Origin of the sequence: Pseudomonas sp. RAC1 (assembly GCF_030658255.1) — a bacterium.
GTDB classification, from domain to species: Bacteria; Pseudomonadota; Gammaproteobacteria; order Pseudomonadales; family Pseudomonadaceae; genus Aquipseudomonas; species Aquipseudomonas boreofloridensis.
Genome location: NZ_JAUTXS020000035.1, coordinates 57,672 through 115,342 on the forward strand (window position 1 = coordinate 57,672; position 57,671 = coordinate 115,342).

Below are 57,671 nucleotides of genomic sequence, written 5' to 3' on the forward strand. Positions count from 1 at the left end.
CCACGCGAGATGATCGGTTCCGAGTCCACGGTGATCAGCACGCAGTATCACCAGGTGAAGATCGGCGGCGACCTGGCGGCCGTGACCGGCATCATCAAGGCGCTGCTGGCCATGGAGCGCGAAGCCCTGGCCAGTGGTCGCGTGTCGGTACTCGACCATGCCTTCATCCGCGAACACACCCAGGGCTTCGATAGCCTTTGCCAGGCAGTGGATGGCTATAGCTGGGAAACCCTCGAGCGCCGCTCAGGCCTGGGACGCGCTGCGTTGGAGGCAGCTGCCACGGTGTATGCCCGCAGCGAAAAGGTGATGGTGGTCTATGGCATGGGCATGACCCAGCACCGGCATGGTGTGGAAAACGTGCAGATGCTGGTCAACCTCCTGCTACTGCGCGGCAACTTCGGCAAACCCGGTGCTGGAATCTGCCCGGTCCGCGGGCACTCCAATGTGCAAGGTCAGCGCACAGTGGGCATCACCGAAGACCCGGCCAAAGTGCCGGCCGACACATTGCGCGCGTTATTCGGCATCGAGGTGCCGCCGAACAAAGGCCTGGCGACGGTGGACACCTGCGAGGCCATTCTCGACGGGAGGGTCAAGGGGTTCATCGGCCTGGGCGGCAACTTCCTCAGGGCGGTCCCCGACTCCCCGCGTCTGGAGCGGGCCTGGTCCGACCTAGCCCTCGATGTCCAGGTGGCGACCAAACTCAACCGAACCCATCTGGTACCCGGCGCCAGCACCTGGTTGCTGCCGTGCCTGGGGCACATCGAGATCGATCGCCAGGACGGCGTGGTGCAGGCCTATAGCACCGAGGACAGCACCGGCTGCGTGCGTGGCTGGTTGGGCACCCACGAGCCGGCCGGCGAGCAGTTGCGCTCGGAAGTGGCGATCATCGCCGGCCTGGCCAGCGGTACGCTGGGTGATAACTCCCGTGTTCCCTGGTCTGCCTGGCGACAGGACTATGCGCTGATTCGCAGCGCGATCGGCCAGGTGTACCCGGAGATCTTCCACGACATGGAGTCGCGAATGTGGCAGACCGGTGGCTTCCACCGTCCCGTTGCGGTCAACCAGCGACAATGGCCCACCGAGTCGGGCAAGGCACAATTCGTCGTGCCGGGTCGGCTCAATCCTGACGATGACGTGCTTGATGAGCCGATGCCGCGTGATGTGCTGCAATTGATGACGCTGCGCAGCAACGATCAATTCAACACCACCGTCTACGGCTACGACGACCGTTTTCGCGGTGTGCATGGCACCCGCAGCGTGGTGTTCCTCAATCGCAGCGATCTGGTTCGCCTGGGGTTTGCGGCAGGGGATTGGGTCACGCTGCGCACCGCCGTGGAACCCGAGGTGGTGCGTGAGGCGGGGCCGCTGCAGATCATCGGCTACGACATTCCCGAAGGCTGCGCGGCTGCTTACTACCCCGAATGCAACCCGTTGGTGCCGCTCTGGCATCATGCCGAGCGCAGCAAGGTGCCGGCGGCCAAGTCGGTGCCGGTCACGTTGCACCGGGCGCAGCCTTCAGCGGCGCAGCTGGCTCGGGCGGTGCCGGCGCGGGATCAGGTGCGCTGAGGGATCAGCGCAGGTACGCCTTGGCGAAATGCCGTTCGAGTCGCGCCTGGATCAGCTCCAGCAGGATCGACAGCACCCAGTAGATCACGGCGGCGGTGGTGAGCATCTCCAGGTAGCGATAACTCGAGCGGCCATAGGACTGGGCCAGGAACATCACCTCCCAGACGCCCATCACCGAGATCAGCGAGGAGTCCTTGAGCATGGAAATGAACTGGTTCGCGGTCGGCGGAATGATGACTCGCATGGCCTGGGGCAGGACGATATGGCTGAAGATCTGCCGGCTGCGCATGCCCAGCGCCAGGGCCGCCTCGCGCTGGCCACGGGCGACACCCAGGATACCGGCGCGGAAAATTTCGCTCAGATAAGCGCCGTAGTTCAGCGACAGGGCGATGATGCCGGCACTGATGGCGCCGGGCACCAGCCCCAGTTGCGGCAAGCCCAGATAGATCAGCAGGATCTGGATCAACAGCGGCGTGCCGCGGAAGAACGACGTGTAGAAACTGGCGATGCCCACCAGCACGGCACTGCCCGACAGCCGGGCCAGTGCGGCGGCGAAGCCCAACAGTACCGAGGCCAGCATCGAGCACAGGCACAGGAACAGCGTCAGGGCAGCGCCTTGCAGGAAGCCATTGGGTCCGAGCTTGAAACCGGCGAGGTTGGGAAACTTCTCCAGAATGATCGAGAACTTCAGGTCGAAGCTCAGGAAAAAGCCGATGAACAGGACGAACAGCGCCAGCCATGTCAGGTACAGGCGAGCGCGAAAGCCCAGCAGGGATCTTGAAGCAAAACGTTCGGCGTTCATTTGCTGATATCGGCACCGATCCACTTCTGCGACAGCTTGGTCAGCGTGCCGTCGGCCTTGAGCTCGGCGAACACCTGACGCACCTTGGCATCCCATTCGGGATCGCCTTTTTCGATCGCTACAGCGTTCGGTTCTTCATACAGCGGCGCGCCGGCCAGTTTGAAGCGCTTGTCCTGGTTCAATCGCGGCTGGGCAGTCACCAGGTTGGTGAGAATGGCATCCAGGCGCACACCGGCACCCAGGCCCAGGTCCTGGAAGGCGACGTTGTCGGTGTCGTAGGGGGCGATCTGGACGAAGTCGAATGGGTAGTCGATCTTGCGTCCTTCGTCGCCTTCGATCACCAGGTTCTTGTTCAGGTAGCTTTCATAGCTCGACGCGCTGGTCAGGCCGACCTTGCGGCCGTCCAGGTCCTTGGCGCCGTGGATGCGGTCGTCCTGGGCATTGACCACGATCACCGCAGGGGAGGCGTAATACTCCACGGGGAAGTCGAAGACTTCGGCGCGCGCCTTGCTGGGGGTCATGGAGCAGATGCAGATGTCGTAGCCCCCGCTCCAGCGACCGGCGGCAATCACGTCCCACGACGGCGTTTCCAGGCGCAGCTTGACGCCCAGCCGCTCAGCGACGGCCTTGGCTACGTCGACGTCGAAACCATCCAGCTGGTTCTGCTCGTTCAGGAAAGAAAACGGCGGGTAGCTCTCCATCAGCACGTTGACCAGTTCCTTGCGAGATTCGACCCGCTCCAGCGTGGCGCCGGCAAGCGCGTGAGTGGCGGTGGCGAGCAGCATGAGGCCCGCGCCGAGCAAGGCAGGAAAACGCATGTAAGTACCTGAAAGGTTGGCGGAAAGTGAATTCGGATATTTAATAGGTATAAATCCGACGTTCATAATGAATTTTCTTCATAAGAACCTGCAGAGGCGTTATATGAAACAGCGTGACATGGTGATTCTTGACGGGGGCATGGGACGGGAGTTGCAACGCAGCGGCGCACCGTTCCGCCAGCCGGAGTGGTCGGCGCTCGCCCTCAGCGAGGCCCCCGAGGCGGTAGTCGGTGTGCATGCCGCGTTTATCGAAGCCGGGGCGCGGGTGATCACGAGCAACAGCTATGCGGTGGTGCCGTTCCACATCGGTGAGGCGCGGTTTGCCGAAGAAGGCCAGCACCTGGCCGACATCGCCGGGCAACTGGCGCGCCAGGCCGCCAGGGCCAGTGCGCATCCTGTACAGGTGGCCGGGTCGTTGCCGCCGCTGTTCGGTTCGTACCGGCCGGACCTGTTCCAGCCTGAGCGCGTCGCAGAGGTCCTCACGCCGCTGGTTCTGGGCTTGGCTGCACATGTAGACGTCTGGCTGGCCGAGACGCAGAGCGCCATTGCCGAAGTGCGCGCCATCCATGCCCATCTGCCCAAGGACGGCAAGCCGTTCTGGGTGTCGTTCACCCTCCAGGACGAAGAGGTCGACCCGATCCCTCGCCTGCGCTCCGGCGAGCCGGTGAGCGAGGCGGTGGCGGCGGCAGCCGAACTCGGCGTGGCGGCCGTGCTGTTCAACTGCAGCCAGCCCGAGGTCATCGGTGCCGCGATCGACGCCGCGTGTGCGGTGATCGACGCGCGCCAGGCCGACATCGCCATCGGCGCCTATGCCAATGCCTTCCCGCCCCAGCCGAAAGAGGCCACCGCCAACGACGGTCTGGATGAGTTGCGCGACGACCTGGACCCGCCGGGTTACCTGAAGTGGGCCCAGGACTGGCGTGAGCGCGGTGCGAGCATGATCGGCGGCTGCTGCGGCATCGGTCCGCAACACATCGCCGAGCTCGCCCAGCACCTGCGTTGACCGGCTGGCGGACTTAGAAGTCGAACGTGACCCCGGCGTACAGCGCGCGCCCGTCGCCTGGCGAATGCAGCGAAGCCTGCGCGCCATCGGGGTCGTACCAGACGTATGCGTAGTAGCGGTTGGCGAGGTTCTTCAACTGCAGGTCGACGCTGACCGACTCGCTCAGTCGGTAGCTTGCGCTCAGGTTCATCAGCACGAAGCTGCCGTAGCGGCCCTGGGTGTTTTCGCGTTCCAGGTAATAGCGCGACTGGCCGTTCATCCAGGCGCCCAGTTGCAATGCTGGCGAGGCCTGGTAGCGGACTCCGGCATTCCACACGTGATGGGGGACATGATCGATCTCCTGTCCTCGGCTTGCCGGCAAGGCGGCGCTGGGCTCCAGGATGCGCGAATACTGCCAGGTATAGGCCAGCCACCACTCGGTGCGCTCGTCCGGGTGCAGGTTCATCTGCAGGTCATAGCCCCAGCGCCGAGTTTCGCCGACGTTGTCGGACTCGCCACTGGGATCGTTCAGGCGCCGGCTGACTTCGCCACTGGCCTCCTGGCGCCAGTAAGCCAGGCGACCGTCCAGCCAGCGCGTGGGGTTGAAGGTGATGCCCGTCTCCCAGCCCTCGTTGATCGAGGGCGCCAGGTCCTGGTGGCTTGGCGGGATCTTGTACGCCGCCGCGCCGGTGCCGACCTGGAAGGTACGACCCCAGTTCGCGTACAGGCCCGCCACGTCCCATGGCGTCCAGGCCATGCTCAGTTTCGGCTGGCGGATCAGGCCGTAGTCGTTGATCGGCGCCTGCTGTCCATTGGCGCGATTGTCGAAGTGGCCACTGAGCGTGTCGACGCGATAGGCCGGGACGATCTTCAGCGAGGCGACTGGCTCGATCTCGGCCTGCACATAAGCGCCGAGCGTGTCGAAATCGAACTGCTGGTCGCGGGTAAGGGCCTGGCGGGTTCGGTCGAGGGTGCGATAGCGCTGGCTGCGATTGTCCTGGCGGTTTACGTCGCTGCCGCCTTCCAGGGCCAAGCCGTGCAGGTCCTGAACCTCGGGTCGCCAGGTGAGCGAGGTGAGGGCGCCATACTGGGTTTCGTTCGCGTAGCGCTCCTGCTGTGCGCTGGTGCGCCAGTACTGCGTCCAGCGCCGGTCGTCGAAGGTGTTGAGATAGACCTTGGTGGACCAGGCGAGGTCGTCGGTGAGGTCGGTGTCCAGATGCAGGCTCAGTTGGTTGATGCGCCGCGTGCCTTGGTCGGTCGCATTGAAGGCATTGCTGTGGCGTGGCTCGTGGCGGGCGTCGTCTGCGCTGAGGTAACCGGCCTCCTGGGCGGTGCTCTGGTAGTGGCGTGCGATCAATCCTGCGCGGTAGCGGCCGTCATCCGGGGTGTAGAACCATTTGCCGGAAAACGTATAGCGCTCGGTGTCGGCGTGGTCCCGGTATCCGCCGACCTGTTGGCGGGCGAAGAAGTAGTTCTGAGTCCAGTTCGTGCCTTCGATGCCTTTGGCCAGTTGTACTTCGCGGGTGTCGAAACTGCCATAGCGCAGTCGCGCCTGGTTGTAGTCGCCCCCGGTGCGGGTGTTGATCGAAACGTTGCCGGCGATGTTGTTCAGTCCATAACGTGGGTCCTGGGTGCCACGCACCACCTGGATGTTGTCGATGTCGAGCGGGAACACCGCATCGATGAAGGGCATGTTGCCGTCGTTGGTGTTGCTGGGGATGCCATCGATCAGCAACTTCACGGCGTTGACTTCCCCCTCGCCATTGAAGCCGCGCATCGACAGCTTCCCCGAGGTGGTGCCCTGGTTGAATTCGGTCAGCAGCACACCCGGCGCGCGCCTGAACAATTCCCAGGCGTAGGCGACGGGCAGGGTGTCGAGCGTGTCGGCGCGCAGCACATCGACCGAACCGATCAGCGCGGCGCTGGACAGTGGGCCGGTTTCGCGGCCTGAGACGCTGACAGCGCCCAAGGTCAGGGGGGTACTCGCGGGAGGGATCGTCTCGGCTTTGGCCTGGGGGGCCGGAGCGAGGGTGCAGGTGAGGGCAAGCGCGGGCAGGGCGGCGCGTGCGGCATGGCGTGACGCAGTCATGGAAAGCGGTTCCTGGCAGGACAGTCGTATGCGTGCGCGCAGCAGTGCGCAGCGCGGTGCTCTAGGGACGAGTCTTCAAGCCAGAGGAGAGGCGCGCGGTGTGAGGGCGGGTCGTTGCTCGCGCGGGACTGGCCGGTCAGGCGCCGGGCTGAGGAGCAGGACGTCGGGCCAGAAGCGCGGGATCAGATGTCTGAAATAGGTCGAGGCCAAGGCGGCCTGGCCTGCGTGGCCGCAGCAGCAATCGCCGGGCGCAGGCGTGCTGTCGAGCTGATCGGACAACTCGGCCTGGTCGAGCTTGAGTTGCGCCAGCACCGACTTGGGCAGGTTCTGCACACCATGCAGGCTGCAGAAACTGCCCAGCAGCAACGATGAATCGACTGCCGGAGGGCGTAGCGCGCGGTCGAGTGGCATCGCCAGCAGGTTGAACAGCACGACGAGGCAGGCAAGCAGCAGCAGGGGCGTGTGACGCGTGGTGGGCATTGGCCATCCTTGAGCGGGACGGCGCTATTAAGCCGCAGCTGGGTGAGTCTGTAAAAGCTTTAGGGCGCGCCCATTTGCCGCAGTTTGGCCACCGACCTGAATCGGTAGCCCACGGCCCTGACCGTGCTCGGTACTTGCATGACCCCTGCGGCTTCGAGCTTGCGCCGCAAATTATGGACATGCGTGTCGATCACGCGGCTCTGGGCATCGCTGTCGGGCATGCTCGACGCCAGCAGCTCTTCGCGGGTGAAAGCTTTGTAGGGGGTTTTAAGCAGTGCAGTCAGCACGCCCAGTTCGGTCCGAGTCAGACTCAGCAGGACCGAGTCTCCGTCGGCAGTGCGCACGCCACCGACCAGGGCCTCGAGGTCCACCCAGACGCCGTCGCATTCGAGGACGCTTCGCGACGCCTGTGCTGGCCAAGCACGGCGCAGTACAGCCTGAATGCGCGCCGTGACCTCTCTTGGGTTATAGGGTTTGGGAATGTAATCGTCCGCCCCTTGGCGCAGTACGCCGATTTTTTCCGTGACGTCGGCCGCGGCGGTGAGGACGATGACGGGCGTTAGGCAGGTTTGACGCAGTTCGAAGAGAAATCGATGTATGTCTCTTCCTGGCAAGGTGATATCCAGCAGGACCAGCGCTGGATCGAGATGGCGAAATAGGGCTTGGCTTGGAATGCCGTCGTGTACGACCGTGGTTTCGAAACCTTCCCTTTTCAGATAAGTCGCCAGCACGCCTGCCCCCTCGGAGCGGTCTTCAATGATGAGGATTCGTCGATGATTCAAAAGCACCTCGGGTGACAAATCGCGCACAGTCCACCGTGAACAACAGGGCGAGCGCTGTATGGGAATCAGGCGTTTTACGCAAGATGCCCGATCAACGCCCGCTGACTTTTCTCCAGATCACTGGGCCAAAAGCGACTCCGGCACTCCGTCCGACAGACGTCCATCATCTGAGGGGGCACACGACCGTCCACGGCCAATGGGGAAGTAGGTGATACCGTGCCTGTGCATCCGCTCGGGATCGAAGAGATTTCTGCCGTCGATGATGACCGGTGCGTTCAGGCGGTCTTTGATCGCCTCGAAATCCGGGGCCTTGAACTGTTGCCACTCCGTGCAGATAACCAAGGCGTCCGCCCCCGTCAGCGCCGCCTCAGGCGTGCCCATCAACGACAGGCGCGCATCGTGGCCGTAGGCGCGTTGGGTTTCCAGCATCGCCTCTGGATCGTAGGCATTGACCCGCGCCCCGTGGGCCCACAGTGATTCCATGAGTACTCGGCTGGGTGCATCACGAATGTCATCGGTGTTGGGCTTGAACGCCAGTCCCCAGAGCGCGAACACCTTGCCGGTGAGATCGCTGCCGAAGTAGCTCTTGATGCGTTCGAACAACTTGCTTTTTTGCCGCCCATTGATCGCTTCCACAGCCTCCAGCAGGTCGCTCGGGCATTGCACCTGCTGCGCGCTGTTGATGAGCGCGCGCATGTCCTTGGGAAAGCATGAGCCGCCGTAGCCGCAGCCTGGGTAGATAAAGTGGTAGCCAATTCGGGGATCTGCCCCCATGCCCAAACGCACCGACTCAATGTCGGCGCCCACGTGTTCGGCAAGTTCGGCGAGCTGGTTGATGAAGCTGATCTTGGTGGCCAGCATGCCATTAGCTGCGTATTTGGTCAGTTCGGCGCTGCGCAGCGTCATGAACAGCATGCGGTCATGGTTGCGATTGAATGGCTCATAGAGTTCGCGCATCACCTGACGCACCGCTTCGCTCTCGGTCCCGATGACGATCCGGTCGGGTCGGCGACAATCAGCCAGTGCCGCACCCTCCTTGAGAAACTCCGGGTTCGAGGCAATTTCGAACTCCAGTGAGCGCCCCGCATCGTCGAGTCGCCGGCGAATGTGCTGGCGCAGGCGATCACCGGTACCCACCGGCACCGTGGATTTCTCCACGATGATGACCGGTGCTGAGCGGTGAAGGCTGATCTGATCCGCCACCGCGAAGACTGCCCCCAGATCTGCCGCACCGTCTGCCCCCGGGGGCGTGCCGACCGCGATGAATTGCACGTGCCCATGCTCCGCAGCCAGACATGAGTCGCTGGTGAACCGCAATCGTCCGCTGTCCAGACCTTCGCGCAGCAGTGCCTCGAGCCCCGGCTCGAAGATCGTCGCCACACCCCGCGACAGTGCGTCCACCTTGTTCTGATCGATGTCCATGCACACGACATCATGACCGACTTCCGCCAGCACACTGGACTGCACCAAACCGACGTAGCCGCTCCCATAGACCGTGATTTTCATTGACTCTCCTTGCAACACTGCACAGGGCAGTCGCGGCTCGCACCGCAGGTATTCATTAGCCATACGCCGGCCACGATCAGGCCCACGCCCACTGTCTTGATGGCCGAGAAATGGGTGTCGAAAAAGGGCAGGCTGGCCGACAGGATGTAGACCAGCGCGTAGCTCAGGCCAAGCAGGCCGTAGGCCCTGCCCAGAGGCAGGTGGCTTAGGGCTCGTAGCCAGAAGCCGAGTGAAACCGCGTAGGCCACGACACCGCCCGCTACCCAGGCGACTGCACCCCTGGGCCACGTGGCCCAGGCCCAGTCGCAAATCGCTGGCAGCCGAGTCATGCCCCAGTGCATGGCTAGCTGCGCAGCGCTGACCAGCAGCACGCTCGTCCAGGCAGCGGCCAGACCTGTGCGGGGGCTCATGACAGCCCCCCCAGCATCAGCACGCCACTTGCGATCAGGGCGATGCCTGCCAGATTTCGGCCTGGCAGCACTTCGCCGAACAGGTAGCGCCCAGCTAGCGCCACCAGCACGAAGTTCAGGCTCAGCATTGGATAGGCGACACCGACATCCATGTGCCGAAGCACGCCCAACCAGCAGCCCAGGCCCAGCACCAGACTGATCGATGCCAGCCATGGCCAGGGGCAGTCCAGAATGGCCCACCGCGAGGTGCCGCTGGCCAGCGCCGCCCAGGATTGAGCCGTGAACTTCTGCGCGATCTGCCCGCAGCAGGTCAGCAGCGAGGTGGCGAGTATCAGCAGGATGATCATGGGGTCTGCTCGAGAATGACGAGCGACAAGTGCCCCGATGCGTACCGTCTGCCGCCAGGGAGCTGCGGCAGATGGCGGCCAGAGCCGTCCTTGCTTCTCAGTACGACGGCGACCGATCCCGTTTTTCGTGTCTCGTGCAACCACGCCTGAAAGGCGTCGGGTGCGACGCTGCGATGACTGTGTTCGGGGTATGACAAGCCGTACTTCAGTTCACCTCTGGTGCCGTAGAGGGTGACATCGGGTCTTTTTGTAAGCCACGCCAACGCCGAGGCGGCGCCCAGGTCATTGCTCACCAGGTGCGTTACGTTCATCAGTTCCGGCAGATGCGTGGCAATGAACGTGTCAGGTGTCTTGTTGTTCACCACACGTGCGGGCATCGCCGCTGGCAGGATCGCGATCAGCGTCCAGAGGCCCAGCAGCGGGGTGTACCACAAGCGGATGGGCTTGATCGCCTGGGCCAGACCACACAGCCCCCACACGACGATGACGATGACTGCCAGCCACAACACCAGAGGTTCATCGACATAGACCGGCTGTTTCCACTGCACAACTGCCAGGCCGCCGCTGGCAATCACGGCGATGCCGAGATTGATCCAGCCGTTGAAGCGAAGCGCTGCACCTTCGTACTCGCTCAGGCGCCGGTCGATGGCACGGGCCATCATCAGCGCCAGGGGCATCAGGCACGGCATGATGTAGGTCGGCAGCTTGCCACGGCTCAGGCTGAAGAACAGGAACGGTAACACCAGCCAGAGCGCCAGGAAGACCATGTCGGCGGATGAGCGCTCGCGCCACGCTTGTTTGAGGCTGATCGGGAGCAGGCCGGCCCAGGGCAGGGTGGCCGCGAGCATGAGGGGCAGATAGAACCACCAAGGCCGCAGGTGCTGGGCGTCTTCGGCAGCGAAGCGTCGAATGTGCTCATGCCAGAAGAAGAAGCTCCAGTAATCCGCCTCCCTGGCATGCACGCTCAACGCCCAGGGTGCGCACACCAACAGCGCCACTAGCACTGCGAGTGGCCCAAACTTCAGCAGTGGCTTGAAGCACTTGCGACACACGGCGTAGGGCACGGCGATCAGCACCGGCAACAGCAAAGCGAGGAACCCCTTGGTCAGGAACCCCATACCGCAGGCCAGTCCAAGCACGGCCCACAGCCCGAGTCGCCGTCGAGTCGTTGAGGCGTTCAACGCGCCCCACAGTGCAGCGAGGCTGAAATTGACCCACCAGGTGAACTGAGGATCCAGGTTGCTATAACCGGCCTGGCCGGCAATCAGCCCGAAGCTCGCATAGAACGCCGCCGCCAGCCAGCTGGTACGGCGGTTGTGCCAGATGTGCTGGGCCAGTTGGAAAATCAGCAGGGTGCTCAGGGCTGTGGCGAGTAGCGATGCGATGCGTACTCCGACAAGGTTCTCGCCGAAGACCGCTTGTCCTGCGGCGATCATCCAGTAACCGGCTATGGGCTTTTCGAAATAGCGCAGGCCCATGAAATGGGGGGAAACCCAATCACCGCTGAGCAGTATTTCCTGGCCGATTTGCGCGTAGCGCGTTTCGTCCGGGATCCATAGACCATGGTTGCTTAACGGCAGGGCATAGAACAGGACGAAGATCAGGACGATCAGTGACCACTGTTGGACGCGACTCATGTATGACGAACCCCCACCCAGCCTTCGCGGCCCGCCACCGCCCCGCGTATGACATGGGCGGTCGGTAGGCGATGGACATCCTCTGGCAGCAACGCCCCCAGGGGCTTGAAGTCGATGCCGCGCCAGGCGGCGCGTTTGAGCAGTTGTTCGAATCCACTGGCCATGCTCCGGCCTTCCACTTCGGCATGGACGGTATAGACGCCATCGCGGCTGGCGGTCAGTTGATCGAGGATGAGCTCGTTGAAGCTGTTCAAGGACAATCCAGGCCTCGTCATTTCGTCAAAAGTCGGTAGGCTCACAGGAATCTGCGGGGTGCCTGGGCATTCGTCGGACAGTAGCGGCAGGAAGATTCCGCAGCCTCGGCAGTCGCTGTTGTAGCGAAAATCGAGCGCCTGCTTGGCCGAAAGGATAGGGGTGTCAGCCCGCCAGCCGGGTGCTGCCGAACAGGTCACCGATTGGCCAATGATGTCTTCGAGGCATTCCTTGCCCTGACGCACCTGATCGACCAGAACGTGATCCGGCCATCGGCCGGCGTGGGCTTGCCAGGCGTAGTGATCCCAGGCGTGCAAGCCGATCTCATGACCTGCCTCCTGGGCGCGCCGCATGATCGGTGCCAACTTGTTGCCTATCGACTTTCCAGGCCATGCCGTGCCGGCCAGGAGCACGTCCCATCCATAAAGGCTGGCGGCCTTCGAGCGCAGCATCTTGTGCAGGAATGCCGGGCGGGCCAGTCGCCAGAGGTGGCGCCCCATGTTGTCGGGGCCCACGCTGAAAAAGAAGGTGGCCTTGACCGCAGCGGCGTCGAGCAGATCGAGCAGCGCGGGCACGCCTTCACGCGTGCCGGTAAAGGTGTCCACATCGATCCGCAATCCCACCCGACTCATTGGCCTCTCCCGCGCTCGCGGAGCGCTTCGTTGAGGAAAAAGTCCAGGGTCTTGGCGATGGTCTGTTCCAGATCGACGGTCGGCTGCCAGTGCAGCAAACGTCGTGCATTGGCGATGCGTGGTTTGCGGTGGCTGACATCCTGGTAGCCGTCGCCGTAGAACGTGCGGTTCTCCACCAACTGAAACCCGGCAAAGGGCGGGAACTCGCCGCGTAGCGGGTGCGCATCAAACTGACGCAGCAAGGCTTCGCCCAACTCGCGGATGCTCGCCTCGTTCTCGGGGTTGCCTATATTGATGATCTGCCCGTCGCAACAACTTCCTTCGTTGTCGATAATGCGCGCCAGCGCTTCGATGCCGTCGGCGACATCGGTGAAGCAGCGCTTCTGTTCGCCACCGTCGACCAGGCGTATGGGGGTGCCTTCCACCAGGTGCAGGATCAGCTGGGTGATCGCTCGCGAGCTGCCAATGCGCGCCGAGTCCAGGCGATCTAGGCGCGGGCCTACCCAGTTGAACGGACGGAACAAAGTAAAACGCAGACCTTGCTTCCCGTAGGCCCAGATGACTCGGTCCAGCAGTTGCTTGGAAACCGAGTAGATCCAGCGCTGTTTGTTGATGGGGCCTACGACCAGGTTCGACCTGTCCTCGTCGAACTCCGGATCCTGGCACATGCCATAGACTTCCGAAGTGGAAGGGAATATCACGCGTTTTCCGTACTTCACGCAGTAGCGGATGATCTTGAGGTTTTCTTCGAAGTCCAGTTCGAAGACGCGCAACGGGTTGCGGGTGTACTCGATGGGGGTGGCGATGGCGACCAGCGGCAGTACGACGTCGCATTTCTTGACGTGGTATTCGATCCATTCGCTGTGGATGCTGATGTCGCCCTCGACGAAGTGGAACTGTGGATTGTCCTTCAACCGTTCGATGGCATCCGAGCCAATGTCCATGCCATGGATTTCGTAGTTGCCGTCACTCAACAGTCGCTCGGACAGGTGATTGCCGATGAAGCCATTGACGCCGAGGATCAGCACCCGCGTCGGGCGTTTTGCAGGCGGGTGCGCCGCGTTCAGCGACGCTCCCTCCACAAGGCCCAGCTCACGGGCCAAGCCCGCACCGCAGAGATACAGACCATGGTCGCCGCGCTGTGCATGGCGCACCACCAGCGAATCTTCCCCGCAGGCGATGCGCAACGGATCGGCGCACAGCACCGTGCCAGGCGGCTGACCGAGGTTGCCCGGGATGACATCGGCGTCCCAGATCAACAATTTGTGCTCACTGGTCTGGCAATAGGCGCCAGGGTAGGGATGGGTCAACGCGCGGATCAGGTCGTAGAGTCGTTTGGCCGGGCACTGCCAGTCGATCAGGCCATCGGCGGCCGTACGGCGGCCGTAGTAGCTGGCCTGGGTTTCATCCTGCAGCACCTCTGCAAGGCCACCGGCCGCCAGTAGTGGTAGCTTTTCGCGCAGCAAGCCAATGGTTGCTGCGCGCAGTTTCTGTTGAAGCCTCAGACCAGTGTCGGTCTCGGCGATGGCTACCGGAACTTGAGCAAGGATCGGCCCGGCATCGGCGCGTCCGACCATTCGGTGCAGGGTGACGCCGGTCTGCGTCTCGCCGTTGATGATGGCCCAGTTCGCTGGGGCTCTGCCTCGGTAGCGTGGCAGCAGGGACCCGTGCAGGTTGAATGCGCCGCGCTTGGCGCAGGCGAGGATACACTCGCCCAAGAGCTGGCGGTAATAGAAGGAAAACAGGAAGTCCGGCTCGAGCTCGCGAATGCGCTGCACCCACAGGGGATGATTGACGTCTTCGGGGGCGTAAACCGGGATGCCACGCTCAGCGCACAGACGCGCTACGGAGCCGAAGAAGATCCGTTCCTGAGGCTGATCGATGTGGGTGAAGACCGCGCAAATATCGTAACCGGCTTCGAGAAGTGATTCGATGCCGGTGCAACCGATATCGTGATAGGCAAAGACAACGGTTTTGACGTTCATGTCGTCAGGATTCCCTGGCAGAAGGAAGCGGATTGGCAGGCTCCGGCGGTACCGGGCGCGAAGCAGGACAGGCTCTGATAACGTGCTCGATCAGAAATCGCGGGCGCGCCCTGACGTCGCTGTACAGGCGGCCCAGGTATTCGCCCAGCAGCCCCATGCCCAGCAACTGGACGCCGCTGAACATGAACAACACGGCGAACAACACGAACAGACCGTTACCGGCCCAGGCCGCGCCAAATGTCAGGCGCAGCAGCACCAGCGCGCAGGCCAGCACGAAGCCAGCACTGGCCATGGCTGCACCGCACAGACTCAACAGGCGCAGGGGCATGTTGGTCATGCAGGTGAGCAGATCGAACATGAGGTTGAGCAGGCCCATCGGGCTGTACTTTGACTCGCCATGCTCACGCTCGGCATGGGCGACGCGGATTTCGCAGGTGTGGCGGGCGAAGCTGTTGGCCAGCACGGGAATGAAGGTGCTGCGTTCCTGGCACTTGAGCATGGCGTCGACAATCGGGCGACGGTAGGCGCGCAGCATGCAGCCATAGTCGTGCATGGCCACCCCGGTGGCGCTCTTGACCGCTCGATTGACAAGCCGCGAGGGCCAGCGTCGCCATGCTGAGTCCTGGCGGCGCGCGCGGACCGAGCCCACCACGTCATAGCCACAGGCGGCTTGCTCGACCAGCCGTGGAATTTCCTCAGGTGGATTCTGCAGGTCGGCATCCAGGGTGATGATCAGATCCCCGGCGGACTGCTCGAAGCCTGCAAAAATCGCCGCATGCTGGCCATAGTTTCGGTTCAGCAGTACGGCCACCACCGGGCTGCCCTCGACCGAGGCTGCCTCCTGCATGATCGTCGAGGAACGATCGCGACTGCCGTCATCCACCAGGATGAGTTCGAACGGTTGCGACAGACGACTGCAGGCGGCAAGCGTCCTGCACAACAACTGGGGAAGGCTTGCCTCTTCGTTGAATACCGGAATCACGATCGAGACGAGTTTGAATGATGCCGGCTTCATCCTCGGCGCTCCAGGCAGTGTTCGATGGCTGAAACAACCCGTTCAACGTCGTGGCTCTGCATGTCGGGGAACAGTGGAATCGAGCACAGCCGCGAAGCATTCCATTCACTCTCCGGCAGTCGAACATCCGGGTAGGCCTGGCGGTAGTAGGGGTGCAGGTGTGCAGGAATGAAGTGGATGCCGCAGCCAATACCCTGGTGCTTCATGGCGTCCATGAACGCGTCGCGAGTCAGGCCACAGGCCTGCTCATCGATGCGCAGGATGAACAGGTGCCAGACGTGGCGGATCGGGTAGGTCGGAACAGCCAGCGGCTTGACGGGCAGATCGGCCAGGCGAGCGGTGTACTGTTCGGCCAGCGCGTGGCGCCTGGCATTGAGTGCTTCCAACCGTCGCAACTGAACCAGCGCCATGGCCGCATTGATGTCCGCCAGGTTGTACTTGAAGCCTGGCTCGATGACCTGCGCCTGGGGGCGCCGGCCTTGGCTCGAGCGATCAAACGCGTCAACTTCCAGTCCATGGAATTTCAGGCGCCGCACGCGATCGGCCAACGCGTGGTCGTCGGTGACCAGCATGGCGCCTTCGGCGCAGGTCAGGTTCTTGATGGCGTGGAATGAAAAGATGGCGGTGCCGCTGGCGCCGATCCGAGCATCGCAATACTCGGTTCCCACCGCATGGGCAGCGTCTTCGATCAGCGCAATGCCGTGCTGTTCTGCAAGGGCTCGCAGAGGTCGCAGGTCCAGTGCGGCTCCGGCGAAATGAACGGGTATGATTGCCCGCGTTCGCGGGGTGATGGCGGCCTGTACATGCTGTGCATCGCACATCAGGGTGTGCCGATCGACGTCCACGAACACCGGCGTGGCGCCGATCAGTGAAATGATGTTGGCTGTCGAAACCCAGGTCAGCGAAGGCGTGATGACTTCATCTCCTGGCCCGATCCCCAACGCCAGCAGCGTGACGTGCAATGCGCCGGTAGCACTGGACAGTGCAACTGCATGTTTGCCGCCCACGTACTCGGCAAAGCGCTGTTCGAGCTCCAGATTTTTCGACCCGCTGGTGATCCAGCCTGATCGGAGCACCTGTGCAACGGCGGTAATCTCTTGCTCGCCAATGCTCGGACGAGAAAAGGGTAGAAAATGCTCGGTCATGCAGACCTCGGTAGCCGACTTGAAGGCAAGGAACCCATTGGTTCCTCGAAGCGCTGGGATCCTAGCGAGGTCGCATCAAGGTTTTCTTCAAGCAGTCTGAACGAAGGCTGAACGAACGGAAGTTGAGGGGGTTAGCAGAAGGGCGATGTGTGAGGTGCAAGGTCGAGCCGAAGAACAGAGGCCCCTGACAGCCCGCCCTCGTTGGCCGGCACGCTTTCTTAGAAGTCGTACAGCTTCACGGGCGTATCGCGCAGGATCATCGTGCGCACGCGGTCATCCGGTGCCCATTGCAGCAACAGGTCCAGCAGCGCTGCATCGTCCGGCTTCTGCTCTGGCGCCAACGTCGGGTGCGGCCAGTCGCTGCCCCACACCAGGTGCTGGGGATAGCGCGCGATCAGCGTGCTGACGACTATGCCCACATCCTGATAACCCGGCGCACCGACTGCTGAGCGCAGGTAGGGCGCCGACAGCTTGACCCAGGTGCGCCCAGCGTCGAGCAGTCCTGTGAGCGCGGCGAATGCCGTGGATTCCAGGCCCTCTGGCTGCGGTACGTGGCCCAGGTGATCGATCACCAGCTTGCTCGGCAGCTTGGCCAGGCGCGGTGCCACCTCCGGCAGCAGCGGCCCGGTAGCGACCTGGACGTTCCAGCCCAGTTCGTCCACACGGGCGGCCAGCGCTTCGATGCCATCCAGGGCCTGGGTGCCGACGCTGAGGTTGAAGCGGATACCGCGAACGCCGGCCTGATGGAGGTGCTCAAGCTCGGCATCGGTGATGCTGCTGGCCACCACCGCGACCCCTCTCGCATCGCCGCGACTGCGCAGCAGTCCGTCGAGCATGACGCGGTTGTCCGTGCCGTAGGTCGAAGGGGTGACGATCACCATGCGACGTAGCCCGAGACGCTGCTGAAGCTGGCGATAGTCTTCCAGCGAAGCGGCCGGCGGCAACAACGTGGCGCCAGCGGCGGCGGGAATACGGCTGTCGTACAAGTGCATATGGCAGTCGATGCTGCCTTGAGGTGGCACCAGGCGAGCTGGCGCGTCGCCTTGGCTGAACGGCACCTTGGCCAACACCCCGGTGGAAGCGGCAGCGCCAAGGGCGCCGGCCACCTGCAGAAAGTGGCGACGAGTAAGAGACATCGCAAACCTCGTTTTATTGTTGTAGTGACAAGACGACGCCCACGTTCCTCGACGGAAGGTGGGCGTCGATGCGTGCGGCGCAGAATTACTTGGCGCCGAGCGCCGCCGCCGCTTCGGCTTGCTCAAGCTGACGTTTGCGACCGATCACCAACACCATGACGCCGGCCAGGGTGCACAGCGCCGCCAGTGGCATCAGCGCCAGCGCGTAGCTGTTGGTGGCGTCGTGGATGGCACCGTAGACGTTCACCATCAGGCCACCGCCGATGAGGTTGGCCATCGCGCCCACGGCCGCCAGGCCGGCGGCAGCGGTGGAGGAGGACAGCCAGCCGGACACCAGCGCCCAGAACGGCCCTTTCATCGAGTAGGCGCCCACCAGCACCATGGTCAGCATCACCACGGTGGCCGGTAACGACGAGGTGAACAGGGTCATCAGCAGGCCAGCCGCGATCAGCAACATGGTCATTGCCGTGTGCCAGCGACGTTCGCCCGTGCGGTCGGAGCTGCGACCCCAGACGATCATCAGCACCGAGGCGATGCCGTAGGGAATGGCGTTGACCAGGCCGATTTCCATCGATGTCAGACCAAAGGTCTTGAGCAGTTGCGGGGCCCAGACGCTCATGGTGCTGCCCGCAGCAGAGGCGCCCGAGTAGATCAGCGCCAGCACCCAGATGTCCTTGTGGCGCAACAGTTTCCACAACGAAATATGGCCAATGGTGGTTTTCTTCGCCGCTTCCTCGGCCAGGCGTGTGGTCAGCCAGGCGCGTTGTTCGTCGCTCAGCCACTTGGCCTGCTCGGGGCGGTCGGTCAGCACGAACAGACAAGCGATGCCCAGCAGCACGGCGGGAATGCCTTCGAGAATGAACAGCCAGTGCCAGCCGCGCATGCCCATCCAGCCGTCCAGGCTCAGCAGCAGGCCGGAGAGCGGCGAGCCGATGAAGTTGGCGGCCGGAATGGCCACCATGAACAACGCCACCATTCGCGCACGGTAGGCCGAGGGCAACCAGTAGGTGAGGTAGAGCAGGACGCCCGGGAAGAAGCCAGCTTCAGCGGCGCCGAGCAGGAAACGCATCACGTACAGCGAGTTGGCGCCCTGGACGAAGGCGGTACCGGCGGAGATCAGGCCCCAGGTGATCATGATGCGGGCGATCCAAATCCGCGCGCCGTAGCGCTGCATGGCCAGGTTGCTGGGTACTTCGACCAGGAAATAGGCGAAGAAGAACAGGCTGCTGGCGAAACCGAAGACCTTGGCGGACAGTTCCAGGTCCTGGTTCATCTGCAGCGAAGCCATGCCGATGTTGCCGCGGTCGATGATCGCGATCAGGTAGCAGACGATGAGAAACGGCAGCAGGCGCCAGGCGACGCGGCGCATGGTCGCGCGTTCGAGCTCACTGGGCTGTGAAGTCACTGAAATCATGGTGCTCTCCAATTGTTGTTTTTCTGGAGTGAGACTTGGCCCTGGCGCCTGCCGCACGGGCGGTGACGCGCCAGGGATGGATGATCAGCTGTCGAACAGGTGCCGGTTGACGACGCAACGTGGCTCCAGTGCCTTGCCTTCCCAGACGTCGAGGATCTGCTGGAGCGCCACCAGGCCGACGCGGTCGCGGGCCTCGGTGGTGTTGGCGCCCACGTGCGGCGTGGCGACCAACGTCGGCAGTCCCCACAGCGGGCTGTCGGCCGGTGGTGGTTCAGGGTTGAAGGTATCCAGGCCTGCGCCGCCGAGGCGTCGCTCGCTCAAGGCACTGACCAGCGCTGGCGTGTCGACCAGTTCACCGCGTGCCGTGTTGATCAGGATGGCGCCGGGACGCATGCGCGCGATTTGCGCGGCGCCGATGAGGTTGTGGTTGGTCTCGGTCAGCGGGCAATGCAGGCTGATCACGTCGCTGTCGGCCAGCAGGCGATCGAAATCCTCTTCGCGCTCGACATGCTCGCGTGCCGGCAACTGCTTGAGGTAGGGGTCGTAGACCTTGACCTTCATGCGCAGCGGCGCCACCAGGTCCATGAGGATGCCGCCGATCGAGCCCAGTCCTATCAGGCCGAGCGTCTTGCCGCTGAGCTCGATGCCATTGGCCGAGGCTTTGTCCCAGTGCCCGTCGCGCAGTCGCGCATCGAGCAGGGCGGTCTGCCGGGCCACGCTGAACATCAGGGCAAAGGCGTGTTCGGCGACCGACTGGGCATTGGCACCCACCGCGATGGAGACCGGGATGCGGCGCTCGGCAGCAGCCTGGATGTCGATGGTGTTGTAGCCCACCCCATGCTTGGCGATCACTTTGAGGTTGGCTGACGCATGGATCATGGCGCGGGTCAGACTGCCCTGGCGCACGACGATGGCGTCGGGCTGTTCGGCGCGAATGATCGCCTCCAGTTCCTCGGCCGGCAAATAGGGCGTGGTCGGGATGATTCGGACGCCTTGGGCGGCGGCCAGGCGCATGGCCTCTTCGGCCAACGCTGGGCCGGTCAGCAGAATGGTGCGGGACATCATCGATACCTTGTTCTTGTAGGGGACGGTATGGCCGTGCAGGTGCGGCAGAGGTGAACACTATCATAATGAAACGGTGTTGCAACAATGCGCGAGCAAACTGGTAATGCGGCTATTAAGCGGGACCAAAAACCCATTGATATTCGATTAACGAAATGACATTCTAAAAAAGCTAGTCGGCCTAGCCGATGAAATCGAATAACTCCAATAGAGGTAGGTCACATGAGCATTGGCTTCCGAGTGCTTGAGCGCGCTCGTAAAGTGGGCGACGAATGGGTGGCTCGCTATCGCGAGGTACCGGTTGCGAACGTCAGCGACTCGATGAATCGCATGACAGCCGGCGGCGCACGTCTGCGGCCCATGCACCGCGAAGGCGTGCTGTGCGGTCCGGCGGTGACTGTCAAGGCCCGCCCAGGTGACAACCTCATGCTGCACTACGCGATCGATATCGCCGAGCCGGGCGATGTGATCGTGGTCGATGCCGGCGGCGACCTGACCAACGCCCTGATTGGCGAAATGATGGTGGCCTATGCGGTCAAGCGCGGCGTCGCCGGTATCGTCATCAACGGCGCCATTCGCGATGCGGCCAACATTGGCGCGGGCCAATTCCCGCTGTTTGCGGCTGGCGTTTCGCACCGCGGTCCCTATAAGGACGGTCCCGGCGAGATCAACGTGCCGATCGCCCTCGACGGTATGGTGATCCACCCCGGCGATCTGATGATCGGCGATGACGATGGACTGCTGTGCGTGCCTTATGATGAGGTCGCTGAGGTCTACGCGCGTGCTACCGCCAAGCACAAGGCGGAAACGGCTCAACTGGAACACATTGCCCAAGGCACCAACGACCGCTCCTGGGTCCTGGAGTCCTTGAAGAAGAAAGGTTGCCTGCTGCCAGGCTGAACCCTGTCCACGGCGCGCCTTGTCCAGGGCGCGTCGCAGGCGACGGGCGATGCTGGCGGTGGGTCCGTCACTGAGGATTCACATCGTTGCCCCACCTGTCGTCACCCCCTCGCGCCCGCTGGCCTTCGGCCATTCGGGCGCTCGCTCATCGCAACTTCCAGATTTACTTCGCCGGCCAGGGCATCTCCACGTTGGGCAAGTGGGTGCAGCAGGTGGCGCTGGCGTGGCTGGCCTATCACCTGACCGGTTCCGCGGTGCTGCTCGGTCTGATCACCTTTCTGTCGCTCATACCGCAACTGCTCATCGGCCCACTGGCCGGTGCCTGGATCGATCGCCACGACAAACGGCGACTGCTGATCATCGTTCAGTCGATCCTGGTGGGGCAGTCCGCCGTGCTGGCCCTGGCCACGTGGTGTGAATGGATAGATGGCCCCTTAATCGCCGGCATGGCGCTGCTGCTTGGGCTGCTCAACGCGCTGGAAACCCCGCTGCGCCAAGCGTTGATCGGCAGCTTCGTCGATGAGCCTGCGGACTTGCCCAATGCGCTGGTGCTCAATGCCATGCTGATCAATGCCGCGCGTTTCGTCGGCCCGCCGTTGGCCGGTGGCTTGATCGCGCTGGCAGGCGAGGCGGCCTGTTTCGCCCTGACGGCGATCGGTTTCGCCGCCTTGCTCGCAGGGCTGCTCAAGGTGCGCGGCGGTGACAGCCCGCGCGCCAGCGGTTCGACCGCGCAGGTGTTTCGTGAAGGCCTGGCTTACCTCTGGCACACCGCCAGCGTGCGCCAGTTGCTGATCAATGTGGTGCTGGTCAACCTGCTGGCATCTTGCTACGCAGCACTGTTGCCCATTCTGGCCAAGGCGGTGTTCGCCGGCGATGCCCGCATCCTGGGCTGGCTGTGGGGCGCCGCAGGGGCAGGTGCATTCGTCGCCACCGTGGTGTTGGCGGTAGGCGGTGCGCTGCATCGGCTGGGTCGGTTCACGGTCGCAGGCGCGTTGTTGTGCGCGGTGTCGCTGGTCTGCCTGTGCCTGGCCAACGTGCTACCGCTGGCGTTGGCCGCCTTGGCGATACTCGGTTTCGGCATCACCCTGAGCAACGTCAGTACCAATATGCAGTTGCAGAGCCAGGCGCCAGGGCCTTTGCGCGGCCGCGTGGTGGCGTTCTATATCGCTTTGCGCTTTGGCTTCGAGGCGCTGGGCGGCATGATCGCCGGGGTGTTGGCCGCTCAATTCGGTGCCCCGGCGACGCTGGGCGTGGCTGGGGCGCTATTGCTGCTGGCGCTCGGCACTGCCTGCGTAGCCCGCTACAAGGCCGCGCTGCCAGGCTGACCGTGGCGCCGAGCAGGGCATTGGCGGATAATGCGCGCTTGGCCCACGAGGGGACCAGACTACCGATCAGACGAGGTTGTTCAAATGGTAAAAGCGCGGCCACGTCCCGCAGTCAATGGTGTGGCATCGGCTGACCGTGTGCTGACCGTGCTCACGGCGTTCCAGATCGGCGATACAGCCCTGAGCTTGGTGCAGTTGGTGGAGCGTACCGGGTTGATCAAGAGCACCATCATGCGTTTGATGGTGTCGTTGGAAACCCACGGCTTCATCACGCGCATGGCCGATGGCCGTTACCAACTGGCCAGCGAGGTGATGCGCCTGAATGCGGTGTATCAAGAGGCACTGGATCTGGAGCGGCATGTCATGCCGCGTCTGCATCACTTGGCCGAGCAGTCCGGCGAGACGGCGTCGTTCTACGTCAGGCACGGCGCCTACCGGATGTGCCAGTACCGAGTGAACTCGTCGCACCGGCTGCGTCTGAACCTTCAGCCCGGCGATATGCGTCCCATGGACGAGGCGGCCGGTGCGCAGGCGTTGCGGGCACCGTATGACATCGGTATCGCTCTGCAGAAGCCGTTCTTTTCCCGGGGCGCCACCGATCCGCACGCGGCTTCAATGGCCTTGCCCATCTATGGGGCGCAGGGGGAGTCGATGGGGGCGTTGGTCATCTCGGGGCCTGCCAGTCGGCTGACCGAGGAGTGTGCTGAAAGCCTCAAGCAGATGTTCTTCGAGACGGCGCGGGATTTGATGCGCAGCCTGGGGTACAAACCGCAGGCCCCTGGCATTTAAAGCGCAGCCGCCGTAGGCGGCGTGCTGCGCTGCTCACAGGCCTTTACCAGCGGAAGTTCACCGAAGTGACCACTTCGCGTTCGTCACCGTAGCGGCAGATGGCGAACTCGCAATACGTATAGGCTTTGTTAGTGACGTTGTTGGCGTTGATGGCCACGTCCCAGTGCTTGTTCAACTGGTAGCTGGCGCGCAGGTCGAACAGGGTGTAGGCGGGCATCTGCGAGTCGATGCCCGAGGCCTGGGTGGTGCCTTTATAACGGGCTCCGGCGCCGACTTTCAGTTGCGGCACGCCGAACAGGCCGAAGTTGTAGTCGGCCCACAGGGCCGCCTGGTGGTAGGGCGTGTCTTCGCTGCGCTGGCCTTTCTCGCTGGGGTTGGCGCTCTTGGTGATGCGCGCATCGGTGTAGGCGTACGACGCCAGCAGGGTCAGCTGGGGTGTGACGTCTGCCTTGGCTTCCAGTTCCAGGCCACGCGAGCGCTGCTCGCCGATCTGCTGCGGATTGCCGTTGAAATCGGTCTTCACCACGTTTTCCTGGGTCAAGTCGTACACCGCCGCGCTGAGCAGCAGGTTGCTGTCATGGGGCTGGTAGCGAATGCCCACTTCATATTGCTTGCCTTTGGTCGGGTCGAAGGTCTGCCCGGTGAATTCGGCCACGCCCACCGGGAAGAACGACTCGCTGTAGCTGACGTATGGCGCAAGACCGTTGTCGGCCTGGTAGACAAGCCCTGCGCGCCAGGTAGTAGCCTGGTCGTCTTGCTTGAGCTTCTGACCGTTGCGGAAGGCGCGTTGATCCTGGTCGGCCCAGTCGCGACGACCGCCGAGCAGCAGCAACCAGCGCTCGTCGAAACGGATCTGGTCCTGGAAATAGAGGCCGGTTTGCAGGGTGTCGAGTTGCGAGCCGCGGTCAAGGTTCTGGCTCTTGTTGACTACGACTGGCTGGCCATAGTTATAACGGCTCAGGTCAAGGCTGGGCGCATTGCCGCGGAAGTTGTGCGAGTCATAAGACGCATCGTAGGTATCCAGGCCCACCAGGAAGGTGTGCTCCATACCGGCGATGTTCCAGCGGCTTTCCACGTTGGTGTCGCTGGCCAGTGCGCGTGAACGCTCACGGCGGTCGCTGTACTGGCGACGCAACACCCCGGTGCTGGCCGAGGCAGCGACCGAGGCGGGGGTGGCCTGCAGGTACTTCCACTTCACATCCGATTCGTAGTACCGCAGCTTGTTGCTGATGCGCGTGTGCTCATCGAACCGATGCTCGAATTCGTAACCAATGGCGGACATCTCGCCATTCATGTCGTCGTAGGACGGCTCACCGATGAAGTCGTGACGGCCGATGGTGAACGGGCCGTTACCCACATGCGTGACCATCTGGTAGGGCAGGGGCGCGGAGAAGCGCGTGTCGCTCTTCTGGTAGAACGACAGCAGGGTCAGCGAGGTGTCTTCATTGGGGCGCCAGGTCAGCGCCGGGGCGATGTAGAGCTTGTCGTCGTTGATATGGTCCTGGGAGGTGTTGCTGTCGCGCTGCAACAGGGTCAGGCGATAGCTCAGGGTGTCGCTGTCACCCAGCGGGCCGCTGAAGTCGCCGGTCAACTGCTTGCGGTCGTGGTTGCCATATTGCAGGCCCAGTTCGTGCAAAGGCGTCTCGGTCGGGCGCTTGCTGATGCCGTTGACGAAGCCGCCGGGCGACAACTGGCCGTACAGCACCGAGGCCGCGCCGCGCACCACTTCGACGCGCTCCAGGCCGAACGGCTCCTGCACGCCCTCGTAGGAATTGTTCTGCAGGCGCATGCCGTCGCGCATCGAACCGCCGGTCGCGGACTCCACATCGAAGCCGCGCATGCGGAAGCGGTCGGCGGTGCGGTTGAAGCTGCTCGGCTGGCTGGTGAACCCAGGCGTGTAGCTCAGTGCGTCTGCCAAGGTGTCGGCCTTGCGCTCATTCATGTCATCGGCGGTCACCACCGACACCGACTGCGGCGTTTCGGTAATGGCTGCATTGGATTTGGTGGCACTGGCGTTGCGCAGGGCGACTTTGCCGGGCAGCGTGCCGGTGGGGTTTTCCAGGGCCTGGGCGCTGACGGTGGTGTCGCCCAGCTCGATGACGGCGGCGCCGGGCGCGGCGCTCTGTTCGGCCCCGTGAGCCTGCGCCGAGAGCATCCCTCCCAGGGCCAGGGCGATCGTCGTCGACTTGAATGCAGGAAGGTTCTTGCGAGTGCGGGCTGTTGTTATGCGCAGCATCTAAATGTCCTTGAATTGACGCAGTTGAATGCCAATGTGCCCTTGATCCACGACGACCCTGGCCGAACCCGGGCCGGAACGACGGCCGATACTTTAACGCCAAATGATAAATGTTCACATTACTATTCTGTTGCCGTGTGGCGGCTGCGTCGCTTTTCGTCTTATCCTGTGGCCTTTTATCCGCCCGGACACGACACGATGCGCTTCGGGTTTCGCACGCAAAACAGGCGCCGCGCGCGCCGCAGGGCTAGGAGAAACAGATGCTCGAGGCCAGCGGAGTCAAGCTGAGCTACGGTGAGCAACAGGTGTTGAAGGGCGTGACGCTTGAGGTTCCGCAAGGGGCCTTCACCGCGTTGATCGGCGCCAACGGCTGTGGCAAGACCACTTTGTTGAACGTGCTGGCGCGGATGTTGCGCCCCGAGGCCGGCGAGGTGCGGTTGGCCGGCCAACCGGTGACGCACTTTTCCCGTCGCGAGCTGGCCCAGCGCATGGCGCTGCTGCCCCAGCGCACCACCTCGCCGGCAGGCATGAGCGTGCGCGAACTGGTGATGCAGGGGCGTTTTCCCTGGCAGAGCTGGTGGCAACAGTGGTCGCCCGCCGACCAGCAGGCCTGCGATCAGGCCATCGTCCTGGCCGGCATCGAGCCCTTGCTCGACCGCTCCCTGGCCACGCTCTCGGGTGGGCAGTTGCAGCGTTGCTGGATCGCCATGACGCTGGCGCAGGACACGCCGGTGATCTTGCTGGACGAACCCACCACCTTCCTCGACATCGCCCACCAAGTGACCCTGCTCGAACTGCTGGTCAGCCTGCGCGAGCAGGGCAAGACCATCGTCGCTGTGCTGCATGACCTCAACCAGGCCGCGCGCTACGCCGACCATCTGGTCATGCTGCGTGACGGTCAGTTGCAAGCCGAAGGCCCGCCGCGCGAGGTGTTCACCGCCGCCAATCTCAAAGCGGTGTTCGACCTCGACGCCCACATCATCACCGACCCCCACACGGGCGTGCCGCTGTGCGTGCCAGCCGCCAAGTCCGCGCTGCGTGCCAGTGCGCTGCGGGTGGCGCAGTGAAGCCGTCCACTTCATTGCGCCTGCCGCTGTGGTTCGCCGTGCTGGCGGTATTGCTGGTCACGGCGCTGGCGCACCTGGCCTTCGGCGCCAAGTCGATTCCCTGGAGCGAGGCCTGGCAGGCGCTGGTGGCCTACGTGCCCTCGGACCCGGACCAAAGCATCGTGCGCGGCTCGCGCTTGCCGCGCTTGCTGGTGGCGATCATGGTCGGCGCAAGCCTCGGCCTGGCCGGTACCCTGATGCAGGCGATCGGCGACAACCCACTGGCCGATCCCGGCATCCTCGGCATCAACAGTGGCGCGGCGCTGTTCGTGGTATTCGGCCTGCTGGTGCTGCCCGGCAACGACCTGTCGATGATCCCGCTGTTCGCCTTCACCGGCGCCCTGGTCGCGGCGGTCGGCGTCCTGGCGCTGGCTGGCCGAGGGCATAACCCGGTACGCCTGACCCTGTCCGGGGCGATGATCGCGGCGCTGTTCAGTGCCATTACCGCGATCCTGTTGCTGCTCGATCAGCAAGGCATGGACAGCCTGCGGCGCTGGCTCACCGGCTCCATCGGCCTGACCGACAGCTCGGTGCAGCGCTGGGTCTGGCCGTGGATGGCCCTGGGCATGCTGCTGTGCCTGATCAACCTGCGCGCCTTGAACATCCACCGGCTGGGTGCCCAGGCGGCGGCCGGCATGGGCGTGAATCTGTTGAAGATGCGTCTGCTGGGTCTGCTGGCGGTGGTGCTACTTTCCGGCTGCGCCGTCGCCCTGGCCGGGCCCATCGGTTTCGTCGGGCTGGTGGTGCCGCATGCGGCGCGCTTGCTGTTCGGCAACGACTACCGGCGGCTGCTGCTGGCAGCGCCATTGCTGGGCGCGCAACTGGTCATGCTGGCCGACCTCGCCGCTCGCACCCTGGTGCGGCCGTTCGAGCTGAACACCGGCATCGTCACCGCGCTGATCGGCGGGCCGATCTTCGTCGTGCTGGTCTTGAGAAAGGTACGTTGATGAAAAGCGTTCTGCTGTTGCCTCGACGCTGGCATCCGCTGCCGGTGTTCGGTCGCCCCATCGATCTGATCTGGACGCTGCTATTGATACTGGCCACGGTGGCGCTTGGACTCTACGCGCTCACGGTGGGCAGCTACCCCATGGGGCTGAGCACGGTCTGGCAGGCGTTGACCCAGCCTGAGCGGGCTGACCCGACGGTGCTCAACCTGGTCAGGGAGTTGCGCCTGCCGCGCGTGCTGCTGGCGGTCCTGGCCGGCGCCGCCATGGCCCTGGCCGGCCTGTTGATGCAGTCACTGACGCGCAATCCGCTGGCCGCGCCTGGGCTGGTGGGAGTGGAATCGGGCGCCAGCGTCACCATGTTGCTGATCATGGTGCTCTGGCCGCAGTGGCTGCCCCCTGCGCTCTATCCGCTGGCCGCACTGGGCGGTGGCCTGGCGGTGGCGGCACTGGTTGCGGTGCTGTCCTGGCGCCAGGGCATCTCGCCATTGCGCCTGATCCTGATCGGAGTAGGGCTCACCGCCATCCTCAGCGCCGTCGCCGACCTGATCATCACCTACGGCGATATCGATCATGTCGAGTCGGCCTTGATGTGGCTGGGTGGCAGCCTGCACCGCAGCGGTTGGCCGCAGGTGTACAGCCTCGGCCTCTGGCTGCTGCTGGCGGGCCTGCCGCTGCTGCTGTGCCATCGGCTGCTGAACCTGCTGCAACTGGGCGAGAGCGTGGCCTTGAGTCGCGGCCTGAACGTGACCCGCACCATGGGCTTGCTGCTGTTGAGCAGTGTGATGCTGACCGCGGCAGCGGTGGCCAACGTCGGCACCATGACCTTCGTCGGCCTGGTGGCGCCGCATCTGGCCCGCCAGCTCGCCGGCGATCGACACGGCGCGTTGCTGCCGCTGTCGGCCCTGTTCGGTGCGTTGCTGGTGCTGGCAGGCGATACCCTCGGGCGAGGCCTGCTGCCGCCATTGCAGATCCCGGCGGGGCTGGTGGTGGCCTTGCTCGGTGCGCCGTACCTGATGCTGCTGCTGGCGCGCCAACGCAGTCGTTGATGCCCTGAATATTCATTCAAGAGAGAGCCGAGAACCGATGATGTTGCGCCAATTGACCGGCCTGCTGTGCCTGCTGCTGATCTGCCTCATACCGCCCGCCACCGCAGCCGAGACCCGCACCTTCGAGAATCAGTTCGGCCGCGTGCAAGTGCCCGTGGCGCCGCGCTGCGTGGTGTCGCTGCATGATTTCAGCCTGACAGCGCAGTTGCTCGAACTGGGTATCACGCCCTGCGGCTCCACGGGGCGCAAGAAGCTGTTCTCCGATGTCACCCTGCGTGGCGTGCAGGAGCGTTTCGATGTCAGTGCCATCCGCTATGTCGGCTCGCATCAGGCACCGGATATCGAAGCCATCGCCGCGCTCAAGCCTGACCTGATCGTCGGGCTGTCCTACCAGGCCGACCTCAAGGAAAAGCTCGCGGGCATTGCGCCCGTGGTGCTGCTGCCGGTACGCGAGGGTGATATCAAGACCTACGCCAGTCAGCTCGCCGACCTGGTCGGCAAGCAGTCGCGCTATCAGGAATTGCTCAAGGAATACCAATGGGTGGTGAGTGAGTTCAAGAAGCGCGTCAAGCAGCCCGAGCGCATTACCGTGACCACCCTTGAGGTATACCCGGACGGCTTTCAATTGATCGGTCGTGGCGGCATGGACGATGTGATCGCCGATTTCGGCCTGGGCCGCGTGGCGGCCTACCGCGAGGCGCGTCGCAATGTGCCCTACAGCCTTGAGCGCGTCGGCGACTTCAACAGCGACTTCATCATCGACACCTACGAAGAAATGCTCGGTTCCGAGGCCAGCACCGCTGCGTTCCGCCGCTCGGCGCAATGGCAGAACCTGTTCGCGGTGAAGAATCGACAGTTTCTTTACTTAAATCGCAGCCGTTTCCCAGACACGATGCAAGGTCTGATCGGCTCGGCGTATCTGCTGATGTCACACATCGCCGAACGTGATTATTTGCTGCAAGATGCGCCGTAATGCCTTCATTTTGCTATCGCCAATGCAAATGATTCGGAATTGAATTCGTAACATCTTTGTATTAGGTTGTCGGCCAGCTAAAAAATCGCACAGTAATTTCAGGCGAGGACTGGTCCATGGAGAGCATGTTGGTACGGGTGCAGGAGCGGGCAGTCGATCTCGAGGGCCAGAGGGCCCTCCCGCTGGTAATCACGCCCCGACAGCCCGGTGCAAGTTGGCGCAGTGAACTGCCGGAGCTCGTACACCGCATCGAGCAGCAGTTGCCACAGGTCGGTGGTGTGCTGCTCAGGGGCTTCGACTTTTCCGACGAGACGGATTTCGAAGCCTTCGCCCGCAGCTTCGGCCACGAACTGCTGACCTACGACTACGCATCCACGCCCCGCACCCGGCTCAACAGCCGCGTCTACACCTCCACCGAATACCCCGCGCACCAAGTCATTCCCCTGCACAACGAACAGTCCTACTCGCTGGGCTGGCCGATGAAGATCTGGTTCCACTGCATCACCGCCTCGCCGGTCGGCGGCGAAACGCCGATTGCCGACAGCCGCGAGGTGTTCCAGCGACTCGATCCCGCCATTCGCCAGCGCTTCGCCGACAAGCGCCTGATGTACGTGCGCAATTACGGCAACGGCCTGGACCTGACCTGGCAACAGGCCTTCAGTACCGACGACCGTGATCAGGTGGAACGTTACTGCCGCGCCAGCCAGATCGATTTCCAGTGGGACGAGGAGGGCGAACTGTCCACCCGCCAGGTGTGCCAGGCGGTCGCTCAACACCCGGTCAGTGGCGAGTGGGTCTGGTTCAACCAGGCCCACCTGTTCCATCTCTCCAACCTGGCGCCTGCGGTACGCGAAACCCTGGTGTCGATCGTCGGCGAGCAGGGGGTGCCACGCAATGTCTTCTACGGCGACGGCTCGCCCATCGAAGAGCAGGCGCTGGCGCACATCCGCGAGGTTCTCGAGCAGTGCCAGGTCACCTTCGCGTGGCAGGCCGGCGACGTGCTGATGCTCGACAACATGCTCGTGGCCCATGGCCGTTCGACCTTCCAGGGTCCACGCAAGGTCGTGGTCGCCATGGCAGAGCCGTTCGCCGGCCAGTGATCCATTCGCCGGGCCGAGCGATCGGCCCTGACCGCATTCATACATGAAGGATCTCCAATGCTCGATCGTCTGATGCAGGGTTGCTGGCTGCGCGGCATTCGTCTGTCCGCCCGCGCAGGTGAAGTGGTTGTCGACCATGCGCCACCTGGCGCGCTGGACGAGTCGATCGCCCAGGCGCTACGCAGCCACGGCGCCGACGTGGTGCGCTGGCTCGACGCCCACCCGGCGTATTTCCGCGACCGTGCGCTGACCGATAACGAACAGGCGCTGTGGTTCCTGCACCGCCTGGAGCCGCAAAGCTGCGCCTACAACATCGCCTATGCCGCACGGCTCAAGCCGTCGCTGCTCGATGAAGACCTGGTGCCGCGTCTGCAACGCGCCTGGCATGACGTCCAGCACCGCCATCCGCTGCTGTGCAGCCCGTTCGCCGAGCGCGACGGCGTGCCTGTGCAGCGCGACGCGCCGACCCAGTGGCTTGGGTTGCGCCAGGTCGAGTTGCAGGCGGCCGACCCGAAGGCCCTGCACCAACGTCTCACGGACTTGGCCGACGAACCGTTCGATCTGGCCCGTGGCGATGTCAGCCGCCTGACGCTGGTCTGTAACCGGCACGCCGAAGGCTGCGACTACATCCTGCTGTTGGGCATCCACCACATCGCCGCCGATGGTGCGACCATCTATCAGATCATCGTCGACGAGTTGATCTCGCACCTGGCCGGCCAGCCTCTGGCGCCGGTCGATGCGCAGGCCTACCGCGACTTCGGCAGCGCCCTGTATCGGCGCAGCGAGGCCGAGCAGGCGAGCGAGCTGGCCTGGTGGCAGGCGCGCTTGCAGGACGCCCCGGCGCTGGTGCTGCCGACCGACTTCGTTACCAGCGACACACCCGCCCACGTAGGCGGCGATACCTCGGCCAGGTTCGACGAGACCGATACTGCACGCATTCGCGCCCTGGCCCGTTCCATTGGCGTGACGCCCTACGTGCTGTTGCTCTCGCTATTCCAGCAATACCTCGGCGTGCTGTCGGGGCAGACCGATTTCGTGCTGGGCACGCCTGCCGGATGGCGACTGCGTCGCGAGCACTTGCGCATGCCGGGCTACCTGGTCAATCCGCTGGCCTTGCGCTGCACCCTGCAACCGACGCTATCGAGCATCGACTGGGCGCGCTGCGTGGAGCGCGAGGTGAAAGAGACCTTGCAGCACCGGCATTACCCGTTCGCCCGCCTGATGCAGCAATTGGCGCTGCCGCGCGAGCACGGCCGCGCCCTGTTCCAGCACATGTTCACGCTGAACAAGGACCGTTCCATGCCCTACGAGGTGCATGTCGAGCGCCTGTTCGCCGAGCAGCGCGGCGCTGCCCATGCGCTGAACCTGGTGATCAACGACGAAGACCGGCATTTCCATTGCCGCTGGCGTTTCAGCAAGGCGCTGTATCGGCAGGACACTGTCGACCGCTTGCGTGACCAGTTCATCGGCTTGGTGCAGGCAGTGCTGGAGCGCCCGGATGTGCCGTTCGCCGACCTGGACTGGCTGGCGCCCCACGAGCAGGCGCAATTGCAGGGCGAGACCTGCGCGCCGGTGTTCGACAATGCCTGGCAGGCCTTCGTCGAGCAGACCGTGCAGCGCCCTGCGGCCGTGGCCCTCGAAGACCCGCACGGCTGCCTGGACTATGCCACCCTGGGTCGCCAGGTCGCCGTGCTCGCCGCCCATCTGCAAGGGCAGGGCGCGCCTCTGCCAGGCCAGCGCATCGCCTTGTGCCTGCCCCGCAGCCGCGCGCTGGTGCTGCACATGCTGGCCGCGTGGCAGAGCGGCGCGACCTTCGTGGTGGTCGACCCGGCATGGCCCGCCTCCCGCCAGCAGGCCATCTGCGAAGACGCGCAGCCGTGTCTGTGGATTGGCCAAGCGGCGCGGCCTGAGTGGCTGCCGGCCGCCATCGCCTGGCTGGAGCCCACCTCCTTGAAAGACGCTCCAACCATCGGCCTGCGCCCACAGTTGGCGCCCGAGACGCCGGCCTACGTGGTCTACACCTCCGGTTCCAGTGGCCGTCCCAAGGGCGTGATCGTCAGCCACGGCAACCTCATCCACTACGTCAGCGCCTGCCTGGCCCGACTGGACCTGCCCGTCGATGCCAGCTTGGCCAGCCTGGCCAGTTGCGCCACCGACCTGGGGCACACTGCGTTGTTCGGTGCGCTGCTCAGCGGCCGACGCCTGCGCTTGCTGGACGAATCACTCGCGTTCGATGCCGAGGGCCTGGCCGATACCCTGCAAGACCAGCCCGTGGACCTGCTGAAGATCGTGCCGTCACACCTCAATGCCTTGCTGGTGGCGTCCCAGCCGCAGCGCGTGTTGCCGCGCCTGTGCCTGATGTGCGGGGGCGATGCGCTCGGCGCCGAGCTGATCGCTCGGGTGCGTGAGTTGCGTCCCGCGCTGCGCATCGTCAACCACTACGGCCCCAGTGAAACCACTATTGGCGTGCTCACCCACGAGGTGGACAGCGCGGGCACGGCTGCGCTGGGACGACCGCTGGCCAATGTGCAGGTCAGCGTGCGCGACCCCGCCGGGCGGTTGCTGCCGATTGGTGTCGCAGGCGAACTGTGCATCCAGGGGCCGACCGTTGCGCTGGGCTATGTCCAGGCCAGCGAGGCCGACCAAGCCCGGTTCACCGCCCACGGTTATCGCACCGGCGACCGCGTGAAGATCAACACTGCCGGGCGGGTGGAATTCTTCGGCCGCCTGGACGAGCAGGTGAAGATTCGCGGCTATCGCGTCGAGCCCGGCGAGGTGGCCGAGCAACTGCGTGCACTGCCCGGTGTGCACGATGCCCAGGTGCTGAACGCGCCCGTTGCCCTGACCGGCAACCGCCTGGTGGCCTTCCTCATCAGCGACAGCGACGACCTCCAGCCGATCCAGGCACGCTTGCAAGCGCTGTTGCCGGACTACATGCAGCCGGCCCAGTGGCATCGCGTCGAGCGCTTCGAGCGCCTGGCCAACGGCAAGGTGGACCGCCAGGCGCTGCTGCGCCGGGTCAATCAGGCGCCGCTCGCAGAGGCCCAGCCGCAGGCCGATGCAGCGCCGTCCAACGCGCTGGAAGCCCAGTTGCTGGAGATCTGGCGCACGCTGCTGGGCAAGCCGACGCTGGGCGTGGACGACAACTTCTTCCAGCACGGCGGCGACTCCATCCTGGGCTTGCAGATCATCGCCCTGGCGCGCCAGCAGCAGATCACGTTGACGCCCAAGCAACTGTTCGCCGAGCCCACCGTGCGGCAACTGGCGCGGGTCGCCCGCACCCCGCGCAGCGAGACCGAACAGAGGCTGCTGGCCATTGCCCAGGAGATTCTCGGCAAGCCGGCGCTGCAACTGGACGACAACTTCTTCGCCGTCGGCGGCGATTCGATCCTCAGCCTGCAGATCATCGCCAAGGCCAAGCAGGCCGGGCTGACGCTCAAGCCCAAGCAGATTTTCGAGTACCCCAGCGTACGCGGCTGGGCCGAGGTCGCCGTGCGCAAGGACGCGCCCGCCGCGAGCGCTGCCGATACCGTCGAACCGGAGACGGCGTTTGCCCTCACGCCGATCCAGCGCTGGTTCTTCGAGCAGGAGCAGCAGACGCCGGGGCACTGGGATCAGTCGATCCTGCTGGCCGTGCAGCAGCCCCTGGACACCGTGCGCCTGGCCGCTGCACTGGCGCGTCTGGTGGAGCGTCACGCCAGCCTGCGACTGGTCTTCGAACGCGATGCGACGGGCTGGACCCAGCGCTACCAGCCCGCCACGCCCGACCTGCACGTGCTGCACCTCGAAACGCGCCCGCTGGATGACGACTTGCTCGCTCACTGGCAAGGCGGCTGGTCGCTGGACCAGGCACCGATGATCCGCTGGGTGTACTTCACCCACGACCAGCAACTGCTGTGCAATGCCCATCACCTGCTGATCGATTCGGTGTCCTGGCAAGTGCTGATGGAGGAGCTCGAACAGCTCTATCTGCGTCCCGAGCACGCGTTGCCGCCGGTCTCGGCGGGTTTCCACCGTTGGAGCGAAGCTTTGGCTCAGCACGCCGCCGAACCCCGCGTGCAGGCCCAGGCCGAGTACTGGCGCCGCCAGCTCACCGACAGTGTGGTCAATGCCGCAGGTGACAATCACTACGGCGACAGCCGCACGCTTGAGGTGCGCCTGTCGGCCGAGCACACCGACCGCCTGCTGGGCGAAGCCAACAGCGCCTATGCCACCCAGACCCAGGACCTGCTGGTCGCGGCACTGGGCAGGGTGATCGCCCGCTGGCTGGGCCGCGAGCAGGTCACCCTGGAGCTGGAGAGCCATGGCCGCAGCGCCTGGGACGACAGCCCCGAACTGTCGCGCTCGGTGGGCTGGCACACCAGCCGCTATCCGCTGGCGATCAAGGCCAGCGACGATCCGGCGAGCGCCATCGTCCAGGCCAAGGAAGCGCTGCGCGAGGTGCCCGAACAAGGCATCGGCTATGGCCTGCTGCGCGCCGACCCGGCCCATGGCCTGGGCGCTGCCGACCTGCTGACCTTCAACTACCTGGGCCGCGCCGATCAGTGGTTCGCCCAGTCTCAGCTTTGGCAACTGGCGCGTCCGCTGTGTCCGGGGATGCGCGCCGCCGGCACCGCGCGCACCCATTGGCTGGATGTCACCGCGCTGGTGGAGCAGGGCCAGTTGCACCTGGAGTGGCGTTACGCCCCCCAGCGCCACAGCACGGCGCAGGTCAGCGAGCTGGCCAGGCAGATGGTGCAGACGCTGGAGGCGCTGCTGGAACACTGCCAAGGCCCCTCGGCAGGCCGCGCGACCGCCTCGGACTTCGCCGACTCAGGCCTGTCCGACGACGAATTCCTCGCCCTGCTCGAGCAACTGGAGCAGTGACCACCCCTGCGGTGTTTCTTTCAAAGGTTTGGATACCGACAGCATGAACGACAAGGTCAAAGCACTTTCGCGCAACATCGAAGCGATCTATCCCTTGGCGCCGATGCAGCAGGGGCTGCTGTTCCACAGCCTGCTCAATGCCGGCAAAGGCATGTACCTGCTGCAGTACCGCCATGTCATGGTGCTTCCGGACCTGGACCTGGAAGCCTTTCGCCAGGCCTGGGCCCAGGTGATCGAGCGCCACGAACTGTTGCGCACCTCGTTCGTCTGGAAGCAGCAGAAGCGGCCGATGCAGGTGGTGCACAAACAGGTCGAGCTGCCGCTGACCTTCGAGGACTGGTCGCACCTGGACGGCGCCACCCAGCAGCAGCGCCTCGACCGCCTGCTGGCCGAAGAACGCGCCGAAGGCCTGGACTTCACCAAAGCGCCGCTCATGCGCATCCGCCTGTACAAGCTGGCGCCGGACACCTATCAGTTCGTGCGCAGCTATCACCACATCCTCATGGATGCCTGGTGCTTTTCGATCATCATGGTCGACTTCTTCAAGAACTACCGCGCCGCTTCGCAAGGCCAGCGCCTGGAGCAGTCCAAGCCGCGACCCTACCGCGACTTCGTGCGCTGGCTGGAAAGCCAGAACAGCGAGGACCACCGGCAGTTCTGGCAACAGCGCCTGGCCGGTTTCGACACGCCCAACGAATTCGGCTTCGGCTACGCCGGGCGCGTCACCGAGGCCGCCGAGCCGGTCGAGGACTGCGTGCAGCGGCTCAGCGCCGAACAGACCCGCAGCCTGCAACAGGTCGCCGCGCAGCATGGCATCACGCTGAACACCCTGGTGCAGGGCGCCTGGACCTTGCTCATGAGCCGCTACAGCGGCGATCGCGACCTGGTGGTCGGCATCACCGTGGCCGGGCGCCCGGTGCACCTGGCGGGCATGGACAGCATCGTCGGTTTGTTCATCAACAGCCTGCCGCTGCGTTGGCAGTGCAATCCTCAGGATCGCCTCGGCGCCTGGCTGCGCGGGCTGCAGGACGAAAGCCTGAGCCTGCGCGAGCACGAGAGCGTGTCGCTGGCCGAGATTCAGGGCTGGAGCGACGTGCAGCGCCAGGACCTGTTCCACAGCCTGTTCGTCTTCGAAAATGCGCCGATCACCGACGATGTCCGGCAGGGGCAGTTGGATTACCTGATCAGCGACATGCACAACCGAACCCACACCAACTACCCGATCACCGTGGTGATCATCCCCGGCGAGTGCCTGCACCTGCAGTTGACCTACCTCACCGACTGGTTCCTGCGCCCGGAAGTGGAGCGCATGCTCGGTCACCTGCGCCGGTTGCTGCTGGAGATGGCTCAAGCCCTGGGGCGTGACCCGGACACGCCGCTGCACCGCCTGAGCATGCTCGACGACAGCGAAATCGCCACCCAGCACGCCTGGGCCGGCGGCGAACTGGCCGCGCAACCCGAGGCACTGCAACCGCTGTACATCGAGCGCTTGCAGCGACAGGTGCGCGCCACCCCGCACCACGTGGCCCTGATCCACGATCAGCAGCAACTGACCTTCGACCAGCTCAACCGCGCCGCCAACCGCCTGGCGCGCCACTTGCGCGAGCAGGGCGTGCAGCCCGACCAGTTGATTGCCGTGTTCGACGAGCGCGGGCTGGACCTGGTGGTCATGATCGTGGCCATCCTCAAGGCCGGCGCCGGCTGGCTGCCGCTGGATCCGCGCAACCCGGCGCAGCGTCTGGCCCAGGTGCTGCGCCAGAGCCGCACGCCACTGCTGCTGCACAGCGCCGAGATGGCCGAGCTGTCCGCCGAAGCGCTGGCGCTGCTCGACGCGCCGCCACGGCACTTGCGCTACGACGCTGCCGAGCTGGTGCACTACAGCGACACCGACCTCGACCTGCCGGTCCATCCCGCGTCGCTGGCCTACTGCATCTTCACCTCCGGCTCCACCGGCACGCCGAAGGGCGCCATGGTCGCCCAGGCCGGGATGCTCAACAACATGCTCGGCAAGTTGCCGGGTCTGGCGCTCGATGCCGACGATGTCATCGCCCAGAGCGCGCCGCAGTGCTTCGACATTTCCGTGTGGCAGACCTTGGCCGGAATGATCTTCGGCGCGCGCACCGTGATCCTGGCCGACTGCGTGATGCAGCATCCGCAGCGACTGGCCGACACCCTTGTCACGCAAGGGATCACGGTGCTCGAAGCCGTGCCTTCGTTGATGCAGAGCCTGCTCGACATCGACCTGCAGCACACGCGCCTGCGCTGGCTGCTGGCCACCGGCGAGGCCTTGCCCGCCGCCCTGGCGCGGCGCTGGTTCGACCAGCACCCTCAGATCGTGCTGATGAACGCCTATGGCCCGGCCGAATGTTCGGACGACGTCGCCTTCCACCCCTTGTTCGAGCGCCTGCCGCAGACGCGCAGCAACGTGCCGATCGGCAAGGCGACCCTGAACAACCGGCTGTACCTGCTCGATGCCGACCTGCAGCCGGTGCCTCTGGGTGCGGTGGGCGAGATCTTCGTTGCCGGGGTCGGCGTCGGGCGTGGCTACATGGCCGATCCGGCGCGCACGGCCGCGGTGTTCCTGCCCGATCCGCTGGCCAACGACGGCAGTCGCCTGTACCGCACCGGCGATCTGGCGCGCTGGCTGCCTGACGGCGATCTGGAATACGTCGGGCGTACCGACCATCAGGTGAAGATTCGCGGGCACCGCATCGAGCTGGATGAAATCGAAGCCTGCCTGGCTCGTCATCAAGGCGTGCGCGAGGTGGTGGTGGTCGCGCGCGACGATGCCCAGCGCGCCAAGGTGCTGGTGGCGTACGTCACCGCTGACGGCGAGCCGAGCGTCGAGGCGCTGCGCGAGCATGTGCTGGCGCACCTGCCGCCATACATGGTGCCGAGCGCCTTCATGTTGCTCGAGCGCTTGCCGCTGAACGGCAATGGCAAGGTCGACCGCAAGGCGCTGCCGGCGCCGGACTTCGCAGCGCAGAGCCTGGCCCGCTACGTGGCGCCGAGCAGTGCACTGCAACAGCAGATGGTCGACGCCTGGCAGCAGGTGCTGGGGCTGGCGCAGGTGGGCGTGCAGGACAACTTCTTCGAGCTGGGCGGCCATTCGCTGCTGGCCACGCAACTGATCGGCCTGGTCGGCAAGCTGACCGGCAGGGACCTGCCACTGCGGGTGGTGTTCGAGCATCCCACCATCACCGCGATGGCCGAATGGCTCGACACGCGCGAGCAGCCGGCCAAGCAGGGGCCGCGCCGTTTGCCACGGCCGACGCCGGTGCCGCTGTCCTTCGCCCAGCAACGCCTGTGGTTCCTCCAGCAGCTCGACCCCCAGAGCCCGGCGTACAACCTCAGCGGCGCGGTGCGCCTGAGCGGCGCGCTGGCGGTAGACGACCTGCAGCAGGCACTGCAATGCCTGGTGGACCAGCACGAGGTGTTGCGCACTCGCTTCCATGACGGCACCGACGGTCCCGTCCAGCACGCGCTGGCGCACCTGCACCTGGCGCTGCCGGTGATCGAGGTCGATGACGAAGCGGCGCTGCACCAGAAGCTGCGCGAAGACGCGATGACAGCGTTCCGGCTCGACTGCGAGCCGTTGCTGCGGGTGCGTCTGTACCGGCTGCAAGCAGACCAGCATGTGCTGTCGCTGAACTGCCACCACATCGTGGCCGACGGCTGGTCGCTGCACCTGCTGATCGACGGCATGTGCCAGCACTACCGCGCCCTGCGCAGCGGCCAGGCCCTTGAGCAGACGCCGCTGCAATTGCAGTACGCCGACTATGCGGTCTGGCAGCACCAGTGGATGCAGGGCCAGGACTGTAGCCAGGAACTGGCCTTCTGGCGCGAGCAACTGGCCGGTGAGCTGCCGGTGCTCGACCTGTCGCCGGACTTCCCGCGTCCAACCCAGGCCAGCCAGGCCGGTGCGCGTGTCGAGGTCCGGCTGCCAGAAGCCTTGGCCGCACGGCTGCGCGCCTTCAGTGCGCGCCACGGCTGGAGCAACTTCATCCCGTTGCTGAGCGCATTCCAGCTTCTGGTGCGCAGCCGCAGCGGCGAACAGGACGTGCTGATCGGTGTGCCGGCGGCCAACCGTCACCATGGCGTGCTGCAGCCGCTGGTGGGCTGCTTCGTCAACACCCTGGTCTACCGCCAGCACCTGCCGGGCGAGCGCAGCCTGCTGCAACTGATGGGCGACTTGCAGGCCTTGTCGGTGGCGGTGCAGTCGCACCAGGACCTGCCATTCGACTACCTGATCGAGCAACTGGGTGTGGTGCGTCAGGTCAGCTACAACCCGCTGTTCCAAGTGATGTTCAACTACTTCCCCGGCAATGCCCTGGAGCGTTTCGAGTTGACGGAGCTGATCGCCGAGCCGATCGACAATCGGCCCGACAGCGCCTTGTGCGACCTGAACCTGGACGTGCGCGACAGCGAGCATGGCATCGCCCTGAGCCTGCAATACAGCACCGACTTGTTCCGCGAATCGACCGTGCAGGCCATGGCCGAGGACTACCTGTCGCTGCTCGAGGCCCAGTTGACCCACCCCGAGCGCGCGCTGGGCGAGTTGAACCAGGCCGGGGCAGGGCGCGACGCTGCGCGTCTGCCTGGCGTGGCGGTGCCGCCTGGGCAAAGCCTGTTGCAGGCGTTCGCCACCCACGCGGCCCGCCACCCCGAGGCGCTGGCCGTGCAGGACGCCGGGCGGCAGTTGAACTACGCCGAACTGGACCAGGCCTCCAGCCACCTGGCCGCCGCCCTGCAAGCCCATGGCGCCGGGCCTGAGCAGCGCGTCGTGCTGTGCTTGCCGCGCGACCATCGCCTGCCGCTGGCGATGCTGGCCGTGCTCAAGAGCGGCGCCGCCTACGTACCGCTTGCCGAAGACACGCCCAGCGAGCGCGCTCGGCACATCCTCGCCTCTTGTGCCCCGGCCCTGTGCCTGGGCACCGCCGACACCTTGCCGGCGTTGCGGGCAGCCACCGAGGCACCGCTGCTGGACCTCGATACCTTGCGCTGCGACGCGCCGCTATGCCCGAACCCGCCGCATCCGGGGCAACTGGCCTATGTGCTGTACACCTCAGGCTCCACCGGCAAACCCAAGGGCGTGGCCATCAGCCGTGGCAACCTCGACAACCTGATGCAGGCGGTGGACCAGGTGCTGCCGCTGACCACCGGCGATCGCGTGCTGGCCCTGACCACCGCGACCTTCGACATCGCCATCGTAGAGCTGCTGCTGCCGTTGGCGCGTGGCGCCAGCGTGCTGCTGGCCGACCGCGAGCAGGCCCGCGATCCGCAGGCCATCGATACGCTGTTGCAGCACCTGCGTCCCAGCGTGATGCAGGCCACGCCCGCGACCTGGCGGATGCTGGTCGCGCACACCCACAGCACCTGGGAGGGCGTGCGGGCGATTTCCGGTGGCGAGGCGCTGCCGGCGGCCTTGGCCGAAGCGATGCAGGCGCGAGGGGCGTCGGTCATCAACGGCTACGGTCCCACCGAAGCCACGGTCTACAGCACCTTCGAGGTGTGCAGTGCGGCGCTGCGGGGCACTGAGGTGCCGATCGGTATGCCTGTGGCCAACACCCGCGCCTATGTGCTCGATGCCGACCTGCAACCGGTGCCCGAGGGCGTGATCGGCGAGCTGTACCTGGCCGGTGAGCATCTCGGGCGTGGCTACTTCGCCGCCCCCACGCTGACCGCCAGCGCTTTCCTGCCCGACCCGTTCGTCCCCGGCGCCCGCATGTACCGCAGCGGCGACCGGGTCCGGCGCAACGCCGCCGGCAGCCTGGACTACCTGGGGCGCGTGGATTTCCAGGTCAAGCTGCGCGGGCTGCGTATCGAGCTGGGCGAGATCGAAGCGGCCATGGCCGCCATCGCCGGTGTCGAGGAAGCGGCCGTGGCCTTGCTGGGGCAGGGCGAACAGCAGCGTCTGGTGGCCTACCACAGCGGCGACGAGCGCTCGGCGAGCGTGCTGCGCGAGGCGCTCGCCGCGCAGTTGCCGGACTACATGCTGCCCAGCCAGTTCGTCTGGCTGCAGCGCCTGCCGCTGAGCCCCAGCGGCAAGGTCGAGCGCAAGGCGCTGCCGGCGCCGAGCGTGCAGCAAGGGCAGGCCAGCGCGCTCGAAGGCCATTGGCAGCAGGTGCTGGCCCATCTCTGGCGGGAGCTGCTGGGCTGCCACGAAGTCGGTGCGTTCGATCACTTCTTCGAGCTGGGCGGCCACTCGCTGCTGGCGGCCCGACTGGTGGCGCGCCTCGCCGAGCAGCAGGATCGACGCCTGCCGCTGCGGGCGGTGTTCGAGCACCCTCGACTGGTCGATCTGGCCAAGTGCCTGGAACAGACCGAAACCGAGGGCGACAGCCTGTTACGCCCGCGGCAGACGTCCAGCGCGCCGCTGCATTTCACCCAGCAGCGCCTGTGGTTCCTCGACCGCCTGCAAGGCGACACCCAGGCGTATCACCTGTCGGTGGCCCTGCATTTGGACGGCGTGTTGCGCCCGGAACTGCTCGAACAGGCCCTGGAGCAGCTCGCCCAGCGTCAACACAGCCTGCGCACCCTGTTCGTTGACGACGAGACGGGGCCTGTGCAGCGGGTCGAGGACACCTCGACGGGGCGCCTGGACGTGCAGACGCTGTCACTCGATCCCCATTCGCCCGCGTTCGCCCAGTACCTCAGCGACGAGGCCAAGCGCGCCTTCGACCTGGGCACTGCGCCGCTGTGGCGCGTGCGTCTGTATCAGGGCCAGACGCACAGCGTGTTGCAGGTGACGTTGCACCACATCATCGCCGACGCGCGGTCGTTGGAGGTCTTCTGCCACGAACTGCAAGCCCTCTACCAGGCGCTGTTGGAAGGGCGCAGCGCCGATTTGCCCGCGCTGGCGTTGCAGTTCGCCGACATCGCCGACAGTTGGCAAGGCCCTGCCGGGCAAGCACAGATCGAACAGCAGTTGCAGTACTGGCGCGACAAGCTGGCGGGTGAGCCGCCCGTGCTGGATGTGCCGACCGACCTGCCGCGTCCGGCAGTGCAGGGCTTCAAGGGCCGGCGCCTGCGCTTCACGCTGCCGCAGGCGTTGGTGCAGCGCCTGCGTGACAGCGCCCGCCAGCAAGGCCTGACGGCCTTCGCGCCGTTGCTGGCTGCCTGGAAAGTACTGCTGGCGCGCCACAGTGGGCAGCGCGAGTTGTGGGTGGGTCTACCGGTGGCGCACCGTCACCAGGCGCACACCGACCACCTCATCGGCTACTTCGCCACCACCCAGGTGGTGCGCAGCGTCATCGAGCCGACGCAGACGGTCGAGGCGTTCTGGCAGCAACTGCAGGCTGACCATCTCCAGGCCCAGCAATACGCCGACGTCCCCTTCGAGCGCCTGGTCGACGCCCTCCAGGTGCGTCGCGACCTGAGCCACACGCCGCTGTTCCAGGCGCTGTTCAACCTGATCCAGAGCGATCTGACCCAAGGTTCGCAGCAGTTCGCTGGCCTTTCGGCGCAGCGTCTGGCGGTGGAGAGCGACAGCGCGCTGGTCGACCTGGGGCTGCACGTCGAGCAACAGGGCGCAAGCTGGCCCTGCGTGCTGGAGTACAACACCGAGTTGTTCCTGCCGAGCACGGCCCAGCGTTACGTCGATGAATACCTGCACCTGCTGCACGGCATGCTCGAGCGTCCGCAGGCTGCGCTGTGGGACATCGACCTGGCCAACACCGACCACGCACTGGCCGAGCGCCCCTGGAACCTGCCCGGTCGCACGCAGCAGGCCACCGACGATCTCATCCAGCGCTTCGAACGGCATGCGGCGCTCACCCCCGAGGCCCTGGCGGTGGACTGCCAGGATGAACGGATGAGCTACGCTGCGCTCAACGCGCGGGCCAATCGCCTGGCTTACTGGCTGCGCGCGCAGGGCGTCGGTCGCGACGACCTGGTCGCAGTCTGCCTGAGCCGTGGCCCCTGGCTGTTGCCGACCCTGCTGGGCATCCTCAAGGCAGGCGCCGCGTATTTACCGCTGGACCCGCAGCAGCCCGGCGAACGCCTGCGCAGTATCCTCGCCCACGCGCGCCCAGTGCTGATACTGGGCGAGCAGGGCAGTGCCGAGGTGCTGGGCGAGGCTGCCGTGCACGAGGTCGATGGGCTGGCGCTGACCTCGCAGCCGGCAAACAACCTTGAGCTTGGCGTACACCCGCTGCAGCGCGCCTACGTGATCTACACCTCCGGCTCCACCGGGCTGCCCAAAGGCGTGCAGATCACCCGGCAGAGCCTGGGCAATCTGCTCGCCGGTCTCGACCGGCACCTGCCACTGAGCGCCGAAGATGTCTGGCTGGCCAGCACCACCTACGCCTTCGACATGTGCAAGCCCGAGCTCTTCCTGCCGTTGGTCAACGGTGCCTCGCTGCTGCTGGCGCGGCGTGAACAAGTGGTCGATGGTCATCGGCTGTTCGAGCTGCTGCGCCAAGCCAGCGTGTTCCAGGCCACGCCGGCCGGCTGGCAACTGCTGCTGGAAACCGGACAGCGTCACTGGCCAGCCGTGCGCGGCCTGATCGGCGGCGAAGCGGTGCCGGGCGAGCTGGTGTGCAGCCTGTCGGCACTGGGGGTGCGCCTGATCAATGCCTACGGGCCGACCGAGACCACGGTCTGGTCCACGCTGCAACCGCTGGAAACAGCGCCCCAGGGCATCGCCGACATCGGCACGCCGTTGCTCAACACCCGCTGCTACGTGCTCGACGAGCACCTGCGTCCGGTGCCGCTGGGCACCACCGGCGAGCTGTACATCGCCGGCAGCGGCGTTGCGCGCGGCTATCAGCATGCGCCGCAACTGACCGCCGCCAGCTTCCTGCCCGACCCGTACGCGCCCGAGCCGGGCGCGCGGATGTACCGCACCGGCGATCTGGTGCGCCGCCGGGGCGATGGTCGCCTGGCCTATGTCGGGCGCAGCGACTTCCAGATCAAGGTGCGTGGGTTCCGCATCGAACCGGGTGAGGTGGAGACACTGCTGCGCGGTTATCCGGGCGTGGAGGAGGCGGTCGTCATGCCCGCGCCCGACGGCCAGGGGTTGTTCGCCTGGCTGCAGACGCCCTCGGCGCTCGATCAACAGGCCTTGCGCCGCGAGCTGGAAGCGCGGCTGCCGGCCTACATGATCCCGACCGCCTTCGTCGAGCAACCCCGCTTCGTCCTCAACAGCAACGGCAAGATCGACCGCAAGGCCCTGCCGTTGCCGACACTCGACCGCGCGATCGGCGTGGCGCCGCGTACGCCGCTGGAGACGCAGTTGGCCGAGCTCTGGCAGGACCTGTTGCAGGTGCCGCAGGTGGGGGTGACCAGCAGTTTCTTCGAACTGGGCGGGCACTCGTTGTTGGCGATGCGCCTGATGACCCAGATCGAGACACGCTTTGGCGTGCGCATCGAGCTGCGCAGCCTGTTCCAGGACCCGACCATCGCCGGGCTGGCCGCACAGATCGAGCAGCCCCAGGGCCTGCTCGGTGACCAGGCGCTGGACGAGATGCAACGCCTGTTATCAGAGATGGAAGACTAAGGATGAGTGGCATGACGCAAAACGGCTTCCTTGAGATCGCCCAGCGCCTGGCCTCGTTGCCAGCGGACAAGAAGCGGCTGTTCCGCCAGCGCTTGGCCGAAAAGGGCATCGACAGTTGGCGCCTGCCCATCGTCGCGCAGCCCGCGGGCGAGGGGGTTGCCCCCTGCCTGTCCCAGGCCCAGCGGCGTTTCCTCGCCGCCGAGGCGCTGAGCAATCGCGCGCTGTACAACCTCGCCTCGGTGCTGCGTTTCGACGGCCGCCTGGACCTGGAGCGGCTGCGCCAGGCCATGCAACAGCTCAGCGACCGTCACCAGATCCTGCGCACGCGCTACGTCGCCGATGCCCAAGGCCAGTGGCAGGCGCTGTGCACGCCGGTGGCGGTGGCGCTGCCGCCGATGTCACCAATCACGGCGCAGGACACCGACGCCTGGTGCGCCGACGAGTACGCCCGGCAACTGGCCGAGCCCTTCGATCTGGCGCAGCAGGTGCCCTGGCGCTGGCAGGCCTTCAGCGACGCCGAGGCCGGCACCACCTGGCTGTTCCTGACCCTGCATCACGTGGCCTACGACGCCTGGTCGGCGCAGCAACTGACCCAGGAACTGGCCGAGGCCTACAGGGCCTTGCAGGCCGGTGACACGGCACAACAACCTGAGCTGAGCATTCAGTACGCCGACTACGCGGCCTGGGAGCAGGAATGGCTGGACAGCGACGAATGCCAGCGCCAGGTCGATTACTGGCGTGCGCAGCTCGACGATGCCCCGGCGCCGCTGAGCTTGCCACTGGACCGCCCGCGTCCTGCGCCCAGCCAGCGTAGCCATGCTGGCGCCGTAATCACCCGGGTGCTGCCGGACAGCCTGACCAAGACGCTCGATGTGGCCATCCGCCGCCAGGGCGTGACCCTGTACCTGTATGGCCTCACCGCCTTCAGTTGGCTGCTGGCGCGCTACAGCGGCGAGCGCGATTTCTGCCTGGGCACCTCGGTGGCGCTGCGCGACCGGCCCGAATTAATGCCGCTGATCGGGCCGCTGCTCAACACCCTGGTGATCCGCCAGACGCTGCAGCAAGACGCCGACTTCGCCAGCGCCCTGCGCAGCACTCGCGACCGGGTGGCGGGGGCCTACGATCACCAGCGCCTGCCGTTCGAGAACATGCTGCAGAGCCTGCAACCGCCGCGCAGCAGCGCCTTGTTCCAAGTGATGTTCGTACAGGTCGACCTGCCGGCCAGTCGTACGCTGGCGCTGCCGGGCGTGGGCGTGGAGGTGCTGGACCCGCCGCAGCGGCATGCCCGCTTCGACCTCACCCTGCGTCTGGTACGCAGCGCCGAGGGCGCCGTGCGCTGCGAACTGGAATACAGCGAGGAGCTATTCGACGCCGCGACCGTTGAGCAGATGCTGGACGATCTGACGGCGCTCCTTGGTCAGGTCTGCGAGGATCCTGCCGTGGCGCTGGGCGACCTGCGCCTGGCCTCGCCGGGCAGTGAACTGTGGGCGCCCGCCTTGCAGGCGCCCACGCAGCCGCTCGACCGCCAGGTCCTCGAGCATGCCCGGCGCACGCCTGAGGCCGTGGCGCTGCACGGGCCGCACGTCACCCTCGACTACGCCACCTTGGGCAGCGCCAGCCAGGCGTTGGCGCAGCGCTTGGCTGAGAGCGGCGTCGCACCCGGCGCGGTAGTGGCCTTGTGCATGAGCCGCTGCCCTGAGCAGGTGGTGGCGACCCTGGCCTGCTGGCATCGCGGCGCAGTTTGCCTGTTCCTCGACCCCGCGCAGCCCGCTCAGCGTCATCAGCAACTGGTGCACGACAGCGGTGCCTGCCTGTGGCTGAGCCTGGGTGAAGCGCCGCCCCCGGGCAGCGACCTGGCCAGCCTGACGCTGACCCGCGCCGACCTGCACAGCGCCGCAGCGCCCACCGCTGTCGCCAGCCTCAGCGACCCGGCGCTGGCGGCGTACCTGATCTACACCTCGGGTTCCAGCGGTCAGCCCAAAGGCGTGCGGGTCAGCCACGGCAACCTGGCGCACTACGCCGCGGCCGTGGTCGAGCGCCTGCAGGCACCGGCGGGCAGCCGCTGGGCAAGCCTGGCCACGGTCGCGGCGGACCTGGGCCTGACCTCGGTGTTCGCCGCCTTGCAGGCCGGGCAGACGTTGGTGCTGCCACCGCCAGCCTTGGCCTTCGATCCACCGGCCTTGGCCGACTTCCTCGACCAGTCTCCGGTCGATTGCCTGAAGATCGCCCCCTCGCACCTACGCGGCCTGTTGGCACTGGCCGATGCCGAGCGGGTGTTGCCCCGCGAGCGCTTGATCGTGGGCGGCGAAGGCTTCGATCCGGCGCTGCTGGCGCAGGTGCGTCGATTGGCGCCGGGACTGCGCGTGTTCAATCACTACGGCCCCTCGGAAACCACGGTCGGTGTGGTCTGCGGTGAAGTCGACGAATCCCTCCACTGCGCCAGTAGCCAGTACTTGCCCCTGGGCCAGCCCCTGGCCGGATGCCGCCTGCGGGTGGTCGATGCGCAGGGCAACCGGGTCCCGCGTGGCGTGGCCGGCGAGCTGATCATCGCCGGCCCGCAGGTGGCGCTGGGTTACCTTAATCAGCCTGAGGCCAGTGCCCAGGTGTTTGGCGTGGACGCCGATGGCAAGCGCCACTACCGCACCGGCGACCGCGTGCGTCTGGACCGCGCGGGCCTGCTGACCTTTCTCGGTCGGCGCGACGAACAGGTCAAGATCCGGGGCTTTCGCGTGGAGCCGGGCGAGGTCACGGCGTGGCTCAACGCTCAGCCCCAGGTACGCGAAGCGGCGGTGGTGCCGAGCGAAGATCAGGGCCGCGTACAATTGCTCGCTTACCTGAGCCCGGCGTTGGCGGCGCACGACCTTGCCGAGCTACAAGCCAGCGCCCGCGCTGCGCTGCCCGAGGCGATGATCCCGGCGCACTGGGTGCTGCTCGACGCCTTGCCGCTGACGGCCAACGGCAAGCTCGACCGCCGCGCGCTGCCCGCGCCTGCCGAGGCCGAACGCGGTGCGGCCCAGGCGCCGCAGGGTGGGACCGAAGCGACCTTGGCGCGGTTGTGGCAAGCGTTGCTGGGCGTCGAGGCTGTCGGACGCGGTGACGACTTCTTCGCCCTGGGTGGAGACTCCATTCTCAGCCTGCAACTGATCGCCCAGGCTCGCCGCGAAGGGCTGCGCCTCAAGCCCCGCGATGTCCAGCAGCACCCGGTGCTGGCGGACTTGGCGCTGCATCTGGATTGCCAGGCGCAGCCGGCGCTGAGGGCCGTGCTGGAAGCCTTCCGCGAGGTGCTGGCACAGCCTGCGCTGGGGGCCGACGACGATTTTCATGGCGCCGGCGGCGATTCGATCCTGGCCCTGCAACTGATCGCCCGGCTACGGCGCGCCGACATGCGCCTCACGCCGCGTCAGTTGCACGCCCATCCCACGCCGCGCGCCCTGGCCGGGGTGCTGGCGCCGTCAGCGCCGGTCGCCGAGGCCGTGCCGGCCGCTGACACGCCGACGCCCACGAGTGGCCGTTATCCGCTGTCCCACGCCCAGCAGCGGGTGTGGTTCATGCAGCAACTGGACCCGCAGCAGACCGCCTACAACGTCACCCAATTGCTGTCGCTGCAAGGCCCGCTGGATGTGGCGCGCCTGCAACGTGCCTGCGAGGCGCTGGTGACGCGTCACGAGGCGCTGCGCTGCCGCTTCTTCGAGGCCGACGGCGAGGTCTGGCAGCGCCTGGATCAGAGCGCCGGGCTGCACTTCGAACGGCATGCGCTGCACGATCTCGACGCGGCCGAGCAACAGGCATCGATCGCCCGCTGTGCGGGGCGCGCCTTCGATCTGGGCGAAGGCCCGCTGCTGGCGGTGGATCTGCTGTGTCTGGGGCCGCAGGACTACCGCCTGTTGTTCAACGTCCACCACATTGCCGTCGATGGCTGGTCCATGGGCTTGCTGGTGAAGGATCTCGCGCAGCTTTATCAGGGCCAAGCCACGCCCGCGCCGCACGGTCTGCTGCCATGGATCGCCCAGCAGCGCGCGCACCTGCAGGGTGAGCAGGGCGACGCGCTGCTGGCCTACTGGCAGACGCGCCTGCAGGGCCTGCCCGATGAGCCGCTGCAATGGCCGCAGCAACCGCAACGTCCCACGGTGCAGGACTACCGCGGCGCGCGCGACCGCTTCGTGGTGCCGCAGGCACTGGACGCGGCCCTGGCCAGCCGCGCCGCCACCTTGGGCGTCACGCCCTTCGTGCTGTATTTCGCGGCCTACCAACTGCTGCTGTCGCGTCACACCGGCAGCCAGGACTTCGCCATCGGTCTGCCGGTGGCCGGACGCGAGTCGGTGGAAGGCCAGCACTGGGTCGGGTTGTTCGTCAACACCCTGGTCTGCCGAGTGCGGATCGACGTCCAGCAGGCCGTGCAGGACTTCCTGCGCCAGTTGGGCGATCGCTTGGCAGACGACCTGGAGCACCAGTCGCTGCCGTTCGAGCACCTGCTCGACGTGCTTGGCGTGCAGCGCAGCCTGGACCGCACGCCGGTGTTCCAGACCCTGTTCAACTTCCAGGTCGACCATGATCAGGCGCGGCGCCTGGAACTGGCGGATGTGCAGGTGCAGGCGTTGCCGCTGCCTGAAGGGGTGGTCAGCGCCAAGTTCGACCTCACCTTCAACCTGTTCAGCCAAGGGCGCGGCGAGCAGGCCCGCACCCAACTGATCGTCGAGCGGGCCTGTGCCTTGCTCGACGCGCCGACCGTGCAGCGCCTGGTCGACGACTACTTGGGGATGCTCGAGGTGCTGGCCCATGGCGAGCTGCACGCGCCACTGCTGGAACTGCCGTTGCGCAGCCTCGCGCCATCACCCGAACAAGGGCCGCAACGCCCGCTGCTGGCCTGTGACGACTTCGTCAGCCGCTTCGAGGCCATGGCCAAGCAGCAGCCGCACGCGGTGGCGGTCTACTGCGCCGACCGACAACTGCGCTACGGCGAGCTCGATGCCCAGGCCAACCGCCTGGCCCATTGGCTGCTCGAACAGGGCGTGAGACCGGAGAGCACCGTCGCGTTCTGCCTGCCCCGCGACGAACGCCTGCTGATCTGCCTGTTGGCCATTCAGAAAGCCGGGGCCTGTTACCTGCCGCTGGACCCCACCCATCCCCCCGCACGCCTGACGCAGATCCTCGAACGTGCGCGGCCGCTGCTGGTGCTCTGCGATGAACCCTTGACTGCGCTGACGCGACCTGAGCGCTGGTGGCGCTGGAGCGCGTTGGATGTGCAGCACTTCGCGGCCCTGGCGCCTGACGTCCCGCGCGCATTGGCGCAACTGGCGTACACGCTGTACACCTCCGGCTCCACCGGTCAACCCAAGGGCGTGCAGATCAGTCGTGGCAACTTCGCCAACTTCCTGCTGGCCATGGAGCAGGCGCTGGCCCTGGACGGTGTTCAGCGCTACCTGGCACTGACCACGGTGAGTTTCGACATTTCAGGCCTGGAGCTGTGCCTGCCACTGGTGCGTGGCGCGGCCGTGGTGCTGGCCGATGACGCCCAGCGCCAGGACCCGTTGCTGCTGGCGCACCTGATCGAGCACCACCAGGTGCAGTTGATCCAGGCCACCCCGGCCACCTGGCGCCTGCTGCTGGACAGCGCCCCGCAGGTGCTCGACGGGCGCATTGCCCTGGCCGGGGGCGAGGCGGTGTCGGCCGAGCTCGCCCAGGCGCTGACGGCGCGGGTTGCGCGCCTGCACAACGTCTATGGACCGACCGAGACCACCGTCTGGTCGACCCAGACCCTGCTGGAGACGCTGGATCAAGCCAGCGCCCCCATCGGCCACGCGTTGCTCAATACGCGCTGCCATGTGCTCGACGAGCACCTGCGCGAAGTGCCGCTGGGCGCCGTGGGCGAGCTGTACATCGCCGGGGCAGGACTCGCCAGGGGCTATGCCGGGCAACCAGGGCTGACTGCCGAGCGGTTCATCGCCGATCCCTTCGCCGCCGATGGCGGGCGCCTGTACCGTACCGGCGACCTGGCGCGTCGGCAGGCGGATGGTCAGTTGTACTTCCTCGGCCGCAACGATGACCAGATCAAGCTGCGTGGTTTCCGCATCGAGCTGGGTGAAATCGAAGCGGCGCTGCTGGCCCATGCCAAGGTCAGCCAGGCCGTGGTGGCGGTGCAGGGCGAGCACCTGGCCGGTTTCTGGGTCGGTGCGCTCGAACAGGAAGGTCAACTGCGCGAGCACCTGCTGGCGCGCTTGCCGGCGTACATGGTGCCGACCCATCTGCAGCGCCTGGCGCACTTGCCGCTCAACAGCAATGGCAAGGTCGACCGCAAGCAGTTGCCGTTGGCCCAGGTGTCGATGCCGTCAGCAGAAGCTTCGGGGCGGGCACTGACACCCCGCGAAGCCGGTCTGGCCGAGGTCTGGCAGCAGGTGCTGGGCGTGCCAGTGCTGGCCGCCGAGGCCGACTTCTTCAGGCTTGGCGGCCACTCGCTGAACGCCGCCCAAGTGCGGGCGCGGCTGCGCGAGCAAGGGCTCGACATGCCCCTGCGCTGGCTGTTCGAAACCCCGCAACTGGCGGCGCTGGCGTCCCGCCTCGATACGTTGCAGGCCGGGCAGAGCGGGGCATCGGCGCCGATGACCCGCGTCGACCTGGCGCAGGAGCAGGTGTTGTCCTCGGCGCAGCAGCGGGTGTGGCTGATGCAGCAGCTCGAACCGGCCGACAGCAGCTTCAATATGAACAGCCAGATTCGCCTGCGCGGCGCGCTCGACGTCGAGGCGCTGCGCGGCGCTATCCAGCGCGTGGTCGAACGTCATGCCATTCTGCGCACGACCTACCATGGCCGCGACGGCGAGCCGCGCCAGCGTATCGCCGCGCCCCAGGCGGGCGTGCTGCAGTGCATCGACAGCGATGGCCAGCGCTGGGAGCAGGCCGCGCTGGAGCTGGCGACACGCCCGTTCGACCTGAGCCAGGAACCCTCGCTGCGCGCCGTGCTGTACCGCCTGGCTGAGCATGAGCACGTCCTGCAACTGGTGCTGCACCACATCGCTTCCGATGGCTGGTCTGGCTCGGTGCTGATCGGCGAGATCGTCGAAGGCTATGAGCAGAGGTACGCGGGGCGCGTGCCGGCATTGACCGAACTGCCGATCCAGTACGTGGACTACGCCGTCTGGGAGCGCTCCAGCGCGACCCAGGCGCGACACCGCGAAGGCCTGGCATTCTGGCGCAGGCGTTTGTCCGGCATGCCCGCGCAGGTGCCGCTGCCGTTCGATTTCCCGCGCGCCGAGCACAGCGACAGCCGCGGCGCGGCGGTGGACTTCCAACTTCCGGCGGCCACCGTGGCGCGTCTGAACGCCTTGGCCCAGGCCACCGGTACGTCGTTGTTCATGGTGCTGCTGACCTGCTACGGCGCCGTGCTGCACCACGAAAGCCACGGGCGCGACCTGGTGATCGGCACCGACCTGGCCAACCGCGAACACCCGGATACCGAATCGCTGATCGGCTTCTTCGTCAACCTGCTGGCGCTGCGCCTGGCGCTGCAACCGGAGCGCAGTTTCCGCGAGCATCTGCTGCAGGTGCGTGAAACCTGCCTGGAGGCCTTCGCCTGGCAGGACACGCCCTTCGACCAGGTGGTGGAGTGCCTGCAACTGCCGCGCATCGCCAACCAGCATCCGCTGCTGCAGACCCTGTTCGTGCTCGACAACACGCCACGCCAGACCCGTCGCCTGGGCGAACTGGAGGTCGAGCCGCTGCTGCACGAGCAGCGTCACTCCAAGTTCGACATGGCGCTGTTCGCCCGTGCCGAGGGCGATGCCCTGGCGCTGCGCTGGGTCTATCGCCCGAGCTTGTTCCGCGCAACCACCGTCGAGCGCCTGCGCGACACCTTCCTCACGCTGCTGGAGCAGGCGCTGCACGCGCCGGACAGCAGCCTGGAGGCACTGATTCCGACGTCTACCGGAGCTGTCACCATGTCCACCGACAACCCTCTGCAACGCAAGATGAGCAAGCTGGGGCGGATGCGCCAGGGCGCAGGCGCCGCGCCGCGCGCCCCGATCGACACGCGGCCGCTGCGCGAGGGCTCGCGTTTCCCGCTGCTGGTGCAGTTGCGCGACGGCGAACTGGCCCCGGCGGTGTGGGCCGAGCGCAACCGAGAGCAGGTGGAACAGTGGCTGCGCGAGCATGGCGGCCTGCTGTTCCGCGGCTTCGACCTGCCCGACCCGGCGGCCTTCGAGCAGTTCTGCCAGGCCCTGTGCCCGCAGTTGTACGGCCAATACGGCGACCTGCCGAAGAAGGAGGGCGGCAAGAACATCTACAAGTCCACGCCCTATCCGAAGGACCGCATGATCCTGTTCCACAACGAAAGCGCGCACCAGCACCGCTGGCCGCGTCGGCAATGGTTCTACTGCGAGGTGCCGGCCCGCGTGGGCGGCGCCACGCCGATCGTCGACAGCCGCGAGGTGTTCCGCGAACTGCCCGCGTGGCTGCAGGACAACCTGCGCCGCAAGCAACTGATGTACGTGCGCAATTTCAGCCGTAGCCTGGATGTGAGTTGGCAGCATTTCTTCCAGACCGAGTCGCGCAGCGAGGTGGAGCGGCTGTGTCTGGACACCGGCATCCAGTTCCACTGGCAGGGCGCCGACGACCTGCATACCCGTCAGGTATGCCCGGCGGTGATCCTGCACCCGCTGACCGGTGAAGAGAGCTTCTTCAACCAGATCCAGCTGTATCACCCGGCTTTCCTCGACGACGACATTCGCCAGCAGTTCCTGCGCGACGGCGAAGCGGCCCTGCCACGCCAGGTGTTCTACGGCGACGGCAGTGAACTGGAGACAGCCGCCATCGACGCCATCAACGCCGCCTACGCGCGTTGCGCCGTGCGTTTCGACTGGCAGCAGGGCGATGTGGTGATGCTCGACAACATGCTCGCCGCCCATGCCCGCGACCCCTTCGAGGGCGAACGCAAGATCGTGGTGGCCATGGGCGAGATCTATGGCCGTGATCAGGTCACGGCGGCCCCGGCGCCTGCCGTGCAGCAATTGGAAGAGTCGAACCCATGATGGATCTTGGACTGAATCTGTCTCCGCAACAGAAACAACTGGCCCAGGCCAACCCGCAGCCGTACCGCTGGGCGTGGTTGCAACTGGGCGGCGCGGGCGAGCACACCTGGACGCGGCTGCAGGACTACCTGCACGCGCACCAGGCCCTGCACATGCGCTACGAGCGCCCACAAGGGGCCACCGGCCTGCGCCAGCGCCGTGCGGCGACAGGCGCCTTGACCTTGAGCTGGCGCCGCGTGGCGGATGAGCGCCTGACCAGCACCGATCAATGGCTGGCCGACGCCCGCGCCCATTGCGCGGCCGAACAGCCGGACCTGCTGGCCTGGCTGCTCGGCGAGCGTCTGCTATTGGCCCTGCCAGCCTACTCGGCCGACCTGCGCAGTGTGGCGCAGTTGCGCGACGCGCTGCTCGGCGTGCCCAGCGGCGTCGAGGAACCGATGCAGTACGAGGACTACGTGCTGTGGATCAACGGCCTGCAACAGGACGAGGATGCCGAACAGGGCACGCAGTTCTGGCGCAACCTGGGGCTGCACGCCCTGCCGGGCCTGCGCCTGTTGGAGCGTTACGGCGTGGCCAGCGGCGAGCGCGGCGAGCAGCGACAGGTGCTGCCTGAGGCAGTGGTATCGGCATTGCTGGCCGCTGAGGGCGATCCACAGACCACGCTGTTGGCCGCCTGGGCGGCCTTGCTGGCGCGGCTCAACGGTCAGCGCCAGGCGCAGGTCGGCATCGTCCACGATCCGCGCGACGACTATGAAGAACTGCAAGGCGCCTGCGGGGTGTTCGAGCAGGTGCTGCCGATGGTGGTGCAATTGTCTGAGCACAGCACCTTGGGGAGCCTGTCGCGCCAGCTCTCGCGTCAACTCGAACAGGCCGTGGCGTGGCAGGAATACGTGGGGCAGGCGCAGTTGCTGCCGGACTGCCGCGCCAGTTTGCAGGCGGCGGTGCAGGTGAGCCGTGTCGAGGGCCTGGAGGCGGTGCAGTGGGTATCCTGTGAAACCCCGGTCGAGCTGCTGCTGCACCTGAGCCTCGACTCGGCCGGGCGGGGGCAGTTGGCGCTGGTCTACGACGCGGGGCTGTACCGCCAAGCGCAGGTGCAGCGCCTGCTGTCTCGCTTCGCCCAGTGGCTCGAACGGCTGCTGCTGGCGCCGCAGCAGGTGCTGGATGCCGTCGACGCCTTGCTCGATGACGAGCGCGTCGCGCCAGAGACGCCAACGCTGCCGGCGGACCTGGACATCGTCGCCGCCGTGCGCCGCCACGCCCGCGAACATCCCGAGCGTGCGGCCCTGCGCTTCGCTCGCCAGTCGTTCACCTATGCCCAGCTCGATCTCTTGAGCGATCAGGTGGCCGCCAGCCTGCGCCAGCACGGGGCCGGGCGCGATCAGCGGGTCGGTCTGTACTTGCCCAGGGGCGCCGAGATGCTGGTGGCCATGCTCGCTTGCTTCAAGGCCGGAGCCGCCTACCTGCCGCTGGATCCGCAACAGCCACCGATGCGCCTGGCGAGCATCCTCCAGGATGCGCAGCCGTGCGTGCTGCTGCACGCGCCAGGTGCGGCGCCGGACAGCGATGTGCCATGCCTGGATTGGGCGACTGCGGTGCAGGCTCCGCCCATCGAAGGCGTCGAAGCCGCCGCCGCCAATGACCTGGCCTATGTGCTCTACACCTCCGGCACCAGCGGTCGGCCCAAGGGCGTGCAGATCGAGCAGGGCCAACTGCGCCATTACACGACACAGGTGACCCACGCCTTGCAACTGCCCGAGGGCGGGCACTACGGGCTGGTGTCCTCGTTGCTCGCCGACCTGGGCAATACCGTACTGTTCCCCGCCTGGCTGCAAGGCGGCTGTGTGCACCTGCTGGAACAATCGGTCGTCACCGACGCCCAGGCCTTCGCCGAGGCCATGCGTGAGCACCCGCTGGATGTCTTGAAAATCGTCCCGTCGCATCTGCTGGCCCTGCTGGGCGGGCACACCGAGGCCCAGTCGCTGCCGCGTCAGGTCCTGGTGCTGGGTGGCGAGCCGGTCAGCGATACGCTGCTGGAGCGCCTGCAACAGGCGCGTTCGGGCTGCCGCGTGTACAACCATTACGGACCTACGGAAACCACGGTCGGCGTGCTCTGGCGCGCGCTGGACCTCAACGGCCAGCGCACCGACAGCGCATTGAGCCAGGTGCTGGGCGATAACCGCATCGCCTTGCTGGACGAGCAGGGACGCGCGGTGCCCAGTGGTCAGGCGGGTGAGTTGTGCATCAGCGGCGCGAGCGTCGGGCGCGGCTACCTGGGCGCTGTGGAAGGCAGCACGTTTGGCGTCGATCCGCAGGACGGCCGGCGCCGCTACCGCAGCGGCGATCTGGCCCTGCGCCAGGCCGATGGTGCGCTGCGCCTGCTCGGGCGCAATGACCAGCAGGTGAAGATCCGTGGCCTGCGCCTGGAACTGGGAGAAGTGGAGCAGGCGCTGCGCGGCGAGCCAGGCGTCGAGCAGGCGGCGGTTCTGTTGGACGGCGAGGGCGACCACGCGCGGTTGCTGGCGTTCGTCGTGACGGCCGACGATGCAGGCCAGGTCGAGTCGCTGCGTGACAGCCTGGCGCTGCGCCTGCCGGACTACATGCTGCCCAGCGCCGTGTTCGCACTGCGCACGTTGCCGCTCACCAACAACGGCAAGCTCGACCGCCAGGGGCTGCTGGCCCTGGCCCGGCAGCGACTGCAACACACCCGCGTACCCCCGCGCGATGCCCAGGAGGCAGCGGTGCTGCAGATCTGGAGCGAGGTACTCGACAACACCGAGCTGGGCGTCACCGACAACTTCTTCACGGTCGGCGGCCACTCACTGGCGGCGATCAAGGTGGTCTCGCTGCTGCGCGAGCGGCTGGGGCTGGACCTGCCGACCAAGCTGCTGTTCGAGCGGCACACGGTGCGGGCGCTGGTCGAAGGGTTGCAGGACGGCGGCGACACGCCGTTCCAGGTGCTGCACGACGCGGGTGAGCACGCGCCCTGCGTGTTGCTGGTGCACGGCGCCCAAGGCCACGTTCACACCTATCAGCCGCTGGTCGAACGCCTCGGTGGCCGGGTATCGCTGTATGGGCTCAGTGCTCCGGAGCAGGGCTGGGATGACCGCGATATGACGGCGCTGCTCGATCAGTACGTGCTCAGTTTGCCCGCGCACCTGAAGTCGCGGCCTTTGGTGTTGCTGGGCTGGAGCGTGGCCTCGCGCCTGGCGCTGTTGCTGGTGCCGGTGCTGCAAGCCCAGGGCTTCGAGGTGGCGGCGCTGGCGGTGATCGACCACGACCCGCAGCGCAGCCTGGCGGGCGAGGACGACGAGGTGGGTCAATTGACCGCCGATGTGGCCTGGTACTGCCGTCAGCAGGGTCATCCCATGGGCGAGGCGCTGCATGAGCACCTCGACCGCACGCTGGCCGGGCTGAGTTATCCGGATGCCGTGGCGCGCCTGCTGCAAGATCCACAGGCGCGTGAGCACTTGGGCGCGCTGGCTGATGAGCATCACCTGCGCGCCGTGTTGACGGCGCAGCGGGCGATCAAGACGCAGCTCTACCAGCAGCGCTTGCCGCAGGTCGATGTGCCGGTGTGGCTGTGGCGCGGCAATGCCCATGGCGATCTGTCTGCCCAGTGGCAGGCGCACACCAGCGCTCAGGTCCAGCAATGGACCCTGGATGTCGGTCACCGAGCACTGCTGGATGAAGCACGCCTGGCCGAACGGTTGGTAGCGCTGCTGGCGCCGTTCGCGGCCAGGATGGAGTCGATGCCATGACCCTGATGAAAGAGCTGTTGCGCCTGGCCCGCTGGCGCATCCTGCTGGC

At 65.9% G+C, this 57,671-nt stretch carries 32 protein-coding genes (2 of these 32 cut by a window edge); 15 read left to right on the top strand and 17 right to left on the bottom strand.

The features are described from left to right. A protein-coding gene (locus tag Q7C30_RS14730; RefSeq protein ID WP_317871921.1) for an FdhF/YdeP family oxidoreductase crosses the window boundary here: on the top strand, positions 1–1,566 show its 3' portion. 789 nt of this gene lie to the left of the window's left edge; 1,566 of the gene's 2,355 nt are visible here — the last part of the coding sequence; its start codon lies beyond the left edge, outside the window; the stop codon is at positions 1,564–1,566. A gap of 4 nt (positions 1,567–1,570) precedes the next feature. Here the strand turns inward: Q7C30_RS14730 and Q7C30_RS14735 are convergent, their stop codons facing one another. Both Q7C30_RS14735 and Q7C30_RS14740 read right to left on the bottom strand, forming a co-directional pair. Continuing rightward, positions 1,571–2,368 carry an amino acid ABC transporter permease gene (locus tag Q7C30_RS14735; protein WP_317871922.1) on the bottom strand — a complete coding sequence of 266 codons (798 nt, stop codon included), beginning with the start codon at positions 2,366–2,368 and terminating at the stop codon, positions 1,571–1,573. Further along, the gene (locus Q7C30_RS14740) at positions 2,365–3,186 is read right to left on the bottom strand and encodes an ABC transporter substrate-binding protein (protein WP_317871923.1); all 822 of its coding nucleotides are present in this window, start codon (positions 3,184–3,186) and stop codon (positions 2,365–2,367) included. Before Q7C30_RS14740 ends, Q7C30_RS14735 begins: the two co-directional genes overlap by 4 nt. 118 nt (positions 3,187–3,304) lie before the next feature. On the opposite strand from Q7C30_RS14740, the gene Q7C30_RS14745 reads away from it, so the two are divergent. Beyond that, the gene (locus tag Q7C30_RS14745; RefSeq protein WP_317871970.1) at positions 3,305–4,189 is read left to right on the top strand and encodes a homocysteine S-methyltransferase family protein; all 885 of its coding nucleotides are present in this window, start codon (positions 3,305–3,307) and stop codon (positions 4,187–4,189) included. A 13-nt stretch (positions 4,190–4,202) separates the two neighbouring features. On the opposite strand, the gene Q7C30_RS14750 is transcribed toward Q7C30_RS14745, so the two are convergent. From Q7C30_RS14750 to Q7C30_RS14815, 14 genes are all read right to left on the bottom strand, one after another. Next, positions 4,203–6,257, bottom strand: a complete 2,055-nt coding sequence (locus Q7C30_RS14750) for a TonB-dependent receptor (protein ID WP_317871924.1) — start codon at positions 6,255–6,257, stop codon at positions 4,203–4,205. Positions 6,258–6,332: 75 nt separating this feature from the next. After that, positions 6,333–6,737 carry a DUF2946 family protein gene (locus Q7C30_RS14755; protein ID WP_317871925.1) on the bottom strand — a complete coding sequence of 135 codons (405 nt, stop codon included), beginning with the start codon at positions 6,735–6,737 and terminating at the stop codon, positions 6,333–6,335. A gap of 59 nt (positions 6,738–6,796) precedes the next feature. Further along, positions 6,797–7,546 (bottom strand): response regulator transcription factor, encoded by a 750-nt coding sequence (locus tag Q7C30_RS14760; protein ID WP_317871926.1) that lies wholly within the window; start codon positions 7,544–7,546, stop codon positions 6,797–6,799. 90 nt (positions 7,547–7,636) lie between these two features. Further along, a complete protein-coding gene (locus Q7C30_RS14765) occupies positions 7,637–9,025 on the bottom strand; it encodes a UDP-glucose/GDP-mannose dehydrogenase family protein (RefSeq protein WP_317871927.1) in 1,389 nt (462 codons plus the stop codon). Then, a complete protein-coding gene (gene arnF / locus Q7C30_RS14770) occupies positions 9,022–9,435 on the bottom strand; it encodes a 4-amino-4-deoxy-L-arabinose-phosphoundecaprenol flippase subunit ArnF (RefSeq protein WP_029613408.1) in 414 nt (137 codons plus the stop codon). The genes Q7C30_RS14765 and arnF overlap by 4 nt, the downstream gene beginning before the upstream one ends. Beyond that, positions 9,432–9,782 carry a hypothetical protein gene (locus Q7C30_RS14775; RefSeq protein ID WP_029613407.1) on the bottom strand — a complete coding sequence of 117 codons (351 nt, stop codon included), beginning with the start codon at positions 9,780–9,782 and terminating at the stop codon, positions 9,432–9,434. Before Q7C30_RS14775 ends, arnF begins: the two co-directional genes overlap by 4 nt. Continuing rightward, on the bottom strand, positions 9,779–11,419 hold the full coding sequence (gene arnT / locus Q7C30_RS14780) for a lipid IV(A) 4-amino-4-deoxy-L-arabinosyltransferase (RefSeq protein WP_317871928.1): 1,641 nt from the start codon (positions 11,417–11,419) through the stop codon (positions 9,779–9,781). Before arnT ends, Q7C30_RS14775 begins: the two co-directional genes overlap by 4 nt. Beyond that, on the bottom strand, positions 11,416–12,303 hold the full coding sequence (gene arnD, locus Q7C30_RS14785; RefSeq protein WP_317871929.1) for a 4-deoxy-4-formamido-L-arabinose-phosphoundecaprenol deformylase: 888 nt from the start codon (positions 12,301–12,303) through the stop codon (positions 11,416–11,418). The genes arnT and arnD overlap by 4 nt, the downstream gene beginning before the upstream one ends. Beyond that, positions 12,300–14,288 (bottom strand): bifunctional UDP-4-amino-4-deoxy-L-arabinose formyltransferase/UDP-glucuronic acid oxidase ArnA, encoded by a 1,989-nt coding sequence (gene arnA / locus Q7C30_RS14790; RefSeq protein WP_317871930.1) that lies wholly within the window; start codon positions 14,286–14,288, stop codon positions 12,300–12,302. The genes arnD and arnA overlap by 4 nt, the downstream gene beginning before the upstream one ends. Positions 14,289–14,292: 4 nt before the next feature. Next, complete coding sequence (locus Q7C30_RS14795; protein WP_317871931.1) at positions 14,293–15,303, bottom strand: glycosyltransferase; 1,011 nt, start codon at positions 15,301–15,303, stop codon at positions 14,293–14,295. Then, positions 15,300–16,448: a UDP-4-amino-4-deoxy-L-arabinose aminotransferase gene (gene arnB / locus Q7C30_RS14800; RefSeq protein ID WP_304484099.1), complete on the bottom strand. Its 1,149-nt coding sequence runs from the start codon at positions 16,446–16,448 to the stop codon at positions 15,300–15,302. Before arnB ends, Q7C30_RS14795 begins: the two co-directional genes overlap by 4 nt. Before the next feature lie 218 nt (positions 16,449–16,666). Continuing rightward, the gene (locus Q7C30_RS14805; protein WP_317871932.1) at positions 16,667–17,584 is read right to left on the bottom strand and encodes an amidohydrolase family protein; all 918 of its coding nucleotides are present in this window, start codon (positions 17,582–17,584) and stop codon (positions 16,667–16,669) included. An 85-nt stretch (positions 17,585–17,669) separates the two neighbouring features. Then, positions 17,670–18,998, bottom strand: coding sequence for an MFS transporter (locus tag Q7C30_RS14810; RefSeq protein ID WP_029613404.1), 1,329 nt, complete (start codon positions 18,996–18,998; stop codon positions 17,670–17,672). Between the two features lie 84 nt (positions 18,999–19,082). Continuing rightward, positions 19,083–20,060 carry a hydroxyacid dehydrogenase gene (locus Q7C30_RS14815; protein ID WP_317871933.1) on the bottom strand — a complete coding sequence of 326 codons (978 nt, stop codon included), beginning with the start codon at positions 20,058–20,060 and terminating at the stop codon, positions 19,083–19,085. A 222-nt stretch (positions 20,061–20,282) separates the two neighbouring features. On the opposite strand from Q7C30_RS14815, the gene Q7C30_RS14820 reads away from it, so the two are divergent. The 3 genes from Q7C30_RS14820 to Q7C30_RS14830 all read left to right on the top strand — a co-directional run bounded on the left by Q7C30_RS14820 (position 20,283) and on the right by Q7C30_RS14830 (position 23,074). Further along, positions 20,283–20,960, top strand: a complete 678-nt coding sequence (locus tag Q7C30_RS14820) for an RraA family protein (RefSeq protein ID WP_317871934.1) — start codon at positions 20,283–20,285, stop codon at positions 20,958–20,960. Positions 20,961–21,091: 131 nt separating this feature from the next. Next, positions 21,092–22,285, top strand: a complete 1,194-nt coding sequence (locus tag Q7C30_RS14825) for an MFS transporter (protein WP_317871971.1) — start codon at positions 21,092–21,094, stop codon at positions 22,283–22,285. Between the two features lie 84 nt (positions 22,286–22,369). After that, positions 22,370–23,074: a helix-turn-helix domain-containing protein gene (locus Q7C30_RS14830; RefSeq protein WP_317871935.1), complete on the top strand. Its 705-nt coding sequence runs from the start codon at positions 22,370–22,372 to the stop codon at positions 23,072–23,074. Between the two features lie 43 nt (positions 23,075–23,117). Here Q7C30_RS14830 and Q7C30_RS14835 read toward each other — a convergent pair whose 3' ends face one another. Beyond that, on the bottom strand, positions 23,118–25,310 hold the full coding sequence (locus tag Q7C30_RS14835; protein ID WP_317871936.1) for a TonB-dependent siderophore receptor: 2,193 nt from the start codon (positions 25,308–25,310) through the stop codon (positions 23,118–23,120). Between the two features lie 260 nt (positions 25,311–25,570). Here Q7C30_RS14835 and Q7C30_RS14840 point away from each other — a divergent pair, with 260 nt between their 5' ends. The 10 genes from Q7C30_RS14840 to Q7C30_RS14885 form a co-directional block, all read left to right on the top strand. Beyond that, on the top strand, positions 25,571–26,377 hold the full coding sequence (locus Q7C30_RS14840) for an ABC transporter ATP-binding protein (RefSeq protein WP_317871937.1): 807 nt from the start codon (positions 25,571–25,573) through the stop codon (positions 26,375–26,377). Further along, the gene (locus tag Q7C30_RS14845; protein ID WP_317871938.1) at positions 26,374–27,363 is read left to right on the top strand and encodes an iron ABC transporter permease; all 990 of its coding nucleotides are present in this window, start codon (positions 26,374–26,376) and stop codon (positions 27,361–27,363) included. Before Q7C30_RS14840 ends, Q7C30_RS14845 begins: the two co-directional genes overlap by 4 nt. Beyond that, positions 27,363–28,409, top strand: a complete 1,047-nt coding sequence (locus tag Q7C30_RS14850; protein ID WP_317871939.1) for an iron ABC transporter permease — start codon at positions 27,363–27,365, stop codon at positions 28,407–28,409. Before Q7C30_RS14845 ends, Q7C30_RS14850 begins: the two co-directional genes overlap by 1 nt. Positions 28,410–28,449: 40 nt before the next feature. Then, the gene (locus Q7C30_RS14855) at positions 28,450–29,382 is read left to right on the top strand and encodes an ABC transporter substrate-binding protein (RefSeq protein ID WP_317871940.1); all 933 of its coding nucleotides are present in this window, start codon (positions 28,450–28,452) and stop codon (positions 29,380–29,382) included. 116 nt (positions 29,383–29,498) lie between these two features. Further along, a complete protein-coding gene (locus Q7C30_RS14860; RefSeq protein ID WP_295481865.1) occupies positions 29,499–30,482 on the top strand; it encodes a TauD/TfdA family dioxygenase in 984 nt (327 codons plus the stop codon). Positions 30,483–30,539: 57 nt separating this feature from the next. Beyond that, on the top strand, positions 30,540–35,348 hold the full coding sequence (locus tag Q7C30_RS14865; RefSeq protein WP_317871941.1) for a non-ribosomal peptide synthetase: 4,809 nt from the start codon (positions 30,540–30,542) through the stop codon (positions 35,346–35,348). Between the two features lie 43 nt (positions 35,349–35,391). Continuing rightward, positions 35,392–44,847 (top strand): non-ribosomal peptide synthetase, encoded by a 9,456-nt coding sequence (locus tag Q7C30_RS14870; RefSeq protein WP_317871942.1) that lies wholly within the window; start codon positions 35,392–35,394, stop codon positions 44,845–44,847. An 11-nt stretch (positions 44,848–44,858) separates the two neighbouring features. After that, positions 44,859–53,864, top strand: a complete 9,006-nt coding sequence (locus tag Q7C30_RS14875; RefSeq protein ID WP_317871943.1) for a non-ribosomal peptide synthetase — start codon at positions 44,859–44,861, stop codon at positions 53,862–53,864. Continuing rightward, complete coding sequence (locus Q7C30_RS14880) at positions 53,861–57,622, top strand: amino acid adenylation domain-containing protein (RefSeq protein ID WP_317871944.1); 3,762 nt, start codon at positions 53,861–53,863, stop codon at positions 57,620–57,622. The genes Q7C30_RS14875 and Q7C30_RS14880 overlap by 4 nt, the downstream gene beginning before the upstream one ends. Next, on the top strand, positions 57,619–57,671 hold the 5' portion of the coding sequence (locus tag Q7C30_RS14885; RefSeq protein ID WP_317871945.1) for a cyclic peptide export ABC transporter. Its footprint extends 1,594 nt past the window's final position; the window shows 53 of its 1,647 coding nt (coding positions 1–53); its start codon is at positions 57,619–57,621; the stop codon falls past the right edge of the window. The genes Q7C30_RS14880 and Q7C30_RS14885 overlap by 4 nt, the downstream gene beginning before the upstream one ends.

Bases quoted from the DNA above. Each gene is read 5' to 3' on its own strand.
- Q7C30_RS14735 (WP_317871922.1), bottom strand. From the start codon at position 2,368: ATGAACGCCGAACGTTTTGCTTCAAGATCCCTGCTGGGCTTTCGCGCT.
- Q7C30_RS14740 (WP_317871923.1), bottom strand. From the start codon at position 3,186: ATGCGTTTTCCTGCCTTGCTCGGCGCGGGCCTCATGCTGCTCGCCACC.
- Q7C30_RS14745 (WP_317871970.1), top strand. From the start codon at position 3,305: ATGGTGATTCTTGACGGGGGCATGGGACGGGAGTTGCAACGCAGCGGC.
- Q7C30_RS14750 (WP_317871924.1), bottom strand. From the start codon at position 6,257: ATGACTGCGTCACGCCATGCCGCACGCGCCGCCCTGCCCGCGCTTGCC.
- Q7C30_RS14755 (WP_317871925.1), bottom strand. From the start codon at position 6,737: ATGCCCACCACGCGTCACACGCCCCTGCTGCTGCTTGCCTGCCTCGTC.
- Q7C30_RS14765 (WP_317871927.1), bottom strand. From the start codon at position 9,025: ATGAAAATCACGGTCTATGGGAGCGGCTACGTCGGTTTGGTGCAGTCC.
- arnF (WP_029613408.1), bottom strand. From the start codon at position 9,435: ATGAGCCCCCGCACAGGTCTGGCCGCTGCCTGGACGAGCGTGCTGCTG.
- Q7C30_RS14775 (WP_029613407.1), bottom strand. From the start codon at position 9,782: ATGATCATCCTGCTGATACTCGCCACCTCGCTGCTGACCTGCTGCGGG.
- arnT (WP_317871928.1), bottom strand. From the start codon at position 11,419: ATGAGTCGCGTCCAACAGTGGTCACTGATCGTCCTGATCTTCGTCCTG.
- arnD (WP_317871929.1), bottom strand. From the start codon at position 12,303: ATGAGTCGGGTGGGATTGCGGATCGATGTGGACACCTTTACCGGCACG.
- arnA (WP_317871930.1), bottom strand. From the start codon at position 14,288: ATGAACGTCAAAACCGTTGTCTTTGCCTATCACGATATCGGTTGCACC.
- Q7C30_RS14795 (WP_317871931.1), bottom strand. From the start codon at position 15,303: ATGAAGCCGGCATCATTCAAACTCGTCTCGATCGTGATTCCGGTATTC.
- arnB (WP_304484099.1), bottom strand. From the start codon at position 16,448: ATGACCGAGCATTTTCTACCCTTTTCTCGTCCGAGCATTGGCGAGCAA.
- Q7C30_RS14805 (WP_317871932.1), bottom strand. From the start codon at position 17,584: ATGTCTCTTACTCGTCGCCACTTTCTGCAGGTGGCCGGCGCCCTTGGC.
- Q7C30_RS14810 (WP_029613404.1), bottom strand. From the start codon at position 18,998: ATGATTTCAGTGACTTCACAGCCCAGTGAGCTCGAACGCGCGACCATG.
- Q7C30_RS14815 (WP_317871933.1), bottom strand. From the start codon at position 20,060: ATGTCCCGCACCATTCTGCTGACCGGCCCAGCGTTGGCCGAAGAGGCC.
- Q7C30_RS14820 (WP_317871934.1), top strand. From the start codon at position 20,283: ATGAGCATTGGCTTCCGAGTGCTTGAGCGCGCTCGTAAAGTGGGCGAC.
- Q7C30_RS14830 (WP_317871935.1), top strand. From the start codon at position 22,370: ATGGTAAAAGCGCGGCCACGTCCCGCAGTCAATGGTGTGGCATCGGCT.
- Q7C30_RS14835 (WP_317871936.1), bottom strand. From the start codon at position 25,310: ATGCTGCGCATAACAACAGCCCGCACTCGCAAGAACCTTCCTGCATTC.
- Q7C30_RS14840 (WP_317871937.1), top strand. From the start codon at position 25,571: ATGCTCGAGGCCAGCGGAGTCAAGCTGAGCTACGGTGAGCAACAGGTG.
- Q7C30_RS14850 (WP_317871939.1), top strand. From the start codon at position 27,363: ATGAAAAGCGTTCTGCTGTTGCCTCGACGCTGGCATCCGCTGCCGGTG.
- Q7C30_RS14855 (WP_317871940.1), top strand. From the start codon at position 28,450: ATGTTGCGCCAATTGACCGGCCTGCTGTGCCTGCTGCTGATCTGCCTC.
- Q7C30_RS14860 (WP_295481865.1), top strand. From the start codon at position 29,499: ATGGAGAGCATGTTGGTACGGGTGCAGGAGCGGGCAGTCGATCTCGAG.
- Q7C30_RS14865 (WP_317871941.1), top strand. From the start codon at position 30,540: ATGCTCGATCGTCTGATGCAGGGTTGCTGGCTGCGCGGCATTCGTCTG.
- Q7C30_RS14870 (WP_317871942.1), top strand. From the start codon at position 35,392: ATGAACGACAAGGTCAAAGCACTTTCGCGCAACATCGAAGCGATCTAT.
- Q7C30_RS14875 (WP_317871943.1), top strand. From the start codon at position 44,859: ATGACGCAAAACGGCTTCCTTGAGATCGCCCAGCGCCTGGCCTCGTTG.
- Q7C30_RS14880 (WP_317871944.1), top strand. From the start codon at position 53,861: ATGATGGATCTTGGACTGAATCTGTCTCCGCAACAGAAACAACTGGCC.